The sequence below is a fragment of the Sphingobacterium sp. Lzh-3 genome, from assembly GCF_046764375.1.
Lineage (GTDB): Bacteria > Bacteroidota > Bacteroidia > Sphingobacteriales > Sphingobacteriaceae > Sphingobacterium.
In genome coordinates, this window is sequence record NZ_CP177226.1 from 1 (window position 1) to 57671 (window position 57671).

Annotated in this window: 61 protein-coding genes (1 of these 61 running past the window's edge); 33 read left to right on the forward strand and 28 right to left on the reverse strand. The window is 39.2% G+C overall.

Annotated elements, in window-relative coordinates; translation table 11 throughout:
- Positions 1–1425 carry a chromosomal replication initiator protein DnaA gene (gene dnaA / locus ACLCDV_RS00005; RefSeq protein WP_046672557.1) on the forward strand — a complete coding sequence of 475 codons (1425 nt, stop codon included), beginning with the start codon at positions 1–3 and terminating at the stop codon, positions 1423–1425.
- A gap of 151 nt (positions 1426–1576) precedes the next feature.
- Here the strand turns inward: dnaA and ACLCDV_RS00010 are convergent, their stop codons facing one another.
- From ACLCDV_RS00010 to ACLCDV_RS00040, 7 genes are all read right to left on the reverse strand, one after another.
- Positions 1577–1978, reverse strand: a complete 402-nt coding sequence (locus ACLCDV_RS00010) for a hypothetical protein (protein WP_411972576.1) — start codon at positions 1976–1978, stop codon at positions 1577–1579.
- Between the two features lie 64 nt (positions 1979–2042).
- Positions 2043–2426 (reverse strand): hypothetical protein, encoded by a 384-nt coding sequence (locus ACLCDV_RS00015; RefSeq protein WP_317668999.1) that lies wholly within the window; start codon positions 2424–2426, stop codon positions 2043–2045.
- Positions 2427–2732: 306 nt separating this feature from the next.
- A complete protein-coding gene (locus tag ACLCDV_RS00020) occupies positions 2733–3101 on the reverse strand; it encodes a hypothetical protein (RefSeq protein ID WP_317668998.1) in 369 nt (122 codons plus the stop codon).
- A 151-nt stretch (positions 3102–3252) separates the two neighbouring features.
- Complete coding sequence (gene lpxK / locus ACLCDV_RS00025; RefSeq protein WP_411972577.1) at positions 3253–4302, reverse strand: tetraacyldisaccharide 4'-kinase; 1050 nt, start codon at positions 4300–4302, stop codon at positions 3253–3255.
- Positions 4299–4769: a gliding motility lipoprotein GldH gene (locus ACLCDV_RS00030; RefSeq protein WP_411972578.1), complete on the reverse strand. Its 471-nt coding sequence runs from the start codon at positions 4767–4769 to the stop codon at positions 4299–4301. The genes lpxK and ACLCDV_RS00030 overlap by 4 nt, the downstream gene beginning before the upstream one ends.
- 52 nt (positions 4770–4821) lie before the next feature.
- Complete coding sequence (locus ACLCDV_RS00035) at positions 4822–6198, reverse strand: stage 0 sporulation family protein (protein WP_411972579.1); 1377 nt, start codon at positions 6196–6198, stop codon at positions 4822–4824.
- A gap of 6 nt (positions 6199–6204) precedes the next feature.
- Positions 6205–7350 (reverse strand): hypothetical protein, encoded by a 1146-nt coding sequence (locus tag ACLCDV_RS00040; protein WP_317668994.1) that lies wholly within the window; start codon positions 7348–7350, stop codon positions 6205–6207.
- Between the two features lie 209 nt (positions 7351–7559).
- On the opposite strand from ACLCDV_RS00040, the gene dnaN reads away from it, so the two are divergent.
- From dnaN to ACLCDV_RS00085, 9 genes are all read left to right on the forward strand, one after another.
- Positions 7560–8681 (forward strand): DNA polymerase III subunit beta, encoded by a 1122-nt coding sequence (gene dnaN, locus ACLCDV_RS00045; RefSeq protein WP_088159749.1) that lies wholly within the window; start codon positions 7560–7562, stop codon positions 8679–8681.
- A 13-nt stretch (positions 8682–8694) separates the two neighbouring features.
- Complete coding sequence (locus tag ACLCDV_RS00050; RefSeq protein ID WP_333576039.1) at positions 8695–9357, forward strand: DedA family protein; 663 nt, start codon at positions 8695–8697, stop codon at positions 9355–9357.
- A gap of 27 nt (positions 9358–9384) precedes the next feature.
- The gene (locus ACLCDV_RS00055) at positions 9385–10032 is read left to right on the forward strand and encodes a DedA family protein (RefSeq protein ID WP_333576037.1); all 648 of its coding nucleotides are present in this window, start codon (positions 9385–9387) and stop codon (positions 10030–10032) included.
- A 171-nt stretch (positions 10033–10203) separates the two neighbouring features.
- Positions 10204–10776, forward strand: coding sequence for a CAP domain-containing protein (locus ACLCDV_RS00060; RefSeq protein WP_317668991.1), 573 nt, complete (start codon positions 10204–10206; stop codon positions 10774–10776).
- Positions 10777–10860: 84 nt separating this feature from the next.
- Positions 10861–11736, forward strand: coding sequence for a YicC/YloC family endoribonuclease (locus tag ACLCDV_RS00065; RefSeq protein ID WP_411972580.1), 876 nt, complete (start codon positions 10861–10863; stop codon positions 11734–11736).
- Positions 11737–11738: 2 nt separating this feature from the next.
- Positions 11739–12308, forward strand: coding sequence for a guanylate kinase (gene gmk, locus ACLCDV_RS00070; protein ID WP_075990439.1), 570 nt, complete (start codon positions 11739–11741; stop codon positions 12306–12308).
- 4 nt (positions 12309–12312) lie between these two features.
- A complete protein-coding gene (nadD, locus tag ACLCDV_RS00075; RefSeq protein WP_075990440.1) occupies positions 12313–12888 on the forward strand; it encodes a nicotinate (nicotinamide) nucleotide adenylyltransferase in 576 nt (191 codons plus the stop codon).
- 222 nt (positions 12889–13110) lie between these two features.
- Positions 13111–13866, forward strand: coding sequence for a hypothetical protein (locus ACLCDV_RS00080; protein WP_317668989.1), 756 nt, complete (start codon positions 13111–13113; stop codon positions 13864–13866).
- 60 nt (positions 13867–13926) lie between these two features.
- A complete protein-coding gene (locus ACLCDV_RS00085) occupies positions 13927–14766 on the forward strand; it encodes a formylglycine-generating enzyme family protein (protein WP_411972581.1) in 840 nt (279 codons plus the stop codon).
- Between the two features lie 26 nt (positions 14767–14792).
- On the opposite strand, the gene ACLCDV_RS00090 is transcribed toward ACLCDV_RS00085, so the two are convergent.
- From ACLCDV_RS00090 to kduI, 3 genes are read right to left on the reverse strand one after another with little or no spacing between them, the layout of a single operon-like run.
- Entirely contained in the window at positions 14793–15557 is a 765-nt protein-coding gene (locus tag ACLCDV_RS00090; protein ID WP_172840746.1) for an SDR family oxidoreductase, read from the reverse strand.
- A gap of 5 nt (positions 15558–15562) precedes the next feature.
- Positions 15563–16684, reverse strand: a complete 1122-nt coding sequence (locus ACLCDV_RS00095) for a DUF4861 family protein (protein WP_411972582.1) — start codon at positions 16682–16684, stop codon at positions 15563–15565.
- A 1-nt stretch (position 16685) separates the two neighbouring features.
- Positions 16686–17531, reverse strand: a complete 846-nt coding sequence (kduI, locus tag ACLCDV_RS00100) for a 5-dehydro-4-deoxy-D-glucuronate isomerase (RefSeq protein ID WP_120335649.1) — start codon at positions 17529–17531, stop codon at positions 16686–16688.
- A 552-nt stretch (positions 17532–18083) separates the two neighbouring features.
- On the opposite strand from kduI, the gene surE reads away from it, so the two are divergent.
- The 8 genes from surE to ACLCDV_RS00140 all read left to right on the forward strand — a co-directional run bounded on the left by surE (position 18084) and on the right by ACLCDV_RS00140 (position 26363).
- Positions 18084–18884, forward strand: coding sequence for a 5'/3'-nucleotidase SurE (gene surE / locus ACLCDV_RS00105; RefSeq protein ID WP_317668985.1), 801 nt, complete (start codon positions 18084–18086; stop codon positions 18882–18884).
- The gene (locus tag ACLCDV_RS00110) at positions 18874–19134 is read left to right on the forward strand and encodes a hypothetical protein (protein ID WP_317668984.1); all 261 of its coding nucleotides are present in this window, start codon (positions 18874–18876) and stop codon (positions 19132–19134) included. Before surE ends, ACLCDV_RS00110 begins: the two co-directional genes overlap by 11 nt.
- Before the next feature lie 48 nt (positions 19135–19182).
- Positions 19183–20052 carry a menaquinone biosynthesis family protein gene (locus tag ACLCDV_RS00115; protein WP_411972583.1) on the forward strand — a complete coding sequence of 290 codons (870 nt, stop codon included), beginning with the start codon at positions 19183–19185 and terminating at the stop codon, positions 20050–20052.
- Between the two features lie 257 nt (positions 20053–20309).
- On the forward strand, positions 20310–23597 hold the full coding sequence (gene secA / locus ACLCDV_RS00120) for a preprotein translocase subunit SecA (RefSeq protein ID WP_317668983.1): 3288 nt from the start codon (positions 20310–20312) through the stop codon (positions 23595–23597).
- A gap of 20 nt (positions 23598–23617) precedes the next feature.
- Entirely contained in the window at positions 23618–24076 is a 459-nt protein-coding gene (locus tag ACLCDV_RS00125) for an SPOR domain-containing protein (protein ID WP_317668982.1), read from the forward strand.
- 13 nt (positions 24077–24089) lie between these two features.
- Positions 24090–25280, forward strand: a complete 1191-nt coding sequence (locus ACLCDV_RS00130; protein ID WP_317668981.1) for a M20 family metallopeptidase — start codon at positions 24090–24092, stop codon at positions 25278–25280.
- Between the two features lie 7 nt (positions 25281–25287).
- Positions 25288–25866, forward strand: coding sequence for a thiamine diphosphokinase (locus ACLCDV_RS00135; RefSeq protein WP_317668980.1), 579 nt, complete (start codon positions 25288–25290; stop codon positions 25864–25866).
- Positions 25863–26363 carry a GNAT family N-acetyltransferase gene (locus ACLCDV_RS00140; RefSeq protein WP_411972584.1) on the forward strand — a complete coding sequence of 167 codons (501 nt, stop codon included), beginning with the start codon at positions 25863–25865 and terminating at the stop codon, positions 26361–26363. The genes ACLCDV_RS00135 and ACLCDV_RS00140 overlap by 4 nt, the downstream gene beginning before the upstream one ends.
- Here the strand turns inward: ACLCDV_RS00140 and ACLCDV_RS00145 are convergent.
- Entirely contained in the window at positions 26360–27664 is a 1305-nt protein-coding gene (locus ACLCDV_RS00145) for a M20/M25/M40 family metallo-hydrolase (RefSeq protein ID WP_317668978.1), read from the reverse strand. The genes ACLCDV_RS00140 and ACLCDV_RS00145 overlap by 4 nt on opposite strands.
- 257 nt (positions 27665–27921) lie before the next feature.
- On the opposite strand from ACLCDV_RS00145, the gene ACLCDV_RS00150 reads away from it, so the two are divergent.
- From ACLCDV_RS00150 to ACLCDV_RS00160, 3 genes are read left to right on the forward strand one after another with little or no spacing between them, the layout of a single operon-like run.
- Positions 27922–28236, forward strand: a complete 315-nt coding sequence (locus tag ACLCDV_RS00150) for a rhodanese-like domain-containing protein (protein WP_070562591.1) — start codon at positions 27922–27924, stop codon at positions 28234–28236.
- Position 28237: 1 nt separating this feature from the next.
- Positions 28238–28537 (forward strand): hypothetical protein, encoded by a 300-nt coding sequence (locus ACLCDV_RS00155; protein WP_046672585.1) that lies wholly within the window; start codon positions 28238–28240, stop codon positions 28535–28537.
- Position 28538: 1 nt separating this feature from the next.
- Positions 28539–28769, forward strand: a complete 231-nt coding sequence (locus ACLCDV_RS00160) for a DUF6358 family protein (RefSeq protein WP_046672586.1) — start codon at positions 28539–28541, stop codon at positions 28767–28769.
- A gap of 33 nt (positions 28770–28802) precedes the next feature.
- On the opposite strand, the gene gcvT is transcribed toward ACLCDV_RS00160, so the two are convergent.
- The 6 genes from gcvT to ACLCDV_RS00190 all read right to left on the reverse strand — a co-directional run bounded on the left by gcvT (position 28803) and on the right by ACLCDV_RS00190 (position 33196).
- Entirely contained in the window at positions 28803–29885 is a 1083-nt protein-coding gene (gene gcvT / locus ACLCDV_RS00165; RefSeq protein ID WP_075990455.1) for a glycine cleavage system aminomethyltransferase GcvT, read from the reverse strand.
- A gap of 80 nt (positions 29886–29965) precedes the next feature.
- Positions 29966–30784 carry a DUF6929 family protein gene (locus ACLCDV_RS00170; protein ID WP_317668977.1) on the reverse strand — a complete coding sequence of 273 codons (819 nt, stop codon included), beginning with the start codon at positions 30782–30784 and terminating at the stop codon, positions 29966–29968.
- Complete coding sequence (locus ACLCDV_RS00175) at positions 30778–31470, reverse strand: pseudouridine synthase (protein WP_333576021.1); 693 nt, start codon at positions 31468–31470, stop codon at positions 30778–30780. Before ACLCDV_RS00175 ends, ACLCDV_RS00170 begins: the two co-directional genes overlap by 7 nt.
- Position 31471: 1 nt before the next feature.
- Positions 31472–31840 (reverse strand): DUF4359 domain-containing protein, encoded by a 369-nt coding sequence (locus ACLCDV_RS00180; RefSeq protein WP_333576019.1) that lies wholly within the window; start codon positions 31838–31840, stop codon positions 31472–31474.
- Between the two features lie 145 nt (positions 31841–31985).
- Positions 31986–32477, reverse strand: a complete 492-nt coding sequence (locus tag ACLCDV_RS00185) for a DUF4112 domain-containing protein (RefSeq protein WP_075990459.1) — start codon at positions 32475–32477, stop codon at positions 31986–31988.
- 2 nt (positions 32478–32479) lie between these two features.
- A complete protein-coding gene (locus tag ACLCDV_RS00190; RefSeq protein ID WP_075990460.1) occupies positions 32480–33196 on the reverse strand; it encodes an SIMPL domain-containing protein in 717 nt (238 codons plus the stop codon).
- A gap of 162 nt (positions 33197–33358) precedes the next feature.
- On the opposite strand from ACLCDV_RS00190, the gene ACLCDV_RS00195 reads away from it, so the two are divergent.
- Together ACLCDV_RS00195 and ACLCDV_RS00200 are read left to right on the forward strand one after the other, a co-directional pair.
- The gene (locus tag ACLCDV_RS00195) at positions 33359–33550 is read left to right on the forward strand and encodes a cold-shock protein (protein WP_046672593.1); all 192 of its coding nucleotides are present in this window, start codon (positions 33359–33361) and stop codon (positions 33548–33550) included.
- A gap of 201 nt (positions 33551–33751) precedes the next feature.
- Positions 33752–33949: a quinol oxidase subunit 4 gene (locus tag ACLCDV_RS00200; RefSeq protein ID WP_411972585.1), complete on the forward strand. Its 198-nt coding sequence runs from the start codon at positions 33752–33754 to the stop codon at positions 33947–33949.
- A 144-nt stretch (positions 33950–34093) separates the two neighbouring features.
- Here the strand turns inward: ACLCDV_RS00200 and ACLCDV_RS00205 are convergent, their stop codons facing one another.
- The 3 genes from ACLCDV_RS00205 to ACLCDV_RS00215 form a co-directional block, all read right to left on the reverse strand.
- Positions 34094–34606 carry a DUF805 domain-containing protein gene (locus ACLCDV_RS00205; RefSeq protein ID WP_317668974.1) on the reverse strand — a complete coding sequence of 171 codons (513 nt, stop codon included), beginning with the start codon at positions 34604–34606 and terminating at the stop codon, positions 34094–34096.
- A gap of 237 nt (positions 34607–34843) precedes the next feature.
- A complete protein-coding gene (gene recO, locus ACLCDV_RS00210) occupies positions 34844–35566 on the reverse strand; it encodes a DNA repair protein RecO (protein ID WP_411972586.1) in 723 nt (240 codons plus the stop codon).
- On the reverse strand, positions 35550–35801 hold the full coding sequence (locus ACLCDV_RS00215; RefSeq protein WP_075990463.1) for a hypothetical protein: 252 nt from the start codon (positions 35799–35801) through the stop codon (positions 35550–35552). The genes recO and ACLCDV_RS00215 overlap by 17 nt, the downstream gene beginning before the upstream one ends.
- A 217-nt stretch (positions 35802–36018) precedes the next feature.
- Here ACLCDV_RS00215 and rpmB point away from each other — a divergent pair, with 217 nt between their 5' ends.
- The 7 genes from rpmB to ACLCDV_RS00250 all read left to right on the forward strand — a co-directional run bounded on the left by rpmB (position 36019) and on the right by ACLCDV_RS00250 (position 44610).
- The gene (gene rpmB, locus ACLCDV_RS00220) at positions 36019–36252 is read left to right on the forward strand and encodes a 50S ribosomal protein L28 (protein ID WP_046672597.1); all 234 of its coding nucleotides are present in this window, start codon (positions 36019–36021) and stop codon (positions 36250–36252) included.
- A 75-nt stretch (positions 36253–36327) separates the two neighbouring features.
- Complete coding sequence (gene rpmG, locus ACLCDV_RS00225) at positions 36328–36510, forward strand: 50S ribosomal protein L33 (RefSeq protein ID WP_002998409.1); 183 nt, start codon at positions 36328–36330, stop codon at positions 36508–36510.
- Positions 36511–36561: 51 nt separating this feature from the next.
- Positions 36562–36723 (forward strand): DUF4295 domain-containing protein, encoded by a 162-nt coding sequence (locus ACLCDV_RS00230; RefSeq protein ID WP_075990464.1) that lies wholly within the window; start codon positions 36562–36564, stop codon positions 36721–36723.
- Positions 36724–36862: 139 nt separating this feature from the next.
- On the forward strand, positions 36863–37825 hold the full coding sequence (ftsY, locus tag ACLCDV_RS00235; RefSeq protein ID WP_046672598.1) for a signal recognition particle-docking protein FtsY: 963 nt from the start codon (positions 36863–36865) through the stop codon (positions 37823–37825).
- An 18-nt stretch (positions 37826–37843) separates the two neighbouring features.
- Positions 37844–39181, forward strand: a complete 1338-nt coding sequence (rimO, locus tag ACLCDV_RS00240) for a 30S ribosomal protein S12 methylthiotransferase RimO (RefSeq protein ID WP_120335660.1) — start codon at positions 37844–37846, stop codon at positions 39179–39181.
- Positions 39182–39544: 363 nt separating this feature from the next.
- Positions 39545–41134, forward strand: coding sequence for a bacillithiol biosynthesis cysteine-adding enzyme BshC (gene bshC, locus ACLCDV_RS00245; protein ID WP_411972587.1), 1590 nt, complete (start codon positions 39545–39547; stop codon positions 41132–41134).
- 296 nt (positions 41135–41430) lie between these two features.
- Positions 41431–44610 (forward strand): carboxypeptidase regulatory-like domain-containing protein, encoded by a 3180-nt coding sequence (locus tag ACLCDV_RS00250; RefSeq protein ID WP_411972588.1) that lies wholly within the window; start codon positions 41431–41433, stop codon positions 44608–44610.
- Positions 44611–44751: 141 nt separating this feature from the next.
- Here ACLCDV_RS00250 and ctlX read toward each other — a convergent pair whose 3' ends face one another.
- Positions 44752–45702, reverse strand: coding sequence for a citrulline utilization hydrolase CtlX (gene ctlX, locus ACLCDV_RS00255; protein ID WP_317668968.1), 951 nt, complete (start codon positions 45700–45702; stop codon positions 44752–44754).
- A gap of 575 nt (positions 45703–46277) precedes the next feature.
- Between ctlX and gcvP the strand changes: the two genes are divergently transcribed.
- From gcvP to ACLCDV_RS00270, 3 genes are all read left to right on the forward strand, one after another.
- Positions 46278–49151 carry an aminomethyl-transferring glycine dehydrogenase gene (gene gcvP / locus ACLCDV_RS00260; protein WP_411972589.1) on the forward strand — a complete coding sequence of 958 codons (2874 nt, stop codon included), beginning with the start codon at positions 46278–46280 and terminating at the stop codon, positions 49149–49151.
- A gap of 211 nt (positions 49152–49362) precedes the next feature.
- A complete protein-coding gene (locus tag ACLCDV_RS00265) occupies positions 49363–50019 on the forward strand; it encodes a hypothetical protein (RefSeq protein WP_333576008.1) in 657 nt (218 codons plus the stop codon).
- A gap of 209 nt (positions 50020–50228) precedes the next feature.
- Positions 50229–51056 (forward strand): N-acetylmuramoyl-L-alanine amidase, encoded by an 828-nt coding sequence (locus tag ACLCDV_RS00270; protein ID WP_317668965.1) that lies wholly within the window; start codon positions 50229–50231, stop codon positions 51054–51056.
- Positions 51057–51132: 76 nt separating this feature from the next.
- Here the strand turns inward: ACLCDV_RS00270 and idi are convergent, their stop codons facing one another.
- The 7 genes from idi to ACLCDV_RS00305 all read right to left on the reverse strand — a co-directional run.
- The gene (gene idi, locus ACLCDV_RS00275; protein ID WP_317668964.1) at positions 51133–51672 is read right to left on the reverse strand and encodes an isopentenyl-diphosphate Delta-isomerase; all 540 of its coding nucleotides are present in this window, start codon (positions 51670–51672) and stop codon (positions 51133–51135) included.
- 76 nt (positions 51673–51748) lie between these two features.
- A complete protein-coding gene (locus ACLCDV_RS00280; RefSeq protein WP_411972590.1) occupies positions 51749–53062 on the reverse strand; it encodes a nicotinamide mononucleotide adenylyltransferase in 1314 nt (437 codons plus the stop codon).
- Between the two features lie 79 nt (positions 53063–53141).
- Positions 53142–53684 (reverse strand): NUDIX hydrolase, encoded by a 543-nt coding sequence (locus tag ACLCDV_RS00285; RefSeq protein ID WP_317668963.1) that lies wholly within the window; start codon positions 53682–53684, stop codon positions 53142–53144.
- Positions 53684–55420, reverse strand: coding sequence for a phospho-sugar mutase (locus tag ACLCDV_RS00290; protein WP_411972591.1), 1737 nt, complete (start codon positions 55418–55420; stop codon positions 53684–53686). The genes ACLCDV_RS00285 and ACLCDV_RS00290 overlap by 1 nt, the downstream gene beginning before the upstream one ends.
- Positions 55421–55452: 32 nt before the next feature.
- Entirely contained in the window at positions 55453–56136 is a 684-nt protein-coding gene (locus ACLCDV_RS00295; RefSeq protein WP_317668961.1) for a hypothetical protein, read from the reverse strand.
- Positions 56137–56153: 17 nt separating this feature from the next.
- Positions 56154–56918 (reverse strand): enoyl-CoA hydratase/isomerase family protein, encoded by a 765-nt coding sequence (locus tag ACLCDV_RS00300; protein WP_411972592.1) that lies wholly within the window; start codon positions 56916–56918, stop codon positions 56154–56156.
- 36 nt (positions 56919–56954) lie between these two features.
- A protein-coding gene (locus ACLCDV_RS00305; RefSeq protein ID WP_411972593.1) for a TonB-dependent receptor plug domain-containing protein crosses the window boundary here: on the reverse strand, positions 56955–57671 show its final stretch. Its footprint extends 1968 nt past the window's final position; 717 of the gene's 2685 nt are visible here — the last part of the coding sequence; the start codon falls outside the window, past its right edge; its stop codon occupies positions 56955–56957.

Sequence of the window (57671 nt, forward strand, 5' to 3'; positions counted from 1 at the left end):
ATGGAAAAAACGTATTCAAGTGTCTGGAATAATTGTCTTTCGATTATCAAAGATAATATACCAGCGCAAAGTTTCAAGACCTGGTTTGAACCTGTGAAAGCAGTCCGTTTGGAGGGTGACGTTTTGACTATTCAAGTGCCTAGCTTATTTTTTTATGAGTGGCTGGAAGAACACTATGTAGGAATTCTTCGTAAGACCGTAAAGAAATTTTTAGGAGAACAAGGTAGATTGGAATACAATATTGTAGTGGAGAAGTCTTCAGCTTCTCATCCCTATACGACTAATCTTCCATCGAATGGCAATGGAGCAGAAGGGAAAAGACAATCTATTCCTGTACCGGTATCTTTAAATAGAGATATCAAAAATCCATTTGTTATTCCTGGATTGAAAAAATTGCAGGTTGATCCGCAATTGAATCAAAACTACACATTCGAAAATTTTATCGAAGGTGAATGTAATCGTCTTGCTCGTTCAGCAGGTTATGCTGTAGCGAATAAGCCAGGTGGTACTTCATTCAACCCTTTGATGATTTATGGTGATGTTGGTTTGGGAAAGACACACCTTGCCCAAGCAATCGGGAATGAAATCAAGAGAAATCTTCCCGATAAACTGGTCATTTATGTGTCTTGTGAGAAATTCTGTCAGCAGTTTGTGGATTCATTGAAAAATAATACAATCAATGATTTCGTTAACTTTTATCAGGCAATGGATGTCATCATTATGGATGATGTACATAACTTTGCCGGTAAAGAAAAAACACAGGATATTTTCTTCCATATTTTTAATCATTTGCATCAATCTGGAAAGCAAATTATTTTGACTTCAGACAAAGCACCTAAGGATTTAGCTGGTTTGGAGGAACGTTTGCTTAGTCGTTTTAAATGGGGATTATCTGCAGATATTCAGATTCCTGATCTTGAGACGAGAATGGCAATTTTGAAGAAGAAGATGTATTCCGATGGTATTGATTTACCTGAAAATGTAGTGGAATACGTCGCAACACAGATCGATAACAGCGTTCGTGAATTGGAAGGAGCCATGGTTTCATTATTGGCTCAGTCTACTTTGAACAAAAAAGAGATCGATTTGGGCTTGGCAAAATCGATGTTGAAGAATTTTGTGAAGAATACCCATAAGGAAATTTCAATGGACTTTATTCAAAAATTAGTCTGTGAATATTTTGAAGTTCCTGTGGATATGGTTAAATCGAAAGTTAGAAAGCGTGAAATCGTGCAGGCCAGGCAAATTTCGATGTACTTAGCAAAAGCACATACCAAATCTTCACTGAAATCGATCGGAGCATTCTTCGGAGGAAGAGACCACTCGACAGTCATTTATGCCTGTCAAACCGTAGAGGATTTAATTGAAACTGACAAGAAATTTAAAACTTATGTAAGTGACATTATGAAAAAATTAAAATCTTAATGTCAATTATCGTAAGCAAAGCACTAAAAGGGCTGTCCATATTACTTGGACAGCCTTTTTTAATGTATTTAAGGCCCTGTAAGGCATAAAAAAGCCTCTGGGCATGCATTGCATGTCCAGAGGCTTTTCATTCGTTCTCGAATGATTATTGTTATTGATTGCTCTGTCCGTTACCGGATTCTTTTTGTTCTGTTGTTTCTTGCGTTGCCGGAATATTTACCGGAGGTCGCTCAGTAACATATTTCTGATAAGCTGTCTTTTGTTCATCTGTTAGCAACTGAGCTATTTTAGTATCTGATTCACCTTGAATTTTGGATATGCTTTCCTTTTTGCCATCTGCTGTAGCTGTCGTGTCCTGAATAACGGCTGCAATAGCCTTTTCTTGATCCAATACGATTGTTGATACCGCAGTTTTCTGCTCGTCATTTAATGTCAGCTTTGTAACTAATTCAGTCACTACCTTTGTTGCATTTTCTTCCGGTGTTGTTTGTTGTGCAAATGTTAGGCTCATCGCTAGGAAGAAACCTATGCCTGCTAAAAATAACTTTTTCATGATGTTCAATTTTAGATGAAATTATTCAATGTTTTTCTGCTACTTAATTTTACGTTGTTGTCGATTATTGACCAGATTCAGTTTTCGTAGGCTCAGCTGCGGTCGGCACAGCTTTAGCTGGTCTTTCAGTGATCACTTTTTGATAAAGCGATTTCTGATCTTCAGTAAGTAATTGACTGACTTTGGTATCTACTTCAGTCTGTAGCTTATGAAGTGCTTCACTTTTTGCTTGGGCAGAAGATCCACTATCTTTTACTATCGTCTGTTCTGCTTTTGCCTGATCCAATAGAATGGTCGATACCGCAGTTTTTTGCTCATCATTCAGATGTAGTTTCTGTACAAGTTCGGTCGTTGCTTTAGCTGCGACTTCCTCTGGAGTGCCCTGTTGGGCAAATGTCAGGCTGAGTGCCAAACAAAATCCGATTCCTGTTAAAATTAGCTTTTTCATATCTATTGTATTTAAAAAGTTACAATTAAACGATCTTGCTATAAAAACTAAGGAAAGGGTGTTTATATTGTATCAACTATGTTACTTTAACAAAGTTTTAACATTAACGAATTGTTATTCATGTGGATATGGGCTTTTATAGATGCGTGAATGCAATAACTTCGATGCTATTATTCACATTTATGCTGTTAATAAGCTCCATAAAGTTAGATGAGCTAACTGCTGATGACAGCGCCAGAATCAAATTGAAGGGGAAATAGAAAAGCCCTTGTAAATAATACAAGGGCTTTTCTAAAGTAGTTTTAATTAATTGTCGGAACGTTTAGACATTCTTTCCTTCATTTTTTCCTGTTGTTCATCAAATAGCTTAGCTTGGTCAGCGGTAAGCCATGATTTGATTTTGGTTGTTTGTATTTCCTGAAGCTGTTTATATTTTTCCATGTTCGCTTTTCGATCTCCCCCCTCATTTCGAAGTGCAGCCCGTTGTTGAGCCTGACTTAAGGTAAGGTTATAGATCGAATCTTTTTGCGTTTGATTGAGGCTTAATAATTTGTCTAAATGCTCTACGCGCATTTTAGCTTGTTCTTCAGGACTACGTTGCTGACGTTGTTGGGCAAAAACTCCTGTAGCACTTAAAAATAGACAAGCTACTGCCATTAAAATTTTCTTTTTCATCTTTGTATAGTTTATATCATGAGTGCCGAATATCGGGTATACACTCAATTTGTTCATGATAGACAGAGCGAAAACTTCTGAGATTCTCTGTTTACATATAGAATATAAATTTGATGAAAAAGTTTAGTATAGTATCTGATCTTAACAAAATTTAAGGTTGATTAACACTTTGAGCCACTGCATCATATAGCCTTTCATGGAATATTTCCTGTTGGATAGGGTCGTGAAATTGAAGACCGATCGGTAGATAAGCCAAATCAATTGCTGTAAATTGCTGTTTAAAAGGTTTTAATCGCTGAAAGTCCTTTTCAGTTGTCAATACGATCTTGTTGCTACTTGCCAGATTGTGGTAAGATTTTGCAATTTGATTGATATCCGATTCAGTAAAAGAATGATGATCTCCAAAGGAAATGTGTTGGATTGAATTGGCTTTGTTTTGGAGATAATCTACTAAGGGTTGAGGTTTAGCAATACCGGTAACCAAAATAATGTCTTTGCCTTTGATATCGATTAGACTTCCTTTACTATTGATGGGTTCAAGATAGTCGATATAGCTAAATACAATTAAAGCTTCTTTGTTATAATACCTGATTTTGTTTTCTATCCGTTTTTTTTCTTCGGTCGAAAGATCAATAGGACATTTCGTAATTACTATGATCTGTGCTCGTTTGGCCTCCATCAGGAGATCCCTAAAGTTTCCTGTGGGAAATACGAGCATAGGTTGAGAAAATGATAAAAAATCAAATAATAATATATTGAAAAGAGGTGATAATTTTCGGTGTTGATAAGCGTCATCCAGAATAATAAGTTGATGAGTTGACTGAAGTTTTTCAATTCCAGTACAACGATCCTCACAAACTGCAACAGTGACAGCCGGAAATTTATTTTTGAACTGCAAGGGCTCGTCACCGACGTCCGTGGCCGATGAATCCGTCTGTACCAAAAAGAAACCTTTGGTGCTACGTCCATATCCTCGACTGAGTATTGCCGTTTTAAACTGACCTTTAAGGCTGGATACCACAAATTCTGTCATTGGGCTTTTTCCTGTCCCACCAACGGCAAGATTTCCTATTACTACAGTTGGAATGTCAAAAGACCGCGATGGAAGCAGCTTAAGATCATATAATCGATTTCTTATCCACACCACAAGGGCGTAGATGATGGTAAAAGGAAATAATAGATATCGTAATAAGCGTATCATTTTGGAACAATGGTTAACCCTACGTCTGTGATTTCTTTCAACGGATTTTCTTTCATGTTCTGTTCGATGGAAATCGTATAAATTCCTGTATCCGGAAATAGGTAATCTTTATGGATGATGGATTGATTGTTATACAAGCTACCGGAGGATTTTCCTATCCATTTTCCATCCGATCGGGCCATTTTTATTTCTTTACGAAAAGTATATTGCTTTTTACCTGGGCCTCGTTGGTAAATAAGTACAAAAAGATTGGAAAAAGCATATTCCGGTGTATGACGGACATCCATCAATACATCATATCGTTTGGTATTGTCGCCGATATGAAATTGAAAACTAGGCGGTGATGTATTCAGCCAAGCTTTATTATCAATGGGTTTATTTTCATTTATGACAAAAGTTTGGTCACAAGAACACCCTATGCCGATACATAACAAACCAATAAGGAGAGGAGAGCTTTTGAGTTTCATGTTTATTTATAAAAAGAATATGCCTAATGGGTTAAAATTAGGCATATTTTTTTTATTCTGCTTTCGGTGCAGCATTGTTGTTATTACCTTTGTTTTTATTCCGATGGCGATTGAAGCGCTTTTTGGGTCTGTTATTAGATCCTTCTTTATTCTCTTTATTCGCGGCCGAAGCTGCGGCATCGGTCGAAATCTGAGGTTTAGTACTTTGTCTAGGTGTACTTTGTTCGGACTTCTCAGTTTTTTGTCCAGCCTTACTTTCAGGTTTGACCGTATTGCTTTTGGATTTTCTTTTTTTCTTTCGTTTATTCCGGTCATCAAGTCGAGTTAAGCTATCTTGTCCGACTACATTTTCGTAATCGTAATTGATATTTTTCTCTTCTCTGACTTCATCGTTATCTACTGCACTCGAAATTGCTTCCGGTTTGATCCCCTGTTTATTCATATCGACAAGCTCTTTAACTTGTTGAACAGGCAATGCAATCCAGTTTTCTGCTCCAGGAAAAGAGAACCACATCATTTTCTTGAAAATATCGGTCTTTTGAAGATAAGCAACCCCTTTTAGCGTTTCGATGCGGTCGATATTATTCGGGATGTCTTTTAAAGCATCCATGTAACTATCTAATTCATAATTGAGACAGCATTTTAATTTACCGCATTGTCCCGCTAGCTTTAACGTATTCAAAGAAAGATTTTGATAGCGTGCTGCCGACGTGGATACTGTTTTGAAATCCGTTAACCAGGTTGAACAGCAGAGTTCGCGGCCACAGGAACCGATTCCACCGAGGCGGCTAGCTTCTTGTCGCATACCGATCTGGCGCATCTCAATGCGTATTCTGAAAGCTTCGGCCATTTTTTTGATAAGCTCACGGAAATCCACGCGGCCCTCAGCAGTGTAGTAGAAGGTAGCCTTGGTTTTATCACCCTGGTAGTCAACATCAGAAATCTTCATGGACAAACCTAGGTCCAAAGCCAGTTTACGTGCTTTGTGCATCGTTTCCCATTCGAGATCTTTTGCTGCGTTATACTTCTCTACATCCACTTCATTGGGCTTCCGATAGATTTTTTTAGTTACCATCTCTGGGGTAACATTGTTCTTTTTTAATTGTAGTCTGACCAATTCACCCGTTAAGGAGACATGTCCGACATCATAGCCACCAGTAGAAGGTTCTACAACGACCATTTCCCCCATTTCAAGGTAGGTATTGTCTACATTAATAAAGAAATCTTTTCGTGATCCCTTGAATCGTACTTCGACGATATTAAATGGTTTATAGTTTGAAGGCATATCCATGTCGGAAAGCCAGTCATATACATCTAATTTATTACATCCGCTAGTCATGCAAGAGCCATTGTTCTGACATCCTGCCGGTGTACCATTTGTCGTGGTAGTACCGCAACCTCCGCCGGATGAGCAACTGCCACATCCCATAGTTTTCTATATTATATATTGAGTTCCTTTCGGAAACGTTTTGTACTTGTATATTAATGTTAACTGCAAAGATAAATCTAAAAATAATATTTTGGGATTTGCATTTCTTTCTACAAAATAATGTGTTTCCTCAAATAGATTTATTGTTGCTTCAATTTGTTCAACGGTATAGTGTACGGCAAATTTTTGGACAAAATCCAATTCTTTGGCCGGTAAGAACACTAAGCTGGAAAGACCTTCTTTGATTAATATAATCTGACGCATCATATTAATTGCATAAAAAAGAAAGCTTTTTTGGTTTTCTCGCCCCATTTTTGAGAGCTCTTCTTCTACCAGGGAAATCATATTGGTCCCTGCGTCCGAAACGATAAAGCGCAGCCAGTTTACCAAAATGCCAAAATGATTATTTGTCTGCGCGTGCAATAGGTTATTTGCTTCCTGGAGATTTCCATCTGCAATAAAAGCAATCTCTGATGCCTCTTCATCCGAAAGTTGATGTGCCGTTTTTAAGTACTGCGTGACCTCACCATGATCCAGCTTCTTTATTTTGACCAATTGCGTACGTGATATGATTGTATTTAATATTTTGTCCTGATTTTCTGCAACCAGAATAAAGAGCGTTTTTTCGGGTGGTTCTTCGATTAACTTTAACAGCGCATTACCTTGTGTGTCCAGGTATTCGGGAAGCCACATAATTAAAACCTTATATTCAGCTTCGAAGGATTTGAGGCTTAATTTCTTGATGATCGCATGGGCTTCAGCGATATTGATATTGACCTGTTTGTTGTCCGCATCCAATTGATTGCGCCAATATTCCAATCCCATATACGGATTAGATAAAAAAGATTTTCGCCAGCTGTCCGCATAATCGGATGCCGTATCTTCCTTATGTTTGGCTATGAAAGGATAGGACATGTGGAGATCGGGATGGATCAGCTTATTATATTTTCGACAAGAGGGGCATTCGCCACAACTGTCGGTTGACTGTCGGTTTTCACAATTCAAAAACTGTGCATAAGCATAGGCTAATGCAAGGCTGCCGGAGCCCTCTGGACCAAGAAATAATTGCGCATGACTCACACGATTTTCATGAACCGTGCGAACTAAATGTTCTTTGATGTCTTTGTGCCCAATGATCTCTTTAAACTGCATACACTACTGCTATTATACAAATGTAATAAATATTGTGATTTATCGGGCCGAATTTGCTTTCTATACTTTTGGCGCTGTGCTTATTAATTGAAATACAATTGCTTATTTGAGCGATCGAAATCTCTTTATGTGGAAAGAAAGCGGCCTGTAAAACTGAAAAATATTGATTAATTTGTGTATTATTGCACATAATAATTAGTATTCAGGAAATGAGATTCATTGTATCAACATCAATTTTATTAAAGCAGTTACAAGCTATCAATGGCGCATCCAGTACAAGTACTGTTTTGCCTATCTTGGAAAACTTTCTTTTTGAAATAAAAGACAATAACTTGACTATTTCTGCTACGGATCTGCAAACAAGTATGGTTACTTCTTTACAGATCGAAGCAAAAGAAGAGGGAAGAGTAGCCATGCCTTCGAAGATTTTGATCGAGACGTTAAAAACCTTACCAGATCAGCCAGTAGCATTTTCAGTAGATATGAATACCTTGGCTATTGAGATCAGTGCAGGTGATGGAAAATATAAGTTGAGTGGAGAAAATGCCGACGATTTTCCTAAAATTCCTTCAATCGATAACGGGTCAGTTATTCAGATGCCAGCTCCTATTTTGTCAGAAGCGATCAGTAAAACGATCTTTGCTGTCAGTAACGACGAATTGAGACCGGCGATGTCTGGTGTTTTGGTGCAATTAGCTGAAAAGAATGTGACTTTTGTCTCTACCGATGCACACAAGTTGGTGCGTTATTCGAGAACTGATATTGGTGCTGAAAAACCAGCATCACTTATTTTGCCGAAAAAGGCACTTTCATTGCTCAAATCGTCGCTACCATCCGATGATGTTACAGTATCGATAGAATATAATCAAACCAATGCGTTCTTTAGCTTTGGCAATATTAATTTGATCTGTCGTTTGATTGATGAACGTTACCCAGATTATGCTGCTGTAATCCCTCAAGTCAACCCTAACAAGTTAACTGTAGATCGATTATTGTTTTTAAATACCTTGAGACGGGTGGTGATTTTTGCTAATAAAACAACCCATCAGGTTCGTCTGAAGATCTCAGGAAGTGAATTGCATATCTCTGCAGAAGATTTAGATTTCTCTAATGAAGCGCATGAACGCTTATCCTGTCAATTTGAAGGGGATGATATGGAAATCGGTTTTAACGCCAAATTCCTTGTGGAGATGTTAAATAACTTAGAGAGTGAAGAAGTTGTTTTGGAGATGAGTACGCCAAATCGTGCCGGTTTATTGATTCCGGCCGTATCTGAAGATCATGAAGATATTTTGATGTTGGTGATGCCTGTTATGTTAAACAACGCTTAATCTTCATCAGGGTTTGGAACTAATTACGCATCTTATAGACTTTATTCTCCATATTGATAAACATTTGGTTGAAATAGTCAATGATTATCAGACTTGGACGTACCTTATTCTGTTTCTTATTATTTTTGTAGAAACAGGAGTGGTTGTGATGCCTTTTTTACCAGGAGATTCATTGTTGTTCGCAGCGGGCATGCTAGCCGCACAACCAAATGATCTTAACGTATGGTTGATGATTTTCATTTTATTGGTAGCCGCGGTTTCTGGGGATTCTTTAAATTATGCTATTGGTAAGCATTTTGGTATGCGCCTAACGAAATTTAAGCTCTTTGGTAAGCAGGTAGTCAAAGATGAGCAAATTGCCAAGACTCATTCTTTTTATGAGAAATATGGCAGTAAAACAATCGTTATCGCTCGATTTGTACCTATCGTACGTACCTTGGCGCCTTTCGTTGGGGGGATTGGAAAGATGAATTATGGTACCTTCATTACGTATAATGTCGTAGGAGCTGTCTTGTGGGTGGGTGGTATAACCCTTGCAGGATACTTTTTAGGAAATATTCCAATTATCAGAGATAATTTCTCGAAGGTCGTATTGATCATTATTTTTATATCGATATTGCCAATAGTCGTCGAGCTTATTAAAGAAAAGATAAAAACTAAAAAGGGAGTCCAATAAGATTCCCTTTTTTTATAGATCAAAAAAATGGAAATCATTTCACAGTTTATTGATTTTATAGTGCATATCGATCAGCATCTTTTGCAACTGATCAATAGTTATGAAAACTGGACTTATCTGATTTTGTTTTTAATCATCTTTGCGGAAACAGGATTTGTTGTTACACCATTCCTTCCTGGTGACTCAGTTTTGTTTGCCTTGGGTGCGATAATTGCGCATCCTGACTGTCAGCTTTCTTTGCTACTATTTATAGTCATCTTAGTTTTTGCTGCTATTTCCGGGGATTTTGTGAATTATGAAATTGGCAAATATGTTGGAATCCATGTTTTTAAGCCGGGATCAAGGATATTTAAGCCGACTTACTTACAAAGAACACAGGATTTTTATGCAAAACATGGAACAAAAACCATTATTTATGCGCGATTTGTGCCCATTGTTCGAACTTTTGCGCCATTTGTAGCCGGTATTGGTAAAATGCCCTACAGGGTCTTCGGAAAATATAATATAGTTGGCGGTGTAGTATGGGTTTCATTGTTTATGCTTGCAGGTTATTTTTTTGGACAGCTGCCATTCTTTAAGCATAATTTCTCCCTTGTTATTTTGGCCGTTATCTTTATTAGCCTAATACCCATGCTTATACAGTTTCTGACTGCAAATAAATCAAAAAAAGATTAAACGCTGCATACTAAATATCGTCTTTTAGGGTTAAAGGATTGATACGAAATATTCCTATTGAAAAAGTACAGGCACTCTGCCCAAATGTAGTTTGGACGCGATAAAATTGAGTTAAGTGGGCAAGATCGTCTGGATATTTCGTAAGGTCATTGAAGAAGAGATTATTTACGTATGAACTATTTGGTTTTAGCATTTACCCTGCTTTTTACACAGTCTATTTTCGCCCAACGTGTGGTTGTTGATCATGGTCAAGCCATCGAGGCCTATGAGCTATTGAACAAAATTCGTACAAATCCCGAAAAGTATAAGAAGGAACTGAAGCTTTTTAATCTACAGAAGATTAAACGAACCAAGCTCAATTGGAATAAACAGTTGGCCGAGGTTGCGGTTTATCGTGCAAAAGATATGGCTAAACGTTCTTATTTTGACCATGTCTCACCTGAGGGCTATGGACCTAATTATTTCATTGACGAGGCAGGATATCAGCTTAATCCGGCATGGCTGTCCAAACGAAATGCAAACAATTTTGAGTCCATTGCGGCCAACCGATCCAGTGCTACCGCTGGCATTAAGGCCTTGATTATCGGAAAGGAAGCTCCGGGTTATCATCATCGTACCCATTTATTGGGCATGGATCAGTGGAACGCTTCGCTATATGATATTGGGATTGGTTATGTTGAATGCAAAGGTGCCAAACCTTATGAAAGTTACTTAGTAGTTATCATCGCCAAACACGATTGGTAAATAAAAAGAAAGGTAATTTGGCGAGTATCAGCAATTAATCGATACAGTGTATTTAATTTTTACTGAAAAGTCATACCTTTGCATATGATAAAATCCATGACAGGATATGGCACAGCTTCCGCTGATAACGGTAAAGTTAAATATAGTGTCGAAATAAAGTCCTTAAATTCAAAATTCCTTGAATTAAATCTTCGTTTGCCCAAAGTTGTTTCGGACAAAGAATTAACCCTGCGTACTGAAAGTAGCAAACTTATTGAACGTGGTAAAGTTAACATGAATGTAACGGTTGAATACACGGATCAAACTGCGAAGGCGTCTTCCATTAATGCTGATTTACTCAAAAAATATTATAGTCAATTGCAGCAGATTGCTGTAGAACTCAACGATACGAATGTCAACCTGTTTGAACTCGCATTAAATATGCCTGAGGTAATCACGAACAATGATGATTCAGTTGATGATGAGGAGTCTAAGGTATTGATGGATGCTTTTTATGATGCCGTCAAACGTTTTAATACATTTCGTGAAGATGAGGGAACTGTACTTGCTGGAGACTTAAAAAAGCGGGCTGAGCTTATTTTAGTTTACCTTGCTGAGGTAGAGGCTTTGGAAGTAGAACGTATACCTTTGATCAGACAGCGTATCGAGCAATTTTTGAATGATACGGTTGGTAAAGAAAATGTCGATCAAAATCGATTTGAGCAGGAACTGGTTTACTACATCGACAAATTGGATGTGACTGAGGAGAAAGTGAGATTGCGCGCCCATTGCAACTACTTTTTAAAAGCGTTTGATTCAGCCGATTCAAATGGTAAAAAATTAGGTTTTATCTCACAAGAAATGGGTAGAGAAATCAATACCCTTGGTTCTAAAGCCAATCATGCCGGAATCCAACAGATTGTGGTTAGAATGAAAGAAGAATTAGAAAAAATAAAAGAGCAATTGCTCAACGTATTATAAGGATGAGCGGTAAATTAATTATATTCTCGGCCCCATCAGGAGCGGGTAAAACAACCATAGTAAGAGATCTTTTAAGCAAACATGGCGATAAAATAGAGTTTTCCATTTCGGCGAGTACACGTGACCCTAGAGGACAGGAAGTAGACGGAAAAGATTATTATTTTATGTCAAAGGAGGAGTTTCTACATAAGGTCGCTAAACAGGAGTTCATCGAGTTTGAAGAAGTATATTCAGGAACATTTTACGGTACGTTGCGTTCAGAAATTGAACGTATTTGGAAAGAAGGTAAACATGTTATTTTTGATATCGATGTGGTTGGTGGACTACGTTTGAAATCAAAATTCCCAGAACAGGCAATTTCTATTTTCGTACAGCCACCATCATTGGAGGTGCTTAAGGAGCGTTTGACAGGGCGTGGAACGGATTCAGAAGAAAAATTGAAAGAACGTTTTGCCAAAGCTGAACTGGAACTTACCTATGCCAATAAATTTGATGTCATATTGAATAACTTTGATTTAGCTACTGCATGTGCCGAAGCTGAAGAAATTGTTATGGGATTTATCAATAAATAAGTCCATGCGAAAAATTGGTTTGTATTTTGGTTCTTTTAATCCGGTGCACATAGGGCACCTGATCATCGCTAATTATATGGCCAGTTTCACTGAATTGGATGAAGTTTGGTTTGTGGTCTCTCCTCAAAATCCATTTAAGAAGAAATCTACATTGGCAGATCCCTATGATCGTCTGGAGATGTTAAATCTGGCTTTGGAGGGTGCTGAACACCTGCGGGTAACAGATATTGAATTCCATTTACCAATACCGTCATATACGATAGATACACTCACTCATTTAAAAGCAAAATATCCCAATCGTGAATTTGTGCTCCTCATGGGAGAAGATAGTTTGGAATCTTTGGAAAAATGGAAAAATGCGGATATTATCTTACGTGACTACCAGATTTATGTCTACCCACGTCCTGGATATGATGGTGGAAAGCTTAAGGATCATCCTTCAATCACCATTACAGCTACACCACTGATGGAATTGTCTTCTACCTTTTTGCGAAAGGCAATCAAGGAAAATAAAAATATTCAATTTTTTGTACCGCAAAAGGTGATAGAGTTTATCGATAAGAAAGGTTTATATTCTTGATATCGACAAAAGTAAAAGAAATATAGTATCCCTGGGTTTTATTAAATCTGGGGATTTTTGTTAGGAGCAGAGGGTATTCATTACAAAAAGGAATTATTGTATGTAGAAATCATTGCAATTAGGAAAAGGCAGATCGGGGCGAAAGGGAGTTCTATATAATAAAGAGGAATAATTTTTGTAGCAGTAATTTCTTTATTTTTAAAAGATATTAAATCATACGATATGAAAAGGGGACTTTTATTTTTTATTTCTTTCCTGTGTTGGGCAGGTGTTTTTGCACAAACGAATTCGGAGGATGACGAGAGTCTTTTTATGGATCCTGCTGCTATCGAAATGCGGAACAAAATGACCATCCCGCCCTATGGTTTGGACAAAGTAAAGGCGTTAATCGCAAAAATAATCCCCGAAGAAGATAAAGAAACGACCGATGCTGGAACAAATGCAATTTCGGCTACTGATTTCAAAAAGCTGTCCCTGCGCGAAAAGTTTACCTATACCATGATTCACGCAGAATTATATGCACAGAATTGCGCTATACCTGAATACCAAACGCAGATCGACAAAAAAATCTTTGGCACCTTATTGGACGGTTTTAATGAGTCGTCCTGGTCGCAAAGACAGACCGATTTTTTGCAGGAGAATAGGGATTCAGTAATCAAACTTATCCAGGAATCTGTTATCCGAAGCAAACGGATGGGGGTAAATTATAAGCATGCCCTAGTGGAGCTCAACGGCTGGCAAATGATTCCTTTTATTATTGATTATGCCAAGAAGACGCCGAAAGACAAAGATGCCCTGACCTTATTGATGTTGCTGATGAAACGTGGTGAATATAGTGAATTTATAAAGTCTACGTCTTTTAAAAAGTTATATGGAGAAAATAGCAATTATTACTCCTATCTAAATTACAATAAAGAAAATGAGGCGCTGATCTTTAGTCGGGCGCTAAAATATTACGAAGAGAAAAAAAGTAAGTAGTGCAGTTGGATTTTTAGTATTCGAAACTTCAAATTTGTATTATAACAAACGGCAAGGAGAATGAGGAAGTTACTCTATTTAATAGGATTGATTGTTTTACATCTTCAATGTGAAGCCCAAGTTGGAAACTATATCCAGATTCCGGCCGGAGACTATCCTTTGGGTGATATAGGTAGTCTAGACAATCCAAAAAGAGTTGTAAAAGTTGAATCGTTTTGGATCGCTAAGTTTGAGCTAACGAATGCTGAATTTGAGAAATTCGTTCAAGCAACAGGCTATAAAACATTAGCAGAACGCTACCACAACGCCATGGTCTTTGAGCCTGGCTTGGCGGAGTTTCGTTGGCTACAGGATAGTACAGCCTATTGGCGCTTTCCGAATGGCGTAAGTCGTGGCGGCATTGAGGCTAAGATGGATCATCCTGTTACCTGTATCTCTTATAAGGATGTGCTGGCATATTGTACCTGGGCAAACTGTAGATTACCCTCTTTTGACGAATGGGAGGTGGCGGCCAGAGCGGGTAGCGAAGGCTATTATTTTGCAGGTTTCAGTAAAGAGAATATGGGTGAATATGCAAATGTATGGCATGGAAAAGATCATTTGAAAGCGGATTATTCTGATGGCTATCTGTATACTTCTCCTGTTGGAAAATTCAAACCCAATCCATGGGGGCTTTATGACATCTTTGGAAATGTCTTTGAATTTTGTACCGGAAAGCTTGAAAGAGATGGTGATCGCTCTATTGCCCATGCCCGAGGAGGCTCCTGGTGGTGTAGTAAAAATAGCTGTGCTGCTTTTAATACGGTATATATAGGTTCAGTTAGTCCCAATGCATCTTTTAGTAATCTGGGGTTTAGAATTGTAAAAAAAGTCTTTACCCCTTCGGATAAAGACTCTTAAAACAAACTCATCGTAAAGGTTGATTATTATCTTCCCATCCAACCACCATCCACAGTAAGGATGGTTCCATGTACATAGTCAGAAGCTTTTGAAGCGAGGAATACGGCTGGCCCCTTAAAATCTTCTGGAGTTCCCCAGCGACCTGCAGGTATACGGTCCAAAATGGACTTAGAGCGTTCAGGGTCGTCCCTAAGTGCCTCGGTATTATCCGTGGCGATATATCCTGGAGCAAATCCGTTTACGTTGACACCTTTGGAAGCCCACTCATTCGCAAAAGCCTTTACTAAAGATCCTACAGCACCTTTCGAAGCGGCGTATCCCGGAACATTGATACCACCTTGGAAAGTTAACAAAGATGCTGTAAATACGATCTTTCCAGTTCCACGTGAAATCATGTCCTTTCCAATTTCACGTGTTAATATAAATTGCGCATTTTGATTGATCTCGATAATTTCATCCCAATATTCATCTGGATGCTCGGCAGCAGGTTTACGAAGGATATTTCCGGCATTATTAAACAGGATGTCAATCGTCGGATGCGCTGATTTTACTTTTTCGATAAATTTGTAAAGTTCTGTCCGTTTAGAGAAATCACACTGATAGGCATAGAAATTTTTGCCTAATGCTTTTACGGATTTTTCTACTGCAGAGCCTTCAGTTTCCAATGACGCTGAAACGCCGATAATATCTGCTCCGGCTTCAGCCAATGCTTCGGCAATTGCCTTGCCAATTCCTCTTTTGCAGCCTGTTACCAAGGCTACTTTCCCACTTAAGTCAAAAGATTGCAGTATGGACATTATTTTGAATATTTTATTGTTAATGGTTGATCTAAATTATTTTTAAATGTTTTTACATAAGATTGCCATTGCTCAAAACTACCTATTTTACCCGCTTTATTGAACGCAGCCCCCGCAAAATAAACCAGTGGTTTATCATTTTTGACGGTGGTTGCCAGTAAAAATTGTTTTGGACTATCTTTGAATACATATTTTACTTTTGGTAGAATAACCGCAGTTCCTGTAATTTTATCTCCTTCTGCAGGTTCCCAATACGCTAAAATGCCATTCTTTACATCATTTAGAATTTGATGTTTTTCCTCTTTTCTTTTAGCTATCCCCACAACAATTGGCGTAGAGGCAGAGGTTGCGTTTTTGATAGAATAGCTTATTTTGTTCAATTGACTCCCAGCATCTAAGGAAATGGTCTTTTCAACCTGTAGCTGCTGACCCTTTACATTCTCCGGTTCATAGATAAGTTTGAATGTGGAGCGTAGCGGACCATTGTCCAATACCTCGTATTGGCGATAATGCTTATGGTAAACAACCTGTTCGTCAATAAACGGAGTTGCATCGCCAACGCCCAAGGTTTGTCCAACGGAATAATAATCTAAGCCTTTGCCATGATCGGCATGATAATCCCCAGTTTTATACCATTCGTCAACAACAAGGTCATTGCTACGTTTTGCCCAGAAGTCAAAGCCCTGTGCATCTTCTGAGCTGCCTTCTAAAGCCTTTCCATAGGCTCTAAAAGCCGCAATATCGTTTTCCCATGCAAAGTCATCTTTGCGTTCGGGGACGTATCTTGCATAGGTCTTGGAAGCAATAGCTGTAGGTTTATTCCCATTAACACCAAAGGTTGTTGAACTTTTAGGAGCAACGGTTATTTGGATTAAAATATTTTGTGCCGTTGGTTTTCCAAGTTTCTCAAGCTGATAGGCGAGTTCCTTTTTATCCTTATCCACAATCGTAAATACACTGTTTTTTAACTCGAAGTGTTTCTCGAATGTTGCATAAGGGATACTGATCAACTCTGTTCTTGCGCTAGCGGAAGAGTTGTTTACAGTAATGGTTTTGTTGTTCTGCGCAAAAGCAAGTGTTGAAAGTCCTAGCGCTAAACTTAATACGAGTGTTTTTTTCATATTACTTCAATTCTGTGATGGCACATTTGTCCATATCGTCATAATCTAAATTTTCACCCGCCATCCCCCATATAAAGGTATAATTGGAAGTTCCAGCTCCAGAGTGAATTGACCATGGTGGAGAAATTACAGCCTGATCGTTGTGCATCCAGATATGGCGGGTCTCATCGATGGGTCCCATAAAATGTGATACCGCCTGTCCCTCTGGTAATTCAAAATAGAAATAGACTTCCATACGACGATCGTGGGTATGGGATGGCATTGTATTCCATACAGAACCCGGTTTTAACTCGGTCATTCCCATCTGTAATTGGCAGGTTTGTACCACTTTGTTCAATAACATCTGGTTGATCGTACGGTGGTTAGCTGTTTCCAATGAACCCAATTCTATTTTATTTGCATCTTCTTTCGTTACCTTTTTAGTTGGGTAGCTGCAATGTGCAGGAGTGGAGTTTAAATAGAATTTTGCGGGCTGTGCGGCGTCCTTGCTTGAAAAATAAACCTCTTGAGCACCCTGGCCGATATAAAGGGCTTCTTTGGTATTGAGATCATAAGTAATGCCGTCAACTTCAACTTGACCGTTCCCACCGACATTGATAATACCCAACTCTCTTCTCGAAAGGAAGTAAGGTTCTTTTAATAATGCGGGAATGGTATCTAATTTGATTTTTGAGCTTACAGGCATTGCTCCACCAGCCATATAGCGATCATAGTGGGTATAGACAAAATTAATTTTGTCTGCTTCAAAAACTGTTTCAATTAGAAAATTCTCCCTTAACCCTTGTGTATCTAAAGTTTTGTATTCCTTTGGCCCTATTGCATAACGGGATTCAAAATTAATGCTCATAACTGAATTATTATCTTTGTTTGTCTGTTTGAATGCTAAATTTAGGGCTAATATTTGTCAATAACGACACAATCTTACGCAAACGATGTCGTAGTGATCGGTGGTAAATCATACCCCTACCAAAATATACCTAATAACAATATTTAACCAATGTTTAGACAGTGAATAATCGGTATTTATTCAGTCGTTACTGAGCAAGCACTGAGCAAGCACTGAACGAGCACTGAACAAGCACTGAACAAGCACTGTTAAATCATATAACTTGGTTACCATCTTATTTCCGTTTGCTGCATCTAAACTCATCGATCATTTGCAGCTTCCCTGTGTTCGTTTGAACTCCTGTTTCGACAGTCGCTTAAGCCGTTTGTCATGTCCTAATGAGCGACCTTTACAGATAATAATTGCCTGTTGTGTCAATATTATTTACATCTCGGTTTCAGATTTACTAACTTCGTATATGGTAAAGAAGAAATCCTCATATTCTAAAAGCATACACACAGATGGAGAGCACTGAGGATTCCTGAAGACCTTTAAAAAAGAAATTATTTACATATGAAGCCCAATATTTTAGTTGTTAATGACGATGGTATCACAGCGCCGGGGATTAAGGTGCTATTGGAGGAGATGCAGAAAATCGGAAATGTAGTTGTCGTTGCTCCTGATTCGGCGCAATCTGGAATGGGGCATGCCATTACACTTGGTAGACCGCTACGTTTGGATAAAATCAATTTATATGAAGGGGTTGAAATGTATCAGTGTTCAGGAACACCGGTAGATTGTGTGAAACTTGCGGTGAATAAAGTTTTTAAAGGACAAAAGCCAGATATATGCGTCTCGGGAATCAATCATGGGCTCAACAATTCAATCAATGTGTTGTATTCCGGTACGATGTCTGCTGCGGTAGAAGGGGCTATTGAAGGGATTCCTTCTGTTGGTTTTTCGCTCGATAACTTTTCCCATGATGCGGATTTTAGCTATTGCAGACCTTACGTGATTTCTATTGCCGAGCAGGTGCTGGCGAATGGTCTTCCTAAAAACACATTGCTGAATGTTAATTTTCCGCAAACAGCAGGTTTTAAAGGTATTAAAATTTGTAGACAGGCTGGCGGGCATTGGGTAGAAGAATTTGATGAACGTATTGATCCACACAATCGCGATTATTATTGGACAACGGGTAAATTTGTCTTGCAGGACAGGGGGGAAGATACCGATAGTTTTGCATTGGCCAATGGTTACGTATCTGTCGTTCCGACACAGTTCGATATGACGGCACATCACGCTATCCCAGAATTGAATTCATGGAGCTTTGATCATCTGGGAAATACAAGGGGAGACGATAACCGTGAAAAATAAGCTCTGGATAGGATTGGGTATCGGTACTGTATCGCCAGTATTGGCTCATATTTTAGTACGTTTTACGGATCTCGAACTTCATTTTTTACCCGAGAAACCCATGGCTATCTATACCATAGCCGTATTGGTTAATTTAGTACTTTTACGTTTTGCGTATCGATCGGGGAATGATCATCTCGGAAAAGGAATTATTGCCAGTACTTTTTTGGCAATGATACTTTACCTGATCACGCATAGAATTACGGTTTGATTAAAATTCATAAATCCCATCTGACGGATGGGAAAAATTTTGTACAACATGAAATTAACATTAGGATTTTCTCCATGTCCAAACGATACATTTATTTTTGATGCATTGATTCATCATAAGATAGATACCAAAGGACTGGATTTTGAGGTGGAATATCAAGATGTGGAGACCTTGAACCTGAAAGCTTTTCAAGGCGATCTTGACATCACCAAGCTGAGCTATCATGCCTTTGCCTACGCGGTTGAAGATTATGAACTGCTCGATGCAGGTAGTGCTTTAGGATTTGGTGTAGGGCCTATGCTGATTACGAAGGATCCGAAATTAGCGAAATTACTTCAGCAAAAATTAGAAAGAGCTGAAAGCCTGGAGGGATTCGATCAACTGAAAGTGGGTTATCCAGGAAAATATACAACTGCTAACTTTTTATTAAGCTTGGCATTCCCCGAATTAAAAAATAAAGTAGAGCTTGTTTTTTCGGATATTGAGGGAGCCTTACTTGATGGATCCATTGATTTGGGATTGATTATTCATGAAAATAGATTCACCTACGCCGAAAAAGGACTGTATAAAGTCGTGGATCTGGGGGAGTACTGGGAGAAGACGACAAAATTTCCGATTCCTCTTGGCGGAATTGTCGTAAAACGTAGTTTGCCACAAGAGGTGAAGGATACGTTGAATACAATTTTAAAGGAAAGTGTAGAATTCGCATTTGCCAATCCGAAATCTGGACTTGAATTTATTCGTGCGCATGCACAGGAAATGAGTGAAGAGGTGATGTACAAACATATTGAACTTTACGTCAATAAATATTCAGTAGAGTTGGGGCTTGAAGGACGTGATGCGATTACGAAGATGTTTGAAAAGGCTCAGGAACTGGGATTCATTCCGCAATCAGACCAAAAGTTGTTTTTATCATAATCAGCTGACGGTTTAGAGGCATATATTATCCAGAAAAACTTCACGTAAAGGTAGCCTAATAGGGGATAAATATATATCGGATTCTTGCTGGCTGAAAGGAACTGACATTTTCAATAAAAATAACGTAAAAAAAATGGATGTAAGCTGTTAGATATCATATCTAATAACTAAATTTGCCCGATTAGTGTCAAATTGTCTGCAATTTTACTTTGGAGTCATTATTGTACAAAATCTTAAGTTGAGATAGAAAAAAAATTATGTTAAAGTTTTTAAGTAAATTATTTGGAAGTAAATCCGAGAGAGATATCAAGGGAATTCAGCCTGTGGTAGACCAAATCAAAGCTGAATATGAGAAGCTTTCAAATCTAACCAATGACGAGTTACGTGCCAAGACCGTTGATTTCAAAGAAAGAATTAAAAATTACCTAGCAGATATTGACCAAGAAATTGATACGCTTAAAAAAGAAGCGGATCAAGACGAGGACGATATGGCAAAGAAAACTTCTATTTACGAGCAAGTGGACAAATTGTCCAAAGACCGTGACAAGAAGTTGGAAGAGGTATTGAAGGATATTTTGCCGGAGGCATTTGCCGTGGTAAAAGAAACTTCAAGACGTTTGACAGAAAACGAAGAATTAGAAGTTACTGCCAACGATTTTGACAGAGAATTGGCTGTTTACAAATCAAACGTTATCATCAATGGTGATAAAGCGATTTGGAAAAACAAATGGATGGCTGCAGGTACGGAGGTCACTTGGAACATGGTACACTATGATGTCCAGTTAATCGGTGGTATTGTATTGCACAGCGGTAAAATTGCCGAAATGGCTACAGGTGAGGGTAAAACGTTGGTAGGAACATTACCGACCTATCTAAATGCGCTTTCTGGCCAAGGAGTACACATCGTAACGGTGAATGATTACCTTGCTCGTCGTGACTCGGAGTGGAATGCACCGTTATTTGAGTTCCACGGACTATCTGTTGACTGTATCGATAAACATCAACCAAATTCCCCGCAACGTCGTAAAGCTTATCAATCGGATATCGTATATGGTACGAATAATGAGTTTGGCTTCGATTATCTACGTGATAATATGGTTCAGACGCCAGACGCATTGGTGCAAGGAAAGTTACACTTTGCCATGGTCGATGAGGTTGACTCTGTATTGATTGATGATGCGCGTACACCATTAATTATCTCAGGTCCTATTCCTCGTGGCGATCAACACGAATTCTACCAATTAAAACCGCGTATCGAACGTTTGGTACATGTACAGAAAGCTTACATCAATACAGTCTTGAATGATGCTAAAAAAGCGCTGGCGGCAGGAGATTCTGATGTTGAAGGCGGAGGTTTAGCATTGTTAAGAGCTTATAGAGGTTTACCTAAAAATAAAGCATTAATCAAGTTCTTAAGCGAAGGTGCTAATCGTTCTATCTTACAAAAAGTAGAAAACTACTATATGCAAGAGCAAAATAAAAATATGCCGAAAGTAGATGCAGAACTTTATTTTGTGATTGATGAAAAGAATAATCAAGTAGAATTGACCGAAAAAGGTATCGAGTTGATTACAGCAACAGGTGAAGATCCTTCATTCTTTATTTTACCGGATGTTGGTACTGAGATTGCCGAAATTGAAAAGTCTGCTTTGACTTTGGAAGAAAAGGCAGCTCAGAAAGAAGACATGCTGCGCGATTATTCAATTAAAGCAGAGCGTATTCACTCGATTAATCAGCTGTTAAAAGCATATACCTTGTTTGAAAATGATGTTGAATATATCGTTGATGAAGGTAAAGTGAAAATTGTTGATGAGCAAACAGGTCGTATCATGGACGGCCGTCGTTACTCCGATGGTTTGCACCAGGCGATCGAAGCGAAAGAGAATGTGAAAGTAGAAGATGCAACACAAACTTACGCAACGATTACACTGCAAAATTACTTCCGCATGTACCATAAGCTTTCGGGTATGACAGGTACAGCGTCGACAGAGGCCGGTGAGCTTTGGGAAATTTATAAACTTGATGTTGTTGAAATTCCGACGAACCGTGGAATCCAACGCGATGACCGTCAGGATCTGATTTATCGTACGGCACGTGAAAAGTACAATGCAGTAGCTGAAGAAATCCAACGGTTGACAGAGCAAGGACGCCCGGTATTGGTTGGTACGACATCGGTTGAAATTTCGGAGTTATTGAGCCGTATGCTTCAATTGCGTAAGATTAAACATAATGTATTAAATGCGAAGTTACACCAAAAAGAAGCTGATATCGTAGCTGAAGCTGGACGCCCAGGACAAGTAACCATCGCAACGAACATGGCTGGTCGTGGTACGGATATTAAATTGACCGAAGAAGTTAAAAATGCTGGCGGTCTTGCAATTATCGGTACCGAAAGACACGAATCTCGTCGTGTTGACCGTCAGTTACGTGGTCGTGCAGGTCGTCAGGGAGACCCAGGTTCTTCGCAATTCTTCGTTTCTTTGGAAGATAACTTGATGCGTTTATTTGCTTCAGAGCGAATCTCTAACATCATGGTGAAAATGGGTGTTGAAGAAGGTGAAGTGATGCAACATAGTATGTTGACTAAATCCATCGAACGTGCACAACGTAAAGTGGAGGAGAATAACTTTGGTATCCGTAAACGTCTATTGGAATACGATGATGTCATGAATTCACAACGTACTGTAATCTATTCGAAGCGTAAAAACGCATTGTTTGGAGAACGTTTGGATGTGGATTTGAACAACATGATTTTTGATGTAGCTGAAGAAATTGTCGTTGAAGCAAAAGAGCAAGGTAACTATGAAGATTTCCAAATCGAAGTAATCCGTATTTTTGCGATTACACCAGAAATTACTGCGGAAGAATTTGCGCAAGGCAAAATTGAAGGCTTGACCGATCGTCTATTTGAGCATGCAATTAATGCTTACCACCATAAAATTGAAGCCGTTGGCGCTTTGACAGTTCCTGTATTGAATAATGTATATGCGGAAAGAGGTCAAATTGTCGAAAATGTCGTTATTCCATTTACGGATGGTATCCGTGGCATTCAAGTGTCGGCGAATTTGAAAAAAGCGATCGAAAGCAACGGTAAAGAAGTTTTCAAATCTTTTGAAAAAGGAATCGTATTAGCATTAATCGACGAGGCTTGGAAAGAGCACTTGCGTGAAATGGATGATTTGAAACAATCCGTTCAAAATGCTGTTTATGAACAAAAGGATCCGATTATCATTTATAAAATGGAGGCATTTGATTTGTTTAAATCGATGTTAGCTTCCATGAATAAAGATGTCGTTAGCTTTATTTTCAAAGGAGAGATTCCAGGTCAAGAACCGACTTCTATGCAAGCGAGACAAGTACAGCAGGCGCCAGTGAAAACTGTTGAAAGCAAAGCTGAATTGGCTTCGCCTACAGGTGTAAGTGAAGAGGATGTGAATGAGGGTGCAAAAGAACCTGTCCGTAATGAGAATACTGTGGGACGCAATGACGAATGTCCTTGTGGTTCAGGAAAAAAATATAAAAATTGCCACGGCGCAAATAACTAATCGATAAGAAAGGTTAAACTATGCTGAAGAGAGGATTGATTTTCATACATGCACTTGTGTTGTTTGCGCTAGTTCAGGTGAACGCACAAGAAAAAGGTGGAGTAATTGTAACCAAAGATTCGTTGATTACACAGCTTCAAAATTTCAGGGCAGCTATGGGGATCAATCCTGTCGAAAGCAAAACGACAGTAGTTCCTTCTAAACCCGTCGTCCGCTCAGCGGCAACGCGGGTCAAAGTAAGGGGATTCCGCGTACAGATCTTCGCTGGATCAAGTCGCAATCAGGCATTTTCGGAGCAGACACGTTTCCGAAGCATGTATAAGGATATTGATACCTATATCACCTATGATGAACCCAATTATCGCGTTAAGGTAGGTGATTTTAGAAGCCGCTCTGAAGCAAATGCCTTCATGCGCGAGTTGCGTCAATATTTTAGCAACGTCTTTGTTTTTTCAGAGAACGTTTTTGTATATCAATAAATCAATCAACCTTATGGCAAGTACGAAAGAAAAAGTCCTGGCCTTAGCTCATCAATATTTTGAAGATACGGTTTCCAATCGTAGACATCTTCATCAGAATCCTGAACTTTCCTTCGAAGAATACAATACCTCGGCATTTGTAAAAGCGCAATTGGATGAATTGGGAATTCCTTATGAGGCTAAAGCCGATACGGGTATTGTCGCTTTAATCAAAGGTGACCTACCATCAGATGAAGTTATTGCGTTACGCGCAGATATGGATGCTTTACCAATCCAAGAAGTGGAGGGCCGTTCATATGGTTCCAAAAATCCAGGAGTGATGCATGCCTGTGGCCATGATGTACATACCTCTTCTCTTTTGGGGACAGCTAAAATATTGAATAGCCTGAAAGCCGAATTTGGAGGAACGATCAAATTGATCTTCCAGCCCGGTGAGGAGCGCTTGCCAGGAGGAGCTTCTCTAATGATCAAAGAGGGGGCTCTGCAAAATCCAGCGCCTTCGGCTATAATAGGACAGCATGTGATGCCTTTTATTGAGGTAGGAAAAGTTGGCTTCCGTGAGGGAAAATACATGGCTTCCTGCGATGAACTGTTTATGACAGTCAAAGGCAGAGGCGGGCATGGCGCACATCCGCATCAAAATATTGATCCAATTGTTATTACAGCACAGATCATTACCGCTTTGCAACAGATCGCTAGTCGATTTGCAGATCCTCGTACCCCAACAGTGTTATCTTTCGGAAAGATTATAGCCAATGGAGCGACAAATATTATTCCTGATCAGGTTTATCTGGAAGGTACATTTCGCACATTTGACGAAGAATGGCGTGCTGAGGCGCATGAGAGAATGGTGAAAATTGCTGTCGGCATTGCTGAAAGTATGGGGGCAACTTGTGAATTTGAGGTCCGTAAAGGATATCCTTTTTTAATAAACGAGCCTCAATTGACTAAAAGTGCACGAACTTTTGCAGAAGAATATCTTGGTAAGGAAAATGTTGTAGACTTAGATCTATGGCCTGCCGCGGAGGATTTTTCCTATTATTCACAAGAAATTAATGCTTGTTTCTATCGTTTGGGTACAGGTAATGCGGCACGAGGAATTTCTTCAGCCGTCCATACGCCTACCTTTGATGTGGATGAAAGCTCGTTGGAGATCAGTACGGGGTTGATGGCATACATTACCTTGCGTAGGCTCGGTTATTAAATTATATATGTCATCTCATCATATTGTCCGTGAAAATCAGGAACCCGCATTACTGATTGAAGATCTTTTCCTTATCGATGAAGAGGACTTGGGACAGCTGCTGGAATGGAGCCCAACTATTGTAATTGAGGCGGAAACCATCGATTTATTGGATGCGCGTGGTTATAAGTTCGATATCGTTTTTACAAAAAAATCCATTAACGATTCACAGGAAAATTTAAAGGTAATTTCCTATGATAATGATTTTCTAAAGACGGCTATAGAATACCTTATAGCACATCAATACAAAGCGGTGAATATCTTGACTGATCAGCTTGATGTGGCTTATTACCAGCCCTATCTTGAGCAGATTAATATTGTCCTTATCACGACGGGGGTGCGCCATTGTTTTGTGACAACGGGATTCACCAAATGGAAGCCTGCGGGCGAAAAAATCCGAATCGATGGGCTTGATACGGATGAAAAAAACACATACGAGGGTCTGATTAAGATCGGTGACAACGAATACGAAATGGAAAATGATGGCTTATTTGTTCTTGAATTTTCCCATGTAAAATACATTTTAATAGGAGAAAAGATTGCATGATAACAATAGAATTGGCAGAGCAAAGCGATATCAGAAGCATTTCCAATATGGCGCATATTATTTGGCCAGTTACTTATGGAGAGATACTTTCACAGGATCAGATTGACTTTATGCTAGAAAAAAGTTATACTGTTGAAGGACTTGCAGAAAGCATGGTGAATGGCCAATTTTTTTATGTTTTGAAAGAAGATGGTATAGGACAGGGATTTATTGCCTTGAGAACTCTTGAAGATCGCGTCCGTATTGAAAAGCTCTACTTAATGCCTAATGTTCAAGGAAAAGGTTTCGGAAAGGCACTGATAGACTTCGCTTCAGAAAAAACACGACTAAAAGGTAAAGGTATTCTTGAACTAAATGTAAATAGAAATAACCCTGCTTACCATTTCTATTTAAAGCAGGGCTTTGAGGTGGTTGAAACTATTGATATTCCTTATTATGATTATGTGCTAAACGACTATGTTATGCAAAAGGAAGTCAAAGCTTCGGCTGTTTCTTAATCTTTTAGTTTTTCGACGCGGGAAGGTGTTTGTCTGCCTTCTACAATTCCCGAGGTACCTATCGCAATAGCTTCTATACTGGAAATAATGTTCTGAACGTTTAGCGTAGATACCTCATCTTTTACGGTGTGGTAGTATTCATCCTTGTCCATTTGAGAGGTTGAGAACGAATGTGCCGGAACTCCCTTGGCCGCTAATACTGCATTGTCACTACGGTAAAACAGATTCTGTTTGGTATAAGGATCTGGGTAGAATCTGAAGGTTGTATTTTTTAGATTCTCCTGCATCAATTCGCCCAGATTGGATTGATCATATCCCGTGATATATACCGTATTGGGACCGAATTTTGAATCTTTTCCGATCATTTCCATATTGATCATCGCGACTACCTGATCTGCATTGATATGGTTGGAAAAATATTTTGAGCCATACATGCCAAGCTCTTCAGCGGTAAAGGCAACAAAAATAAGGGTCCTTTCATTCTTATTCTGTTTTTTGTAGTAATCTGCCAGGGTCAACATTGCTGTCACACCGGAGGCATCGTCATCAGCGCCATTAGCAATAGAATCTTGGCCTACTGCGGGAAGGATGCCAATATGATCGTAATGTCCCGAAAAGATGACGTATTCGTTCGGTTTACTTTTGCCGGGAATAATTCCCGCCACATTAAACAAGGGGAAATTTTGAAGTTTCCGTTCAATATGAATTTGAAATGTTTTGGGCTTTTCCGCTGTCAAAAGGTAGACAATCGATGGTTTTTGTTTGGTGGATTCCTCTATAAATTTTGGAGCGTTGAGCATTTGACCAAAACGTACAAAATAGCTTTCGAAGGAAGGATCTACCAAGACAAGTGTATTTTCTTTGGCCAGTGAATGTTCTCTAAATACCTTCGCAAAATCATCGCCCGATTTTATTTCGACGATGTTAAGGCTACTTTGATTATCCCACTGTAAATCCACGTGATTTCCAAGTGAAATAATATGGTCAGCTGCAATAATCTGCTTATTGATGGTTGCTGATTTGCTTATCGGAGAGATTTTATCCAATTGGAATGTTTGCCTATAATTTTGTTCTGCGTAGGGGGTAAGGCCTATTCTCTTCATTTCAGCAGCGATAAAATCTGCAGCAGGTTCGATGTCTTTTGTCAGCGCAGACCTACCGCGCATATCATCGGCGGCTAAGGTATTGAGTATACGGCTCACATCTTGGCGTTCCTGTGCGGAAATGACTTGCTGGCCATAAGTTACTGCCGAGAGTGCTAGTAAAGATATAGACAGTATAATTTTAGGTATTGAATTCATATAAAGCTTAGTAAAGTCTGGGTGAAGATAAGGAAAATTCTACAAGCGAATTGTGCATGCAAAAAACTTCCTAAAATGATCCAGATAAAATGATGTGGAGATAGGTAAAACCCGTCTAGCATTTCTAACGCCGTTAATACACTAAAAATTGAAGTATATTTTATACTATTCTCACGAACAATGACTGATTTGAGCATCCATGAAAGCGAACACTTTCGGAAAAAATGTAGTATATTTGACTATTAAATAGTTTGAAAATGAAAGAAGTATCTGTACAAGAATTAAAGAATAAAATCGATAACAACGAAGATTTTCAGTTGATAGACGTTCGTGAATCCTTTGAGTATGAAGTATCAAATTTAAATGGATTGAATATTCCACTTTCAGGTATATTGATCGAAGCGGATAAGATTGCGAAAGATAAACCTGTTATCGTACAATGTCGTTCGGGAAAACGTTCTGCACAGGCGATTATGTTATTGGAGCAACAAGGTTTTGACAATCTTGCAAACTTAAAAGGCGGAATTTTAGCTTGGAAAGAGGAAATCGATCCAGAGTTAGACGTTTATTAAGATGAAGAATTTGGAGCATCAGACTAAACAAGCTTTCTTGTTTAGTCTTGCTTTTTATAGCGTAGCTATTTTAGCGCGATTATTTAACCTTGGTATATTCCCTATTTTAGGTAGCCTTTCCATTTTATTGTCTCTCCTATGGGTAATATTGGTTCTACGGGAAATCATGCTTTCGAGGACAATTTCTAACACAGAAAGGATGCTGATGGCTTTGACGATCGTTTTATTAAACATTGTTGGGGGGGCATTCTATTTCTTTGGAGGATGGAGACAACGGGTATTGGGATTAATAAAAAAGTAATATGTTAAAGTATTTTTTTCTAAATATAGTGTTGAGTTTGGCTATTGTATTTTTAGTTTACAGTGGTTTTGAAGGGTATAAGGCCGGCAACATGTTGGTAACCGGATTATCTATCGCCTTTTTGGTGGTTTTGATCTACCTCCGCGTTGTTTTAAGCAAACGCGTTCGATCGCTTATTCAACAAAAAGAAAGCGGTAAACAGCAACCTACTACAAAACAAAAGAAGAAGTAATAAAAAAAGCCTGCTTTAAGCAGGCTTTTTTTATTACTTCACAAATGGTGGTTTTGTTACTTTTGCTTTTATTTTTTGATTGCGGATCAGAATAAAGATCTCGGTGCCGTCTTTTGAAAAGGCTGTATCCACATAACCCAAACCGATTGATTTTTTCAATGTTGGTGATTGCGTTCCCGAAGTAACACGTCCAATTACATTTCCATCAGCATCAACAATTTCGTAATCATGACGAGGAATGCCTCTGTCAATCATTTCGAAACCAACAAGCTTTTTCTTTAGACCAGCTTCTTTTTCCGCTTTAAGCGCTGCAGAATTCACAAAGTCTTTTGTAAACTTCGTTACCCAGCCTAAACCGCCTTCTAAAGGAGATGTATTATCGTCGATATCATTTCCGTAAAGGCAGAAACCCATTTCTAGACGTAAAGTATCACGGGCACCTAAACCAATTGGTTTGATTCCATAAGCTTTACCTGCTTCAAAAATAGCATCCCATACTTTTTGGGCATCTTCATTGGCAACATAGATTTCAAAACCTCCAGCTCCTGTATATCCTGTTGCAGAAACCAACACATTTTCTACTCCCGCAAATGTACCTTTTGCAAAGGTATAGTATTCCATTGGAGCTAATTCGATATCTGTAAGCGATTGAAGTGCATCTGCAGCCTTAGGACCTTGTACCGCAAATAAAGAGGTTTGATCAGAGATATTCTTCATCTCCACACCATCTGTATTGTATTTGGAGATCCAGTTCCAATCTTTCTCAATATTTGACGCATTCACAACCAAAAAATATGTCTTATCGTCTATACGGTATGTTAGGAAGTCATCAACTACACCGCCAGTTTCATTGGGGATATAAGCATATTGAACTTTGCCATCGTATAATTTTGACACATCATTGGAAGAGATTTTTTGAAGTAGATCCAGGGCTTTTTCCCCTTTTAGGATGAATTCACCCATGTGGCTTACATCAAAAACTCCTACACCTGTGCGAACTGTTTCGTGCTCATCATTGATGCCTGTGTATTGTACGGGCATGTTGAAGCCTGCAAAGGGAACCATCTTTGCTCCTAAAGCAATGTGCGTCTCCGAAAGGGCAGTATTTTTTAACATAAAAATTAAGTTTTAATCAGCTACAAATTTAATAAAATATACGTGATTCCTCACGGTGAATCCATTTTAGAACAATCGATTTAATTGCTTACCTGGAGCGAATAGATGGTCATATGATCATCTTCGCTATCGGTATCCTCACACAGCAGGAATACAAGGCCTTGGGCCGTCTTCTCTTTTAACGTGATTCCTTCAAATTTATGCTTTTCAGGAATTTCGAGTGTCTCGGGTTTGCCAGAAAGATCTGAAGGTATTTTTCCAAGAAGGGAACCTCCGATTTCTCCATCCAGATAGGTCGATTTTGCATCTTCGGCGGTAGCGATAAAATAGATTTCATTTCCAACGAGGGTCGCATCTGAGAAGCCTGTCGAGATACCATTTAGCTTGGGTAGTTCAATCGGGATACATCGCGACTGGCCAGGAGAAAGCGGGTGGTACTCCAAAATGGCATTTACACCTTTAGGACCATTTCCGCGGTTAAAAAATAAGATCTTATCTTTTACATGAACAACGCCTTCAATATTGAAGTCTTCTTTGGAAATACTGAATTTTTCCATTAAGGAAGAATAGATTTTACTGACGTCTTCCTCGAGGACTGTTTTGCCGTCCCAAATAAAACGATTGTTTCTGTTTGGGGTAGAACCAGAACAATAAAGATAATAGCGGCTTCCATCGAAAGTGATCGATTCCAAATCCAATTTAGCTGCTTTAGCAATGTTTTCCATCGGATCAGACTGGCGTAGTACCGTTTTAGACAACTTTTGGTCTGCGATATGATAGCTGTAGATGTAATTGCTATTGTCAGAAACGATATGGATCTGCCTATCCTGATAGACAATACCAGAAGCTGCGGTGATACCGGATATGCTTATGAAAGCTTCGAGAATCAATTTTAACATACTTCATTGAGGTTTAATATTTCCAATGCCCTGATGAAATCGGGTTGTAGGGGCGCTTTGATATGAACCTCTTCGCCCGATAACGGATGTTTAAAGGTCAGCTCCGAGGCATGCAAAAGCATGGTATCCATCTGGTACGTTTCTTTCCAGAACTTATTTTGTTTGTTGCATCCGTGTGGGCGATCGCCGATAATTGGATGGAAGATATGCGCGAAATGGCGGCGTAACTGATGCATACGACCTGTAATTGGATTGGCTTCAACGAGACTGTATCGTGATGTTGGAAATTTTCCAAAGGGAACGGCAAGCTCGCCTTGAGCAAGTAAACGAAAAGATGTTTGCGCTTCCTGAACCGTACCATCGTCCCTTTTTAAGGGATAATCAATCAGACCTTCCGCTGGCGCGAAGCCCCTGAGTACAGCGAGGTATTTTTTGTCGACCTTGCGCTCCTGAAAACTTTTTTGTAAATATTGGTCAGTCTCCTTATTTAGCGAAAATAGCAGTATGCCTCCAGTCTTCCTGTCCAAACGATGTGCCGGATAAACTGTTTTTCCTAGTTGATCCCGAAGGAGCTGTAGCGCAAATTCTGAAGCATCGCGCGCGATAGAAGATCGGTGTACCAATAGTCCATGCGGTTTATTGATAGCAACGATAGATTCGTCTTCGTAAAGTATTTCTAAAGGCATATTAGATCTTTTTCAATGCAGCAATAATTTCGTCTGCTTTTTCATCAATTTTTGGGCTCAGCCAGATGTGTTTAAAAGCTCCTCCGCCTATGATCTGTTCAGTGCCCTGCCATTTTATTTTTGTTAAAGAAAACAAATAGTAGTTGTCTACAATAACAGAACTTTGGATAAATTTATCGACGATGTCATTTCCAAAAAGCTGCATCCCCAATCCGAAAAATTCTTGATCTTTGGCATGCAGCTGGTTTTTCAGGAGCTGTTCAGCTTTCGCACGTACGACCTTTTCATGCTCCTCTTTGCTGGGGTTAGTCAAAATTGCGGCCAGCATGACGACGATCAAAATCAGTGCAAATATTCTTTTTTTACTCATTTTAAATTCGAGATTAAGTTCTGGATGTCATAACGGGATGACTATCGACATCAAAATTATTAAATAGATATTAGATATAGCGCATTGTTTCCCCAGAAATACCCAGGATTCCATCTTAGTGGGAGAATGACAGGAATTGTTGGCATTAGATACCATTCAGCAGCGAAAAAGCCCAGGAGAATAATGTCCAGATAAGATACAATGTAACAGCGATGAGGAGGAAAAAGACAATCAGGATACTGATGACGATTCCGATACCCGAACCCGTATGTTTTCCTTCATAATAATGTTGTCTGAGTAATTTGATATTCTTTTCGTTGGCTTTGCTAAAAAAATCGAGCAGGTTTCCGAGGAAAGGAATGCTCCCAAGAATTGCATCCAGGGAAATATTGAGGAGCATGCGTATGACGAGCTTGGGACTGGCGCCATTACGCCACATGGCTATGACTAAGACTAGCGATGTCCCAAAACCCGCTATTGCTCCTCCCAAGGGAATAAGGTTTAACAGCGGATCTAAGCCAAACCGAAAGCCTCCAATTTTAAACTGGTTATCCATTAACCAAGATATTCGGTCTATCCAACCGAAATCTTGGTCAATTTGTTTTAATTTATCTGCTGGAGTTTTTTCTCTGTGCATGATTACAATAACTCGAACGAAGCGCTGATCTCACTCGTTACCTTCATCGGTCTGATATTTAAATCAAGCCCATTGCCAGCAGCACTATCTGCAGCTTCGGCCATGGCGCCTTTATACATAGCGTTACGCATCATCGGTTGAACGCCAAATATAATTTGTTGCGGTGTTTCAGATAATACGATGGCTTTGCCAATTTTTTGACCTGCTGCTTCTGCTAGAATCTGTGCATTAGCTTTGGCATCCAACACTGCTTTGGTTTTTAAACTTTTTTCCAGTTCTTTTTTCTTCGAATAGTCATATTCACTGATATAAGTGCTTTGGATACCCGCTTTGTCGACTCCATCTAGTAATTGATCCAAATTATTCAAGTTGGTTACCTTGATACGGTACTGTCTTGACAGTAAGATATCGGTATCTTTTTTCTTTTTGTCCGGGACGTTATAACTCCAGATATTTTGGATGGTAAAATCCTCTTTTTTAACGCCAGCTTTTGTTGCCGAATCAAACAGATCCTTTTCTAATTTGTCTATTGCAGCTTTTTTCTTGGTGTTGCCATTCTCATAAAACTCTTTCAGTGTTACATCAATGTAGATGATATCGGGAGTTACTTCCTCTTCGGCACGGCCTACCGTGGATACAAATTCTTTATTAACCATTTGTTGTGCGTTTAATTGAGTCATCAAACCTAAAAAGGCAAGTCCTAAAAGTATTTTTTTCATGTTTTTTGTCTTAAAGTTTTTATAATAATACGATTGCTATTATCGCTTTGCTACAAGATTGGAGCCAAAGTTGATGAAAAAGTTTAACGGATAAAAAAAATAAAAAGGTTAAGATTTTTGATTTTATTTCTATACCTTTAGGGAAATTAATAATATAGTGCCATGCAAGAAGGTAAAGTAAAATTCTTTAATGAGACCAAAGGTTTCGGTTTCATCATCCCTAACTCAGGCGAGAGCGAAATTTTTGTTCACGTTTCGGGATTAGTAGACAAAGTTCGTGAGAATGACAATGTATCTTACGAAGTTGAACAAGGCCGTAAAGGTCTTAATGCGGTAAATGTAAGAGTTATCTAATTAGATTGAAGATATATTTATTGTGAAAAGGCCTATGCGAACAGCATGGGCTTTTTTATGCAGCTGTATTTCATAATCCAGGATCAATATTATCCTTTAGCATTGTCAATTCCAAAGAGTAGGTGCGGGGGTGGTTGTTATGGTCGGTTAAACATTTTGGACTGATAATTGTAATGAAGTGTTAAAAATATGGAGATTAAGATGAAACGCACTTTGTTATTGGTTCTTTCTATTGTCATAGCGGTTTCCATGTCGGCATGTTATTCCACTCACCACCATGGGCACAGCCATGGCCGAGGTCCGAAAAAAATGCCGCCAGGTCAGGCTAAGAAATACTATGGAGAGCAGTCTGCTCGTGATTTTGCTCCCGGGCAACAAAAGAAAAAACACAGACATTAATTCTAGTTGGATGCTAGAGAATCAAATCCGTTACCATTCTTGGGGCGGTGAATTTTCGTTAGTTGATCGGGAAAGATCAAAAATAGAATTTAAATAAAAAGCGCTTTCACAATTTTGTGAAAGCGCTTTTTATATGGGCTATCCTTAAGCAAAGGGATCTTTATCCGGAGCTGGTGGCGTAGGATTTGACGGTTGTGAACTTCCGAATGGATCCTGTGGCCGAGAAGAACCGAATGGATCTTGGCTTTGGGTAAAAGGATGATTTGTTGCGTTTTCCAGCGCTTTGGGATCAGGGCCGTATTGATTTGGGCCTTTGTCACCTTCAAGAATTTCCAGATAAAGGAGATACAGTGCGCCAACAAAGGGTATCAGGGCAACTAATATAAACCAGCCTGATTTATTGGTGTCATGAAGTCTTCTTACGGTGACCGCTAGACCAGGAATAATGAGGGCCAAACTCAGTAAGCTGAGGATCCCGAAAATTAAACTTCCAAGTGTGCTGCTTATCATGTAGAAAATCCCGCCCACAATACAGAGGCCTATGATTAATACAAATTCGGCCAGCACATACATCCAATATTCTTTTCGGCGGGCTCGCCCCTCAAAATTTGCGTAGTTGTCTCGGACAACTTTTAAAAAGGCTTCTTTAAGTTCCATATCTTTAAGAGTTTTTTAGGTGAAAAATGATGTTAGTAAACCAAATGTTATTTCAATTTTGTTACAATAAATGTACCAAGAATTTATCTGAGAGGATAGTTTATGTTGGCAAGTGGTTGATTGTCAATGTGTGGTTGCCGTGTTTTTTGTTTAGGGTGTTTCCCTTTCAGAGGAGATATTTGTTTCCTGTTATCCAAAGGTTCCAGTTGAAGCTTTTAAACAGAAAGCTGAAATTATTTATCTAAAGATCTCTTCGAGTATATAGAGCGATTTTATTTCTTTAAAATTTGTGCGGTGGAGACGATAGAAGTCGAGCACTTTTTCCAGTAGGAATTGTCGATCAGAACTGCTCATTTTGATGCGGTCGCAATTCGAATATTCGGATTCGATTAAATTTCTAAAAAGTGATGTGTGGGGTTCTTGTAATACGAGTGGATGTTCAGGAAGGCTATTGGAGAAGGTCGCTTCATGAAGATTAAAATAAGGGTGGGCCTGCTTAGATTCAGCCGGATAAAACCCGAGAAAACGGGTTAGCTTGATTAAAAACACAAGATGAAAATTGGCCAGATTTAAATGCGTTTCATCCAGCCAACGGATAGATTGGTGGATGAATTCAAAAAGGTAGGGGTCGTTTTCCTGTTCCTTCAGAATTTTATAGAGTATTTCATTCAGAAAAAGAGCGAGGGAGCTTTTGACAATATCATAAGGGATTTCTTGCAGGACAGGGACCTGACGAGCTTCGGCAATCCGCTGTAATGAACCATTATCTTTATGAGTAGCGACAATCTCTAATAAATGTAAAGGTTGAAGGATATTGGCCTTGATCTTTGCTTTGGGCTTCCTTGCGCCGGTAACGAGATAAGATTGCATGCCAAACTGTTCGGTGTAGAGCTGTACCACAAGGCTACTTTCCGAATAGTTGGTTGTTTTTAAGACGATACCTCTAGTTTTGTTCAGCATTCCCTTCTTTATCTTTTTTATGCGCTTCTTCACGCATCTCAATAATGGCATTTCGGTCTACCTTGCGAATCATGCGATAGATTAAAGTTAGAAAACCGATACTAAATACAATAACTCCGACAAGCATCGCTAGTTTATACCAATTGGAGCGCTGTTCCATGAGGTAATATCCCAAGATGACAAGTACGACACCGATGATTATTTCCCTTAAGCCCTTGCGAAGATATTTGTTCATAAATGTGAATTGTTGAAAACTATTTTTCTTTACAGAGCAAATATAATACAATAAAATCCTTTATTTTTGCCCTTACCATTCCTGTGTAGAACTATTTTTAAAAATAATTCCAATTATCTTGTTGCTTATCCAAAAAAAAATATAGATATTTGCAAACTCTTTGCAGAGAGTGCAAAGGATTAACATATTGTAATAAAGACAACAAAAAAATAATATCATGTCAAGAATTTGTGATTTAACAGGCAAAGCGGCGTTAACAGGAAATAACGTTTCTCACTCAAACGTTAAAACTAAACGTAAATTCTATCCAAATTTACAAACTAAACGTTTTTACATTCCAGAAGAAGATCGTTGGATTACGTTAAAAGTATCTACTTCTGCTATCAAGACTATCAACAAGAACGGGATTACAGCAGCGATCAATAAATTTATCGTTAAAGGGTCAATCTAATTGATTGTCGCGCCTGTTACATTAAGATTATTCATGAATTTCAATCCTATAATAGGATCAAAATAAAGTAAAACAATGGCTAAAAAAGGAAATAGAGTACAAGTTATCTTAGAATGTACTGAACACAAAGAAAGTGGTCTTCCGGGAATGTCTCGTTACATCACTACTAAAAACAAAAAGAACACAACTGAGCGTTTGGAATTGAAAAAATTCAACCCAGTATTGAGAAAAGTTACTGTTCATAAAGAAATTAAGTAAGTCACACATCTTAGCCCTTGAAAGAGAAGCTAAGTAAAATATTAATATACCATGGCAAAGAAAGCAGTTGCATCGTTACAAAAAGGTGGCGGTAAAGAATTTACAAAGGTTATTGTTACTACTAAATCTGCAAAAACTGGCGCGTATACTTTCAAAGAAGGTATGGTTCACAACGATAAAGTGAAAGACGTAGTTGCAGCAGCTCAAAAATAACTAGTAGCATTTTCCTTTTTTAAAGTTTTTCTTTAAAAAGAATTCGATAAAAATAGCCGTTTTGGTATCCTACCGAAAGGGCTTTTTTTGTTGAGGACATTTGTTTATATTTGGACATCAATTTTCACTACTACACTCCATGGGATTATTTGATTTTTTTAAGAAAAAACCACAAACACAAGAAGAAGAACAGGCCTTAGATAAAGGTTTGGAAAAAACAAAAGAAGGCTTTCTTTCCAAGATTACAAAAGCTGTCGTTGGTAAGTCAACAGTAGATGACGATGTGCTGGATAATCTGGAAGAAGTTTTGGTTACTTCTGATGTTGGGGTTACAACTACCTTAAAAATCATTGATCGCATACAAGCCCGTGTTGCCCGCGATAAGTACGTTTCTACTTCTGAGCTAAACAATCTCCTGAAAGAGGAGATTCAGACGCTACTGGCAGAGAACAATAGTGCTGATTTCGAGAATTTCAATTATGGCGATCATAAACCATACGTTATTATGGTTGTAGGTGTTAATGGGGTTGGCAAAACAACCACCATTGGCAAACTGGCTCATCAGTTGAAACAAGCTGGAAGCAAAGTTGTATTGGGGGCGGCGGATACCTTTCGGGCCGCGGCTGTTGATCAACTTAAATTGTGGGGTGAGCGTGTTGGCGTGCGTGTTGTCGCTCAGGCAATGGGCTCGGATCCTGCTTCAGTGGCCTATGATACCGTGAAATCGGCAGTGGCAAATGGTGAAGATGTGTGTATCATTGATACCGCAGGCCGTTTGCACAATAAGGTTGGTCTAATGAATGAGCTCACGAAGATCAAAAATGTGATGCAGAAGGTTGTTCCGGGTGCACCACATGAAATTTTGTTGGTCTTGGATGCATCGACAGGGCAAAACGCCATTGAGCAATGTACGCAGTTTACGCAGGCAACGGATGTGAATGCCTTAGCATTGACTAAACTCGATGGAACAGCTAAGGGTGGGGTGGTTATTGGTATATCTGATCAATTTAAGATCCCGGTGAAATACATTGGTGTAGGAGAGAAAATAGGTGATCTTCAGTTGTTTAACAAAAAGGAATTTGTGGACTCCCTTTTCAAATAGAGTCTACCTTCTAATCATATGAAGACAAAATACGCGAAACCAGCGCCTTTGATCAATAAACCACGTGTCAATGTGGTGACTTTGGGCTGTTCGAAAAATATTCACGATAGTGAAGTCCTGATGGGCCAGTTAAAGGGCAATCAGATGGAAGTCGTGCATGAAGCATCCAATATACAGGCGAATGATATCGTCGTCATCAATACCTGCGGTTTTATTGATAATGCCAAACAGGAATCTATTGATGCGATCTTACAATATTCGGATTTAAAAGATCAGGGTAAAATCAATAAGGTGATCGTTACAGGTTGTCTTTCTGAACGATATAAGCCAGAGTTACAGTCTGAAATTCCCAATGTTGATGCCTTTTTCGGTACGAATGATTTGCCGGATCTGTTGTCATCCATTGGAGCTGATTATCGGCATGAATTGTTGGGTGAACGCTTGTTGACAACACCTTCGCATTTTTCTTACTTTAAGATTGCCGAAGGATGTAACCGTCCCTGCTCTTTCTGTGCAATTCCCTTGATGCGTGGTAAACACGTTTCCAAATCCATTGACGATCTTGTGAAAGAAGCAAAATTTCTCGCGTCGAACGGCACGAAAGAATTGATTCTGATTGCACAAGACCTGACCTATTATGGCTTAGATATCTATGGAAAGCGCAATCTTTCTGATTTAATGCGCCATTTGTCAGATGTTGACGGTATCGAATGGATCAGATTGCAGTACGCCTATCCTTCGGGTTTCCCAATGGATATTTTGGACGCCATGAATGAACGTTCAAATATCTGTAATTACTTGGATATGCCATTGCAACATATATCTGATCCGATGTTGAAGTCTATGCGAAGAGGTACAACGAAACAGAAACAGATTGATCTTGTCAATGCCATACGTGACAAAGTTCCAGATATCGCCTTGCGTACGACTTTAATTTGTGGTTATCCAGGTGAAACTGAACAGGATTTCCAGGAGATGTTGGATTGGGTTGAAGAGACCCGTTTTGACAGGTTAGGCTGTTTTACCTATTCTCATGAAGAAAAGACGCACGCACATTCGCTAGAGGATAATGTGCCACAGGAAGTAAAAGAAGAACGCGTGGAAGCTATTATGGAAGTACAGCAAGGTATTTCGTATGATATCAATCAGTCCAAAGTGGGCAATACGTATAAAGTATTGGTTGATCGGGTAGACGGCGATTACTTTATTGGCCGCACAGAATACGATTCTCCAGAAGTCGACAATGAAGTTTTGATTCCTGCTGCAGATTCTTATGCACGTATTGGTGATTTTGTTCAGGTAAAAATCGACCGAGCTGAAGATTTCGATCTATATGGTGAGATTGTAAGGAAATAAGCTTAAAAGCTTATAGATGATAATATAAACAAACGGGCCTCCTTTATTCAAAGGAGGCCCGTTTGTTTATAGACAATTGTCAGTAAAATGATATAATTTAAAAGCGGGACAAGCTTTTTGTGAAAATTCACTATTTTGTCGACGCAAACTAGATACATTTGTAAGCGTACAATCCCCATTTTAAACAATCTATAGCCGTTTAAAATCAGATTCAAGAAAGCCTATGGTCTTATGGTGAATCATTCTTCTGATTAAAATTGAAAATAGGTTCTATTTAGCGAAAAAGATGCACTGCCATGTCAGCTTGCTTTGGGGGATTTTCGTTATCAATTAAGAATAGAGAATAATTAATAAAATTTGCAGATGAAGGCAACTTATATTGAATATAGTGAAACAAATAGCTTCTCTAAGACTTTATTGGCTTATTTGGCGCATGATGAAGCCTTAAAATCTTTTGTAGGAAACTGGCCTACCTGGGCTGGTTTTGAAAAGCAATTGAACGAAAAGAAGAAATTTGAACACCGGGAGATTCTTGTTGAGCGTCTTAAAAAGCAATATGGCGAGCTATTAAAGGATTCTCCTGCTGTAGCTGCCAACATAGAGCTGTTGCTCGACCAGAATTCTTATACCATCACGACGGGACATCAGCTCAATATTTTTACCGGACCTTTGTATTTTATTTTTAAAATCATGACGGCAATACGTTTGTCCGAAGATTTGAAGAGCAAACACCCCGATAAAAATTTTGTTCCAGTATATTGGATGGCGACCGAAGATCATGATTTTGAAGAAATCAACCATACGAAAGTCTTCGGTAAGAAAATTAGTTGGGATACGCCTGCTGTTTCTGCTACCGGGCGAATGGATACAGCAACAATCGTTGATGCTGTGAAGCAGTACACAAATATTTTAGGGCTTTCCGAAAATTCGGCTAAACTTACACGGATTGTGGAAGAAGCCTATTTGAACCATGATCGATTAGCAGATGCAACACGGTATATGGTCAATGCGTTGTTTAAGTCGTACGGTCTTTTGATCGTCGATGCGGATGACCGGGAATTGAAGAAACTGTTCAAGGCAATTATTAAGGAAGATATCTTATCTGAAAAAAGCTTTAAGGCAATAACAGCGCGATCGGAAGAGCTGGAATCAAATGGTTTCTCTACCCAAGTGCATGCTCGTGAGATTAATTTCTTTTATTTGACGGATGACTTTAGGGAACGCTTGGTGCTCGCTGCCGATGGTCGATACGAAGTATTGCACCAGAATATTTATTTTACGAAGGCTGAGCTTGAACAGGAGATTGATCATTATCCAGAACGCTTCAGTCCAAATGTGGTTATGCGTCCGATGTATCAGGAAATTATACTTCCCAATCTTGCTTATATTGGTGGTGGCGCCGAAATGGTCTATTGGATGCAATTGAAGTCTAACTTTGACCAATACCAGGTAGATTTTCCAATTTTGATACCGCGCAATTCAGCGATGATAACTGAGGACAACGTTGCGGCGAAATTATTTCGCGTTGATCTAACCTTTAAGAGTATCTTTCGTCCAGCAGAAGTACTGAAAAAAGAATATGTTCGACGTCATACCAAAGAACGTCTCAATCTCAATGACGAATGGATGGAGCTGAACGCTATTTTTGGTAAGATAAGGTTACGAACCCACAAAATAGATCCAAGTTTAGGCCCTAGTACGGAAGCGGTAAAAGCGCGGTTAAAAAAAGCGATCAATAATTTAGAGAAAAAGCTGATGAAAGCCGAAAAGCGAAATCATCAACATGCTTTAACCGATATTGATAATGTGAAGGAAAAGCTCTTTCCTGGCGGAGGACTACAGGAAAGATCCGAAAATTTCGCATTACTCTATGTCAAATACGGAGATAACCTATTTAGGGATCTTTACAAATACTTTAATCCGTTGGATTTTAAGTTTACAATTTTATATTAGCAAGTCAGCTTCGGCTGACTTTTTTTGTGATGTTATTCGCAAGAAAGACCTTCGGTTCGGATCATCTCTGTTGGTGTTTACGAATCATGTAGGCTTTTTGCAGATACCGGTCTATTTCTATCCCTATTTAAAATACTTTTGTTGCATGTTCCGATATTGCCTTGTTTTTTAAAAGCGCTTTCATTTTTATTAATATATATTTTAAAATGCTTTGTTTATAATTTCATAATATTTCGTTTAGCTCCTGTTAACAGTTCCGGTGTAGTTTTGCTTTCATTATCACAACCAACAACTAAATGAAAGAATTTTTACTCACAACATGTGCCATTGCACTTGGAACAGGTTTGTACGCCCAAACGACCCAAGCGGGATTTTCTGGTAAAATTACGGACGAAAATGATAAAGGAGTTCACGGAGCTTCAATTGAAGTACGTAATGAATCAACGGGTTTCACAACGAAGACTTCGACCAATGCAAATGGTGATTTCAACTTTAAGGAGTTGCCTTTAGGCGGCCCCTACACGATCAAAGTAACTTATATAGGCTATGGCGAACAAGTGCGTTCTGGATTTAATTTAAATCAAGGCGATATCGTCCGCCTGAAGATTCCTATCCAAAATACCTCAAATGTATTAGAAACGGTTGAATTAACAGGAGTAAGTACCCTAAAGAACAAAATTGAAAATCTAGGTGCCGCTACAGCGGTTACAGCCAAGGATATTGCGAAGTTGCCTGTCAACGGTCGGAATTTTACTTCGCTGATGGACCTGTCTCCTTTGAGTAAGGGCGATAATATCGGTGGTCAGTTGGGTTCCTCTACTAATTTTACGATTGATGGTATGAATGCAAAAAACCCGACTTCTGCAGGTTCAACAACCAGTCGTAGTGGTGCTCCGTTCTCCATTTCGATAGAAGCCGTTCGTGAATTTAAAGTGGTTACCAACCAATATGATGTGACTTATGGAAGAGCAGGGGGAGGAACAGTTAGTGCGGTAACCAAACAAGGAACAAATCAAACGCACGGAAGCGCATGGCTTTATTCAAGGGCCGATTGGTTGTCCAGCCCATACGATATTAGAGGAAACAAACGAAGTAATGATTTCTCTACCTATCAATATGGATTTACATTAGGCGGTCCCATCATTAAAGACAAGTTGCATTATTTTGTAGCTTGGGATCATCAACGCGATGCACGTCCGTTGATTATTGCGGATATTAATTCTGAAGCCGACGAGAAGAGATTTAATGTTACTAATGCCACCTTGGATGAGTTTGTCAATATTGGGCGTAGCAAGTATGGATTGGGCAATGAACGTCAATATGGTACTTTTGATAAGAAGCGAGGGTCTGATGCGATTTTTGGGCGAATTGACTGGCAAATTAATGAAAAAAATTTATTGACTATCCGAAATAACTTTACAAGTGACAATAATAAGTTGGGATTACAGGATAATAAGCCAATTACCCTATATGAGTCTTATGGAAATGATAAAAACATTGATAATAGTTTATTGGCAACTTTGCGTACGACCATTTCCCCTAAGGTAACCAATGAATTGAAAGTACAACATCTCTATACCTATCAAAAAAGTAGTCCAGGAGATCTTTTGCCTAGTCAAAATATTCCCCGTGCAATTGTAGAAGATGCAGTATCTAAGGTTGCTGGAGAAGATAAAAAGACCACATTGCAGTTGGGCGGACATCGTTTTGCGCAGGAATCATTTAAAAATAATGTATTTCAGCTTGTCGATAATATCTATTATAGTACTGATAATATCAATTATACTTTTGGGGTCGATTTGATGTATACCCACGCAAATTCGATTTATGGAAGTGAGGTCAATGGTCGCTTTCACTTTAGACCGAGTGATGGAAAGACTGCTATGCAAAACTTTGACGACATGAAGCCGTATGCTTACTATCGTGAAGTTCCTTTGGTAAGTGATCCGGCTGTGGTAGGTAAGATATTTAATGCCGGCGCATATGGTCAATTGCAAACTAAATTGGCGAAAGGATTAGATCTGGTTGCGGGACTACGCTTGGATTACGGTCATTATCCAACCTCTCCTTTGAATGAAGAATTGTTGAAAGAAGTAGGGGTGCGTACAGATCACAAATTAAAATCGTTTGTTGTACAGCCGCGTTTCCAGATGACTTGGGATGTGAATGAAGAACGAAAGGACTTTTTCCGGATAGGAGCAGGTATCTTTGCGTCTGATATTAACAATTATATGACCATCAATAACCTAACTTTTGATGGAAAACATTTTGCGACAGTAGATGTTCGTGGTAACGATGTGCCTACACCTAATTTTGTGGGATACAGAAAAGATCCGTCAACAACGCCAACGCTGGTACAATTTCAAGTGCCAACGATCAACACCTATGGAGCTGATGCGAAAATACCAGTGGTGTACAAGGCTAACGTATCTTACACGCATTTCTTTACCGAAAAATTGAAAGCCAGTCTTTCAGGGTATATGAATTTAGGGCGTAATAACTATATGTATGTTGATCGTAACATGGTCAAAGATCCGTTCTTCAGATTAGTGAATGAGGACAACAGAGGTGTTTTCGTTCCCGCGGCATCGATTGTTGACGGAGCTCCGGATTGGAAAAAAGGACGAATTTCCGATAAATTTGGCCGCGTGCTGGAATTGAACTCGGAAGGGAAAGTAAATCAGTTTGCAGTTGTGTTGGATGCGAGTTATCAATATTACAAAGACGGATCTATATCCGTTAGCTATACGTGGAATGATGCGAAAGATAATACTTCTTTCAACGGAAACGTGGCGAACACAGCGACCTTATCTTTGGCTGTGAAAGACGATCCCCGCGATTTGAGTAAGATGAGTTATTCGAACAATCAATTCCGCAATAAGATTGTGATCTATGGTACTTTGCCAACATTTTATGGTGTGAGTGTTGGAGTACGTTACTCAGGGATTGGTGGTACACGATACAGTTTACTTGCCGGAGGAAATATAAATGGAGACTTTGTTGCTGGAGACAATGATCTGGCCTTTATCTTTGATCCCAATAATCCCAATACATCAAAACAGTTGATTACTGGATTGAACAATTTGTTGAATAATCCAGAAGCGAGTCAGAGCCTTAAAGATTTTATTAAAAAATATCAAGGTAAAGTAGCTGAACGTAATGGTGGAGTGAATGGTTTTTACGGTTTGATAGACCTTAGAATTGCTAAAAAATTCAATTTATATAAAAACCATGCATTGGAATTATCGGGAGATCTTTTCAATGTTGCCAACTTATTTAAGAAGACTTGGGGCATAAATGAGTCTTTGGGTAATCAAAATCTATATGCTTTAGGCGGAAAGGACGCCGCTGGAGAGAAATTAGTGCCTTTTGATGTTACGAAACAGCAGTTTAATTATAATGTAAACAACTCTGGTATCGTGTCACCTTCGGGTAACCCTTATCAATTCCAATTGGGATTAAGGTATTCGTTCTAATCGTATAAAACGATGTAAAAGACACTTTGTATAGCGAATCCCCCAAAAGCAATAGTATTGGGGGATTCGTCTTTTACAGTCATTAGATCTAAGCTTATGGAAATCTACCTGCAATAGGGTTTGTAGGCAGATCTTTAATCGCTATACAAGGACTTTTTCTTTCGGAAGAAAAACTTCGGCCATCATGTGGCGTACACTTCCACCACCACATGTCTCGATAACATGTAGATCTTGATGGATGATTTTACCATGCTTTTCTAATTGTGCTGTTTGGTATAAAGTCAGTGAGGATAACGCCTGATTGCTCAGGACAATAAAACGATTACCATATTTATTTCTCACCTGGAGGCAGTTTGCTGCAAAAGATTCGAGTTGGTTCTCATTGATTTCAATGATCTCTTTGCCTGTATCTTTTAGACTCTTCAGCAGGGTTTGGAGTTCAGCCTGATTATCGATTGCCTGTGGGCATAAGATGGCAAAGTCTTCGCCTACGGCTAGCACCACATTGGTGTGATAGATAGGTCTCCGCTCTCCATGGACAGTTTGGAAGGCGTGAAATACAACAGGTGTGTAGTTTTCAGTCCTGCAGTATTCGTCGAGCATATCCCGGTCTGCCCTTTCGGATAAGGCACAATAGGCTATACGGTGAGCGCGGTCCAAGACAAGTGCGCCAGTGCCCTCCAAATATTGTTTATTGTTTTCGGCTTCACTGAGATCCTTCGTTAGTTTTACATAATAACCGTTTTGCTTCAATGGACCTTCGAAATCCAATAAATGTTCTTTTCGACGATTGGGAGCAAACATCGGATAGAAAATTATTTTTCCATCCTGATGAAAGGAGACAATATTATTGGGAAATATACTGTCGGGACTTTCTGATTTCTCGTCGTCCTGAATGACAGTCACCAAAATTCCATGTGACTTCAATTCATTTACTAGCGCGTCGAACTCTCCTTGCGCTTCTTTGTTGACTTCTTCTATACTGAGATTTTCGATATCCTTTTGGAAGAAATTGTTGACCGCAGTCTGTTCATTTTTACGGAAGACAGAGGGTCTTACTAAAAGAACGCTGTCTGTTACCTGTTTTCTCATGGTTTATAATCGTTACTTCGCTGTTTTATATTCGTTAAAAAGAAATGATATTCGTTTTTTGTGATAATTTACATTTGTCAAAAGAGATGCTTCCCTAGCTGGATAATGTTTTCTTTGTTAAGATTCCTGATAGCAAAATACCCTTGATATCAGTTGTTCTTAGCAAAAAAGTGTATATCGTTATTTCGAAGTCACTTTACAATTGGTACATATACTAATTTATTGAAAATTCATTGGCATTGCAAAAAAGAATAGTGATGCAAAGAAAGAAATGTGTGGAAGAGATAGCAGATAATAGTGTGTTTTTTTAAAATTGTAGCAAGGGATTATTGTATTGTTTACTATATTTATAATGAACAATCTGTATGTTTGAGTTTATTCCAAAATTCATTTCACAAAGACAATCGATTGCATTTGGGTAGCACCGTAAAACTGACTTTTTATCCACTTTTTTGCTTCGTTTTCAGTCATTTATTTTGCTATCTTTGCTCATCCAAAAAACGACTGTTTATAAGAGAGTTAATTGCCTAATTATTATGTCGCTAACTATCTATAAGCGTTAACTTTTTGCACACATGAGCAATATACACTTCCAAGAAAAATTCGAAAGTCGCCACAATGGCCCAAGTCCAGTTGAAGCGAATGAAATGTTGGCTAAATTAGGCGTTTCGTCAATTGACCAACTTATTGACCAAACGGTCCCTTCTCAAATTCGTGCTCCAAAACCTTTAAATCTTCCTAAAGCATTGTCTGAGGTAGCCTATTTAAAGCGTATTGCGGAAATCGCTGAGAAAAATAAAGTTTTTAAATCTTTTATTGGTCAAGGTTACTACGATGTAATCCTTCCGGGCGTAATTCAACGAAATGTATTTGAAAACCCAGGATGGTATACGCAGTATACACCTTATCAGGCGGAGATTGCACAAGGTAGGTTACAAGCTTTATTGAACTTCCAGACTGTAATTTGTGATTTCACAGGTTTAGAAATTGCAAATGCTTCTTTGTTGGATGAGGCTACGGCTGCAGCTGAAGCCATGTTTATGCTTTATTCAGCTCGGAAAAATAAAGATGCTAATGTATTCTTGGTGTCGGACAACGCCTATGCGCAGACGGTTGATGTATTGAAGACCCGTGCCTTGTCTTTTGGTATTGAACTTAAAATTGCGGCTATTGCTGAATCAGAATTAACAGATGATGTTTTTGCGGCATTTGTTCAATATCCTGCAGCTGATGGTTCAATTGTTGATTATAAATCATTTACCGCTACAGCGCACAGTAGAAATATTACCGTGTGTGCTGCGGCAGATTTGATGAGTTTAGCATTACTAACGCCTCCAGGAGAATGGGGTGCAGATGTTGTTGTTGGTAATTCACAACGTTTTGGCGTACCGATGGGCTTTGGTGGTCCTCACGCGGCCTATTTTGCAACACGCGACAGCTTTAAACGTAATATCCCTGGTCGTATTATCGGTGTTACTTCCGATTCAAATGGTAAATATGCATTGCGCATGGCTTTGCAGACTCGTGAGCAACACATCCGCCGTGACAAAGCTTCTTCAAATATTTGTACTGCACAAGCTCTTTTAGCGATTATGGCTTCTTTCTATGCCGTGTACCATGGCCCAGAAGGAATTAAGAATATAGCATCACGTATCAATGCATTGGCCAATCTGTTGGATCAAGCATTACAATCCTTGGGTTATACCCAATTGAATGCAGCTTATTTTGATACTTTACGTGTGGATTTAGGTGCTCATGCTGGTGCTTTGAAATCTGAAGCATTAAATAACGAATTAAACTTCTATTATAATGGTTCGGAAGTTTCAATTGCTATCGACGAAACAACCACATACGAAGATATTAAGACAATCGTCAAAGTATTTGCTAAAATTCAAGGTAAAACATTGAATGACGTAGATTTTGATACTTTAGAAGAGAATTTAAGTTCTTCAATTCCTGCCGATTTAGTACGTACTTCTGCCTACCTAACACATCCAAACTTTAATAGCTATCATTCTGAACATGAGATGTTGCGCTATATCAAATCGTTGGAAGCAAAAGATTTATCGCTTTGCCACTCGATGATCCCATTGGGCTCATGTACGATGAAATTGAATGCTACAGCTGAAATGGTGCCGGTTACTTGGGCGAGATTTGGCGGTTTGCATCCATTTGCTCCTGCGGATCAAACTTCTGGATATATGCAAATGATCGGTGAATTGAACGATTGGTTATCTGAAATTACCGGTTTTGCGAAGATGAGTTTCCAACCAAATTCAGGAGCACAAGGTGAGTACGCTGGTCTGATGGTTATCCGCGCTTACCATGAGAGCCGTGGTGATCATGGACGTAATATCTGTTTGATCCCTGCTTCTGCACATGGAACAAACCCTGCTTCTGCTTCGATGGCAGGCTTAAAAGTGGTGGTTGTGAAATGTGATGAATTAGGAAATATCGATATTCCGGATTTAAGAGCAAAAGCGACTGAACATGCTGCAAACTTGAACTCACTGATGGTGACTTACCCTTCTACACACGGTGTATTTGAAGAGTCGATCATTGAAGTCTGTGAAATTGTTCATGCAAATGGTGGTCAGGTTTATATGGACGGTGCGAACATGAATGCACAGGTTGGATTGACAAGCCCAGGGCATATTGGTGCCGATGTTTGTCACTTGAACCTCCATAAAACATTCTGTATTCCTCACGGTGGTGGAGGTCCAGGTATGGGACCTATCGGTGTTGCAAAACACTTAGTTCCTTTCTTGCCTAACCACGAAGTGGTTTCTACTTCCGGTGCGGAAGGTATCTCTGCTGTTTCTGCTGCTCCATTTGGTTCAGCATCGATCTTGCTTATTTCCCATGCTTATATTTCAATGATGGGTGGTGAAGGCTTGACAAATGCGACAAGAACAGCAATATTAAATGCAAACTATATTAAAGCACGTTTAGAAAATGCGTATCCAGTACTTTATTCAGGTACTAACGGACGTTGTGCACACGAAATGATCTTAGATTGCCGTGGATTCAAAAACTTTGGTATCGAGGTTGCAGATATTGCAAAACGTTTAATGGATTATGGTTTCCACGCACCGACGGTTTCTTTCCCTGTTGCAGGAACATTGATGGTTGAGCCTACTGAATCGGAGTCTAAGGCTGAGTTGGATCGTTTCTGTGATGCATTAGTTGCTATCCGTGAAGAGATCGCTGCGGTTGAAGCAGGAGACGTGGACCAAACTAACAATGTACTGAAACATGCACCACATACAGCTTCGGTTGTAACTGCAGACGAGTGGGACAGACCTTACAGCCGTCAAACGGCCGCATACCCATTGGAGTATGTAAGAGAACGTAAATTCTGGCCTTCAGTAGGTCGTGTAAACGATTCTCAAGGTGACCGTACATTGATTTGTTCGTGTCCTTCAATTGAAGAATACGCCGAAGCATAATCTCGGTAGCTATAATGAAAGGCCTCTATACTCGTATAGAGGCCTTTTTTTGTGTAGCGCAGTCCCATTCTGCAGTATCTCGGTAATACAGGTAACAGATGGAAATTTAAGTCGCCCTTTAAGGTCTAAAGATCGTAAGCAAACAGATTTTAAAATTTAGATTAATTATATTATTTTGTTCTTTTTAGCGTTTTAATTAAAACTGATAATCATGAAAAGACAATGGAAAGTAATGCCTGTTCTTTTAGGACTGGGCCTTTTGGTCGCGAGTTGCGGCAACAGCAAATCTAGTGAAGAGGGTGAAGATGCTAAGGAGAAAGAGGCTGGGATTTCGGATGTAGTTAAAGGAGTATCCAATTTGGGCAATCTGAGTGATGGAGCAAAAAAATTGGAAGAGCTTCAAGCCAAACTTAAATCCGAAAAACCATTAAGTTCGGAGGAGCTAAAGGCTTTTTTACCAGAGAGCTTAGATGGTTTAAAAAGAACCTCTTATTCTGCTGGATCAATGTATGGAGCAGAAGTTGTGTCTGGCGAGGCTACGTATACTGTCGATAACCAGAAGGAAATTAAAGTCAATATCATTGATGGCGCGGGCGAAACTGCTTCGGCAATCGTGGGTTTGGCGCAAATGGGCTTCATGGTAGATTCAGAGAAAATTACAGATACTGAAATAGAAAAAACTGGCGAATTTGAAGGTAAACGGGCAAAAACAACAGATAGCAAAGGAGTGGAAGGTTCAACGGCAAAAAGTTCTGAAATAAGTTATCTCGAGAAAGACCGCTATCTAATTACCCTTCGGGGAAATGGCTACAGCCTGGATGAGCTGAAAGGCTTTTTGGCAAAATTGAACCTCAGCGCACTGAAATAATAAAGCATGTAATTTTAGCACAAGCAGAAAATGCTCTGTTTACATGGAAAAGCTCAAACATTGGTTTGGGCTTTTTTTTTAAAGCAGACGGTGTTGTTCCGAAATCTATACGAAAAGGATATTTGGAAATTATGTCAAACTATAGGACGAAGCTAATAAATTTGCTTTTGTTGGCAAATTTGCCTTAGTTTGTGCTGAAACATTTCAATATGAAGATACTCAAATTTTCCATCAATCTTTGTGTCGCAACAGCATTATTGGCTTCCTGTGCGGGAGGGAAATACGCAAAGACTGAAAAGGTATATAAAAAGCAAGCAAAAGAATTTTCGAAACTCTATAAACAATCGCCTGTCACCGGTCAATTGGAGCAGGTGAATGTCAAAGAACAACAATGGGTTGCTTCGATTAATTTCGGCATCCGTAAACCAAATTTTGTTGTCATTCATCATACTGCACAGGATTCTTTGGGACAGACCATCCGTACATTTCATTCCGCGAAAGCAGGTGTAAGTTCCCATTATGTGGTAGGTAGAGATGGGAAAGTCGTGCAGATGGTCAATGACCTCTATCGTGCACATCATGCGGGCTTGGGGAAATGGGGCAATGATACGGACCTCAATTCTTCTTCCATTGGCATTGAGCTCGACAATAATGGGACTACAGATCCTTGGACTGATGCCCAGATCAACGCCTTGACGCAGTTGTTGACTTATTTAAAAACGACCTATAGAATCCCACAGGCAAATTTTATTGGACATATGGATTTGGCACCAACCCGAAAAAATGATCCGTCACGTTTTCCTTGGAAAAAACTGGCTGATCAAGGATTCGGCTTTTGGTATGAGGACTATTTAGAGACGCCTCCAGCAGACTTTAACCCAAAAATGGCCTTACGTATTATCGGTTACGATGTCAGTAATCTCGATGCGGCAATAAAAGCTTTTAAGATTCACTACATTCAGCAGGACGTAAATACAGCCTTCATGAGTGAGAATGACCTTAAAATTCTGTATTCCATCTATAAAAAATTCTTATAGCGATCCGCTAAACCAAAGACAAAAAAAGATCCTGCTTTTTAAAAGGCAGGATCTTTTTTTGCACGGTACAAGATTGTTATAATTTGTTTTTATATATACTAAAGTAAGTATCAAAAGCACGTTGATAGATTAGTTTGAACCAAGGGGTAAACTGTTCGGGTGAATGTTGTATTTCATCTTGAATTTCCTGTTGATTCATATATTTTGTTGTGGCAACCTCTTCTTCGTTAATTTCTGGAGTTCCATTAAATTTTCCGAATAAGACATAATCGAATTCATGCTCCGTAAGCCCGTTATCAAATTGAGCTTTATAAACGAACGAGAAGACATCTTGAAGGGCTGTTGCAGTAATTCCCAATTCTTCCATTAAGCGCCTTTTGGCGGCTTCTATGTTACTTTCTTCTAGACGCTGATGCGAGCAGCAGCTATTGGTCCAAAGTCCGCCACAGTGGTATTTACTTAATGCTCTTTGTTGCAGGAGCAATTCGTCTTGGTCATTGAACAAAAATACACTAAAAGCACGGTGCAATAGCCCCTTTTCATGGGCTTCATATTTCTCCATGCTGCCAATCATCTTATCATTGCTGTCAACCAGTATGACATTCTCTTGCTTCATAAGGCACAAAAATAAATATAGCCCAATTTAAGAAAATTGGGCTATATAATAAATTTAAATTTTGGAGACGATCTGCTTATACGGTTTTTACAAATTTTTCGTCGTAATTTTCAATATCTATGATATAGCCGTTTTTAATTAAGAATTCAAATAAAGGTTTGGCTTCTTCAGAAACCGGCATATTGTGCGTTGTAATAATCTTATTTTCTTTTTTCAAGAGATAAGGATATGCGTAGAGTTTCACATTTTTATTGAACATCCCCGAAATATAGGAAAGAAGTTCATTGGTGTATAACTCTTTATTATAATTATCTGAATTGAAAATGTTCTTTAAATTGTAAACGTTGGTTGCAATACCAATGTTCTTAGGCTTAAAGTTGCTAATAAACTCTGCTAAATGATTATTTCTTCTAAAGTTGCTGACGATAATATTATTGCCTGTTGCACATAGCTCGTCAGCTCTTGAAGCAAATTCTTGCAGGTCTTCACCTGTAATTTCATGCGTATCTTCCAACACATTTCCCATCAGGACTTCAATTAATACAATGGTGTCTGCGTCAGTTGCACCCGTGTTTTTTTTGAACTGTTCAACGGCAAGATTGAAGAGGTCAAAGTTTGGAAGGGATTTTTGACGGTATTTGGTGCGAAGTAAAATAATGTTCTTTTTGTACAGATAATCTTTGATTTGTACCGCTTTACCATCAGGCTGGAATATTGCGGCTTTAGCAAATCCTTTTGCAATCAGGTATAAGTTAATGAGGCGTTGGTTGACATTTTCAAATAGAGGCCCGTTTAGTTTAACCAGGTCAATCTCAACGGAACCAACAGAAAGGTTATCGACCAATGATTCGATCATGGTCTGCACATTGTCTGTATAATAATAAGCCGCAAATAATAGGTTTACACCAATTATACCTAAAACCTTTTGTTGCAATTGGTTGTCGCTGTCTAGCAGTCTTACATGGACAATGATATCATTTGTAGGGCCTCCAACTTCATGTTGGAAGCGAAGTCCGATCCAGCCGTGAGGTTCATTTGTCTTGGTGAAATTGAGGGTTGTTACGGTATCTGCAAAGGCGAAGAATTTTTTGTTGCAGTATTTATCGCCATGAAGTCGTTGGGTAAGAAGATTGAATTCATGGGAGAGCATTTTCTTTAAACGTGTTCTGCTGACATAACGACCATCAGCCTCTTCACCATAAATTGCATCACTGAAAGCCATGTCGTAAGCTGACATTGTTTTAGCAATTGTGCCTGATGCTGCACCTGCGTTGAAAAAGTTACGTGCGACTTCCTGTCCAGCACCGATCTCTGCAAAGGTTCCATAAATCTCTGGGTTTAGATTTATTTTCAGGGCCTTTCGTTTGGTTTCAAAAATTTCTCTTGCCATGATGCAAAGGTACAAAAATCAGCAAGCTAGTGAAAATTAAAAGTATGAATGAAAAAAACAGAATAAAATTAGGCTTGTTTTATAACAAGCCTAATTTGTTGAAAGCATAGAATAGCGCACTAGCATGTAGTGCCTGACTGAATTTGTTGTCCAGCAACATGCTTTTTGCTTCTTCAAGCGGTATACGATAAACATCGATTTCTTCATGTTCATCTAAAGCCTGTTCCTGAACTTTTTTACCCCCCGTCATCAGATAGGTATAGGTAATATTGCCACTTGTCGCCGGGTTGGCATAAAGCGTGGCGATTTCTTCAATCTGATCAAATTGATAGCCTGTTTCTTCAAGCATTTCACGCACAGCAGCATGTTTGGGATCTTCTCCTGGTTCCGTTGTCCCTGCGGGAATCTCCAATGAAATAATGCCTGCTCCATGGCGGTATTGCTTAATGACGAGCAGTTCGTTCTGTTCAGTAATTCCGACCATATTTACCCAATCCGGATACTCCAGTACGTAATAATGGTCATTGATCCGTCCATCTGGAAGCTCACAAGTGTCTCTACGCAGGGTAGCCCAAGGCTCTTTACAGATATATTCAGAGGATAATCGTTTCCACTTTTCCATTAGTTTACAATATCTTTCATCATACGGCCTACTTTCTCTTCCAAAATAGCCTGTACACCGACATAATCAGCGGTGTCTTTTAAGCTTTCTTTTACAGAACAGTAGAATTTAATCTTGGGTTCCGTTCCCGATGGTCTGGCAGAAATCACGTCCCCATCTACGGTAATAAATTGTAAAACATCAGATTTAGGCAATGCAATCGCTCTTTGCTCTCCTGTACTCATATCTGTGGTTTGGGAAAGCTGATAATCCCTGATTTCTCTGACTTTAATTCCACCGAGTGTGGTTGGTAGATTATGACGTAAGCCATTCATCATGGCCTGAATTTCTTCGGCACCAGCCTTTCCTTTTTTGGTTAGGGAAATGAGCTTTTCTTGATAGCAGCCAAATTCTTTGTAGATATCTAATAGAACCTCGTAAACAGTTTTTCCTTTTGTTTTGAAATAGGCGGTCATTTCGGCAAGGAAAGCACAAGAATTTGGAGCGTCCTTATCCCGCACAAGATCACCAACAAGATAACCATAACTTTCTTCGCCACCGGCCAGATATTGCGCTGAATCGCCTAAACTAGTAATCAATTCACCAATATATTTGAAGCCTGTAAGTGTTTCATAATGCGTTACACCATAGTGATCTGCGATATCGGCTTGTAAATTACTGGTTACGATAGTTTTTACAATATATGGATTCGATCCGAGTTGTTTTAGTTCACTTTTTGCACTGAGGACATAGTATATCAATAAACTGCCGATCTGATTACCATTGAGTAGTTGAAACTGTCCCTTATTATTTTTTACGGCGATTCCTACACGATCGGCATCGGGGTCTGTCGCCAATACAAGGTCAGCATCAATTTCTTCCCCTTTTTTCTTTGCTAAAGCCATTGCATCTTCCTCTTCGGGGTTTGGATAGATTACGGTTGGAAAGTTGCCATCAGGCGTGGCCTGTTCAGCAACGACTGAAACATTTTCAAATCCCCATGCTGCTAGCATTTTAGGAACAATGGTAATTCCGGTACCATGTATTGGTGAAAAAACAATTTTCAAGTTTTTTTGAGCCCTTACCGCTTCCGGATGAATACTTAATGTCTTATTGGCATTGATATAGAGCTGATCGATTTCTTCCCCGACAGGAATGATATTTTGCGTATTCCCGTCAAATTTAATAGCGCTAACTGAGCTGATTGCATTTACTTCGTCGATTACATTTTTATCATGAGGTGCAGTCAGCTGGCAGCCATCGTTCCAGTAAGCCTTATAACCATTGTATTCCTTTGGGTTGTGTGAAGCCGTTAGCATAACACCGCTCTGACAGCCGAAATGGCGGATGGCAAACGACAGCATTGGGGTCGGGCGCAATGCGGTGAACAGATGTACCTTGATCCCGTTGGCGGCAAACACGTTGGCAACCAGCTGGCCAAATGCCTGCGAATTGTTGCGGCTATCATAAGATACCGCTACTTTAATCTCCTGATCTGGGAACTGTTTCTTTAGATAGTTGGCTAATCCTTGCGTGGCTTTGCCGATCGTATACTTATTCATCCGATTGGAGCCTACGCCCATAATACCCCTTAGGCCTCCAGTTCCGAACTCGAGATCCTTGTAAAAAGAATCTGTAAGTTCTGTCTCTTCATTATTGTCGATTAAATCCTGAACTGCCTTTCGAGTTCCTTCATCATAACTTGGGGTTAACCAATCTTCGATTTTCTTTTGTATGTCTTTATCTAAATTTTTCATTATCGTTAAGTTTGGCTAAAATGTACAAAATATTATGCGTCACATCCGGCATAAGCACGGTCTATAACTGTAATATACCATTTTTCTCCCTCTTTTGTCACATGAAAAACAAAGGGTTCTTCATGTTCATTGGAGGTCATAATGGCTCTATAACTTTTGGATTCTATATTTCTTAGTCGCTGTAATTCAGTATTACTAATTTTGGCATCAAGAATTTCATTCATGAACTTTGCTGTTTGCGATAGTTCATTAGGGCGGGACTTTTTATCATAATAGAATCCGGCTTTATCCCACTTCATCGTACCACAATCAAAAATAGGTAGTTTTCCGGACTTCAAAGGGCCCTTGTACGTTAACTTTTCATAAGAATGGTACTCTGGCACAGGTTTAGAAAAATTAAAGCTATTTTGGTGCACATAAGAGTCTAGCGCGCCGGGACGATAGATAATATAAATTCCCAATTTGGGCTGTACATAGGAATTTATTGTTTTACTGTCCTGTTCTGCATATGCCTTGGCAAGTTTCTCCAGTACCTCCTCCAGCGTTTCGGAGTTCTCTTTCTTTACTTCCTTTTCAGTCGTGTCACGTTTTTGAAGGGTATCCACAGGAATTGAATCCTGAATGATTTTTACAGCCTTATCCTCTTTTTTGCTATTTCTACAGGAGATCGTGCTAGCAGTGAGACAAATAAGAATAAAGAAAAAGAGATTTCTCATGATGATTTTGTTTAATATTACTTCTTTGATGTCAAGTTTTCAATGATTGACTTTAAAATAGAGCGTGTTGACGGAAGCCACCATTGTTCGAGGATGCGCTGTATTGTCTCTTCCCTATTCTCGCGCAATTTAAGGATTATTTCCTTTCGGAAGTTCAATTTGGATGTCTGCCAGGTCTTTTGGTTGAACTGCGTGATCTGTTTTATTTTTTTTGTTGCGGTATTGAAGAGTATATTGGCGGGAACAATGTCATCGATAAGACCCTGTGTTTTTGCTTCTACAGGAGAAAGCAATTTACCTTCGAGCAAATTCTGATAAGCATTCCGTTTTCCGATCCAAAACGCATAAAGCTGAAATATACTTTCAGGGACGATGAGTCTGACTGGAATTTCATTAAGGCCAATCACAAAATTCCCTTCGGCCATAATCCGATAGTCACAGCAGAGCGCCAGTACGCAGCCTCCAGCTGGGCTATGACCAGATATTGCGGCGACTATTGGTTTTGGAAAAGCCGCGAGTAATGATGTCGCTTCCAGGAATAAATTCCAGAATTCCCGAATTTGATCTTCATCGTATTGGAATAAGGTAATTAAATCGAGTCCTGCGCTAAAGAAATTTTCCTTGCCAATCAATATTGCACCATAAATTGCTTCATTTTGCTGGGAAGATTCCAGGGTGTCTATCAGCTCCTTCAATAGCTGAGTGTCGATGGCATTTGACTTCCCCCTGTCGAGGAAAATACTTAAAATATGATCTTCTATTTTGGTTTTAATATGTTCCATAACCTTGTCTTTAAATATAACGATTTGTTTGCGCTGCTATTGTGATTTTACCTCTATTAAATACTCCAGATGAGCAATTTTTCCATCCATGCTTATTCCCTCAACGGTTAGTTTGTAGGTCCCAGGTTCGTCAGAAGTAAAGAATTCGAAATGTGTTTTTCCTTCTTTCTGCGTGATCAGATTTGGTTCCCATGCAATTGTTGTCCGTAGATCGTGTGTAAGCTTATTTTGGACTGTGGTATCATATTGAGGTTTGAAAAAGGTTCGAGGTACATATAATCCTTTTGGCGTGATCGTTAGTATTCCTGTAGGGGTATAAGATGAGGAGATGGCATCTCCCGATTTACTGGTAATCACGATAACACCGTTGCCCCCATACATGCCATATATGGCCGTATTGCTTGCACTACGAAGAACCTCGATACTAGAAATATCCGCTACATTGATCATGCTTATTTGATCTGCTTCAATATACATCCCATCAAGAACAATTTGCATGGGACTTCCGCCGTTTAACCCCATGGATCTTGTGCTGTAAGGGACACCATTTCGAAACATGACACCAACTAATCTACCCGCAAGACACTGCTCCAGTGTCGTACAAGTGGAAAGGTCCTCGGCCGAAATCACCTGATCGGCATTTCCTGGGCCGTTGAGGTTTCTGGAGTTCTTGTCTGCCTTATTTGTTCGTACCCTATTGACCTGTACCTCTTCCAATCGAATGCTCTTCTGGATTATGCCCGCAGCTTCCAA

Coding starts and splice junctions, on each gene's coding strand:
- dnaA (WP_046672557.1), top strand. CDS start 1: ATGGAAAAAACGTATTCAAGTGTCTGGAATAATTGTCTTTCGATTATC.
- ACLCDV_RS00010 (WP_411972576.1), bottom strand. CDS start 1,978: ATGAAAAAGTTATTTTTAGCAGGCATAGGTTTCTTCCTAGCGATGAGC.
- ACLCDV_RS00015 (WP_317668999.1), bottom strand. CDS start 2,426: ATGAAAAAGCTAATTTTAACAGGAATCGGATTTTGTTTGGCACTCAGC.
- ACLCDV_RS00020 (WP_317668998.1), bottom strand. CDS start 3,101: ATGAAAAAGAAAATTTTAATGGCAGTAGCTTGTCTATTTTTAAGTGCT.
- lpxK (WP_411972577.1), bottom strand. CDS start 4,302: ATGATACGCTTATTACGATATCTATTATTTCCTTTTACCATCATCTAC.
- ACLCDV_RS00030 (WP_411972578.1), bottom strand. CDS start 4,769: ATGAAACTCAAAAGCTCTCCTCTCCTTATTGGTTTGTTATGTATCGGC.
- ACLCDV_RS00035 (WP_411972579.1), bottom strand. CDS start 6,198: ATGGGATGTGGCAGTTGCTCATCCGGCGGAGGTTGCGGTACTACCACG.
- ACLCDV_RS00040 (WP_317668994.1), bottom strand. CDS start 7,350: ATGCAGTTTAAAGAGATCATTGGGCACAAAGACATCAAAGAACATTTA.
- dnaN (WP_088159749.1), top strand. CDS start 7,560: ATGAGATTCATTGTATCAACATCAATTTTATTAAAGCAGTTACAAGCT.
- ACLCDV_RS00055 (WP_333576037.1), top strand. CDS start 9,385: ATGGAAATCATTTCACAGTTTATTGATTTTATAGTGCATATCGATCAG.
- ACLCDV_RS00060 (WP_317668991.1), top strand. CDS start 10,204: ATGAACTATTTGGTTTTAGCATTTACCCTGCTTTTTACACAGTCTATT.
- ACLCDV_RS00065 (WP_411972580.1), top strand. CDS start 10,861: ATGATAAAATCCATGACAGGATATGGCACAGCTTCCGCTGATAACGGT.
- gmk (WP_075990439.1), top strand. CDS start 11,739: ATGAGCGGTAAATTAATTATATTCTCGGCCCCATCAGGAGCGGGTAAA.
- nadD (WP_075990440.1), top strand. CDS start 12,313: ATGCGAAAAATTGGTTTGTATTTTGGTTCTTTTAATCCGGTGCACATA.
- ACLCDV_RS00080 (WP_317668989.1), top strand. CDS start 13,111: ATGAAAAGGGGACTTTTATTTTTTATTTCTTTCCTGTGTTGGGCAGGT.
- ACLCDV_RS00085 (WP_411972581.1), top strand. CDS start 13,927: ATGAGGAAGTTACTCTATTTAATAGGATTGATTGTTTTACATCTTCAA.
- ACLCDV_RS00095 (WP_411972582.1), bottom strand. CDS start 16,684: ATGAAAAAAACACTCGTATTAAGTTTAGCGCTAGGACTTTCAACACTT.
- kduI (WP_120335649.1), bottom strand. CDS start 17,531: ATGAGCATTAATTTTGAATCCCGTTATGCAATAGGGCCAAAGGAATAC.
- surE (WP_317668985.1), top strand. CDS start 18,084: ATGAAGCCCAATATTTTAGTTGTTAATGACGATGGTATCACAGCGCCG.
- ACLCDV_RS00115 (WP_411972583.1), top strand. CDS start 19,183: ATGAAATTAACATTAGGATTTTCTCCATGTCCAAACGATACATTTATT.
- secA (WP_317668983.1), top strand. CDS start 20,310: ATGTTAAAGTTTTTAAGTAAATTATTTGGAAGTAAATCCGAGAGAGAT.
- ACLCDV_RS00125 (WP_317668982.1), top strand. CDS start 23,618: ATGCTGAAGAGAGGATTGATTTTCATACATGCACTTGTGTTGTTTGCG.
- ACLCDV_RS00130 (WP_317668981.1), top strand. CDS start 24,090: ATGGCAAGTACGAAAGAAAAAGTCCTGGCCTTAGCTCATCAATATTTT.
- ACLCDV_RS00135 (WP_317668980.1), top strand. CDS start 25,288: ATGTCATCTCATCATATTGTCCGTGAAAATCAGGAACCCGCATTACTG.
- ACLCDV_RS00140 (WP_411972584.1), top strand. CDS start 25,863: ATGATAACAATAGAATTGGCAGAGCAAAGCGATATCAGAAGCATTTCC.
- ACLCDV_RS00145 (WP_317668978.1), bottom strand. CDS start 27,664: ATGAATTCAATACCTAAAATTATACTGTCTATATCTTTACTAGCACTC.
- ACLCDV_RS00150 (WP_070562591.1), top strand. CDS start 27,922: ATGAAAGAAGTATCTGTACAAGAATTAAAGAATAAAATCGATAACAAC.
- ACLCDV_RS00155 (WP_046672585.1), top strand. CDS start 28,238: ATGAAGAATTTGGAGCATCAGACTAAACAAGCTTTCTTGTTTAGTCTT.
- ACLCDV_RS00160 (WP_046672586.1), top strand. CDS start 28,539: ATGTTAAAGTATTTTTTTCTAAATATAGTGTTGAGTTTGGCTATTGTA.
- gcvT (WP_075990455.1), bottom strand. CDS start 29,885: ATGTTAAAAAATACTGCCCTTTCGGAGACGCACATTGCTTTAGGAGCA.
- ACLCDV_RS00170 (WP_317668977.1), bottom strand. CDS start 30,784: ATGTTAAAATTGATTCTCGAAGCTTTCATAAGCATATCCGGTATCACC.
- ACLCDV_RS00175 (WP_333576021.1), bottom strand. CDS start 31,470: ATGCCTTTAGAAATACTTTACGAAGACGAATCTATCGTTGCTATCAAT.
- ACLCDV_RS00180 (WP_333576019.1), bottom strand. CDS start 31,840: ATGAGTAAAAAAAGAATATTTGCACTGATTTTGATCGTCGTCATGCTG.
- ACLCDV_RS00185 (WP_075990459.1), bottom strand. CDS start 32,477: ATGCACAGAGAAAAAACTCCAGCAGATAAATTAAAACAAATTGACCAA.
- ACLCDV_RS00190 (WP_075990460.1), bottom strand. CDS start 33,196: ATGAAAAAAATACTTTTAGGACTTGCCTTTTTAGGTTTGATGACTCAA.
- ACLCDV_RS00195 (WP_046672593.1), top strand. CDS start 33,359: ATGCAAGAAGGTAAAGTAAAATTCTTTAATGAGACCAAAGGTTTCGGT.
- ACLCDV_RS00200 (WP_411972585.1), top strand. CDS start 33,752: ATGAAACGCACTTTGTTATTGGTTCTTTCTATTGTCATAGCGGTTTCC.
- ACLCDV_RS00205 (WP_317668974.1), bottom strand. CDS start 34,606: ATGGAACTTAAAGAAGCCTTTTTAAAAGTTGTCCGAGACAACTACGCA.
- recO (WP_411972586.1), bottom strand. CDS start 35,566: ATGCTGAACAAAACTAGAGGTATCGTCTTAAAAACAACCAACTATTCG.
- ACLCDV_RS00215 (WP_075990463.1), bottom strand. CDS start 35,801: ATGAACAAATATCTTCGCAAGGGCTTAAGGGAAATAATCATCGGTGTC.
- rpmB (WP_046672597.1), top strand. CDS start 36,019: ATGTCAAGAATTTGTGATTTAACAGGCAAAGCGGCGTTAACAGGAAAT.
- rpmG (WP_002998409.1), top strand. CDS start 36,328: ATGGCTAAAAAAGGAAATAGAGTACAAGTTATCTTAGAATGTACTGAA.
- ACLCDV_RS00230 (WP_075990464.1), top strand. CDS start 36,562: ATGGCAAAGAAAGCAGTTGCATCGTTACAAAAAGGTGGCGGTAAAGAA.
- ftsY (WP_046672598.1), top strand. CDS start 36,863: ATGGGATTATTTGATTTTTTTAAGAAAAAACCACAAACACAAGAAGAA.
- rimO (WP_120335660.1), top strand. CDS start 37,844: ATGAAGACAAAATACGCGAAACCAGCGCCTTTGATCAATAAACCACGT.
- bshC (WP_411972587.1), top strand. CDS start 39,545: ATGAAGGCAACTTATATTGAATATAGTGAAACAAATAGCTTCTCTAAG.
- ACLCDV_RS00250 (WP_411972588.1), top strand. CDS start 41,431: ATGAAAGAATTTTTACTCACAACATGTGCCATTGCACTTGGAACAGGT.
- ctlX (WP_317668968.1), bottom strand. CDS start 45,702: ATGAGAAAACAGGTAACAGACAGCGTTCTTTTAGTAAGACCCTCTGTC.
- gcvP (WP_411972589.1), top strand. CDS start 46,278: ATGAGCAATATACACTTCCAAGAAAAATTCGAAAGTCGCCACAATGGC.
- ACLCDV_RS00265 (WP_333576008.1), top strand. CDS start 49,363: ATGAAAAGACAATGGAAAGTAATGCCTGTTCTTTTAGGACTGGGCCTT.
- ACLCDV_RS00270 (WP_317668965.1), top strand. CDS start 50,229: ATGAAGATACTCAAATTTTCCATCAATCTTTGTGTCGCAACAGCATTA.
- idi (WP_317668964.1), bottom strand. CDS start 51,672: ATGAAGCAAGAGAATGTCATACTGGTTGACAGCAATGATAAGATGATT.
- ACLCDV_RS00280 (WP_411972590.1), bottom strand. CDS start 53,062: ATGGCAAGAGAAATTTTTGAAACCAAACGAAAGGCCCTGAAAATAAAT.
- ACLCDV_RS00285 (WP_317668963.1), bottom strand. CDS start 53,684: ATGGAAAAGTGGAAACGATTATCCTCTGAATATATCTGTAAAGAGCCT.
- ACLCDV_RS00290 (WP_411972591.1), bottom strand. CDS start 55,420: ATGAAAAATTTAGATAAAGACATACAAAAGAAAATCGAAGATTGGTTA.
- ACLCDV_RS00295 (WP_317668961.1), bottom strand. CDS start 56,136: ATGAGAAATCTCTTTTTCTTTATTCTTATTTGTCTCACTGCTAGCACG.
- ACLCDV_RS00300 (WP_411972592.1), bottom strand. CDS start 56,918: ATGGAACATATTAAAACCAAAATAGAAGATCATATTTTAAGTATTTTC.